Origin of the sequence: Thermus sp. CCB_US3_UF1, assembly GCF_000236585.1 — a bacterium.
In the GTDB taxonomy this organism is placed as follows: Bacteria; Deinococcota; Deinococci; order Deinococcales; family Thermaceae; genus Thermus.
In genome coordinates, this window is the sequence record NC_017278.1 from 1,126,279 (window position 1) to 1,180,052 (window position 53,774).

The 53,774-nt window shown below is 69.3% G+C and carries 51 protein-coding genes (2 of these 51 only partly in view); 17 read left to right on the forward strand and 34 right to left on the reverse strand.

What is annotated here, in order from left to right:
* A protein-coding gene (locus TCCBUS3UF1_RS05630; RefSeq protein WP_014515548.1) for a glycosyltransferase family 2 protein crosses the window boundary here: on the reverse strand, positions 1-699 show its 5' portion. The gene continues 45 nt to the left of window position 1, outside the view; only the first 699 of its 744 coding nucleotides appear in the window; its start codon is at positions 697-699; its stop codon lies beyond the left edge, outside the window.
* Positions 692-1,426, reverse strand: coding sequence for a 5'/3'-nucleotidase SurE (gene surE, locus TCCBUS3UF1_RS05635; protein WP_014515549.1), 735 nt, complete (start codon positions 1,424-1,426; stop codon positions 692-694). The genes TCCBUS3UF1_RS05630 and surE overlap by 8 nt, the downstream gene beginning before the upstream one ends.
* Before the next feature lie 83 nt (positions 1,427-1,509).
* Between surE and TCCBUS3UF1_RS05640 the strand changes: the two genes are divergently transcribed.
* Entirely contained in the window at positions 1,510-2,913 is a 1,404-nt protein-coding gene (locus tag TCCBUS3UF1_RS05640; protein ID WP_014515550.1) for a pyruvate kinase, read from the forward strand.
* A gap of 3 nt (positions 2,914-2,916) precedes the next feature.
* Here the strand turns inward: TCCBUS3UF1_RS05640 and TCCBUS3UF1_RS05645 are convergent, their stop codons facing one another.
* Entirely contained in the window at positions 2,917-4,239 is a 1,323-nt protein-coding gene (locus tag TCCBUS3UF1_RS05645) for an ABC transporter substrate-binding protein (RefSeq protein WP_014515551.1), read from the reverse strand.
* Positions 4,240-4,249: 10 nt separating this feature from the next.
* Positions 4,250-4,396, reverse strand: a complete 147-nt coding sequence (locus TCCBUS3UF1_RS11600; protein WP_014515552.1) for a binding-protein-dependent transport system inner membrane component — start codon at positions 4,394-4,396, stop codon at positions 4,250-4,252.
* Between the two features lie 42 nt (positions 4,397-4,438).
* Between TCCBUS3UF1_RS11600 and TCCBUS3UF1_RS05650 the strand changes: the two genes are divergently transcribed.
* Positions 4,439-5,659: an IS256-like element ISTth4 family transposase gene (locus TCCBUS3UF1_RS05650; protein WP_014514494.1), complete on the forward strand. Its 1,221-nt coding sequence runs from the start codon at positions 4,439-4,441 to the stop codon at positions 5,657-5,659.
* On the opposite strand, the gene TCCBUS3UF1_RS05655 is transcribed toward TCCBUS3UF1_RS05650, so the two are convergent.
* From TCCBUS3UF1_RS05655 to aroH, 7 genes are read right to left on the reverse strand one after another with little or no spacing between them, the layout of a single operon-like run.
* Positions 5,567-6,331 (reverse strand): carbohydrate ABC transporter permease, encoded by a 765-nt coding sequence (locus tag TCCBUS3UF1_RS05655; protein ID WP_081477227.1) that lies wholly within the window; start codon positions 6,329-6,331, stop codon positions 5,567-5,569. The two genes, TCCBUS3UF1_RS05650 and TCCBUS3UF1_RS05655, sit on opposite strands and share 93 nt — an antisense overlap.
* Entirely contained in the window at positions 6,324-7,226 is a 903-nt protein-coding gene (locus tag TCCBUS3UF1_RS05660; protein ID WP_014515553.1) for a carbohydrate ABC transporter permease, read from the reverse strand. The genes TCCBUS3UF1_RS05655 and TCCBUS3UF1_RS05660 overlap by 8 nt, the downstream gene beginning before the upstream one ends.
* Before the next feature lie 38 nt (positions 7,227-7,264).
* Positions 7,265-8,050 (reverse strand): ABC transporter ATP-binding protein, encoded by a 786-nt coding sequence (locus TCCBUS3UF1_RS05665; protein ID WP_014515554.1) that lies wholly within the window; start codon positions 8,048-8,050, stop codon positions 7,265-7,267.
* Positions 8,043-9,080: an iron ABC transporter permease gene (locus tag TCCBUS3UF1_RS05670; RefSeq protein ID WP_014515555.1), complete on the reverse strand. Its 1,038-nt coding sequence runs from the start codon at positions 9,078-9,080 to the stop codon at positions 8,043-8,045. The genes TCCBUS3UF1_RS05665 and TCCBUS3UF1_RS05670 overlap by 8 nt, the downstream gene beginning before the upstream one ends.
* A 3-nt stretch (positions 9,081-9,083) precedes the next feature.
* Complete coding sequence (locus TCCBUS3UF1_RS05675; RefSeq protein WP_014515556.1) at positions 9,084-10,001, reverse strand: hemin ABC transporter substrate-binding protein; 918 nt, start codon at positions 9,999-10,001, stop codon at positions 9,084-9,086.
* Between the two features lie 50 nt (positions 10,002-10,051).
* Positions 10,052-10,783, reverse strand: a complete 732-nt coding sequence (locus TCCBUS3UF1_RS05680) for a sugar phosphate isomerase/epimerase (protein WP_014515557.1) — start codon at positions 10,781-10,783, stop codon at positions 10,052-10,054.
* 40 nt (positions 10,784-10,823) lie between these two features.
* Positions 10,824-11,192: a chorismate mutase gene (gene aroH / locus TCCBUS3UF1_RS05685; protein WP_014515558.1), complete on the reverse strand. Its 369-nt coding sequence runs from the start codon at positions 11,190-11,192 to the stop codon at positions 10,824-10,826.
* 68 nt (positions 11,193-11,260) lie between these two features.
* On the opposite strand from aroH, the gene TCCBUS3UF1_RS05690 reads away from it, so the two are divergent.
* Positions 11,261-11,914 carry a PIG-L deacetylase family protein gene (locus tag TCCBUS3UF1_RS05690; protein WP_041433784.1) on the forward strand — a complete coding sequence of 218 codons (654 nt, stop codon included), beginning with the start codon at positions 11,261-11,263 and terminating at the stop codon, positions 11,912-11,914.
* Here the strand turns inward: TCCBUS3UF1_RS05690 and TCCBUS3UF1_RS05695 are convergent.
* The 7 genes from TCCBUS3UF1_RS05695 to TCCBUS3UF1_RS05725 are packed head-to-tail and all read right to left on the reverse strand — an operon-like array spanning position 11,802 to position 18,434.
* On the reverse strand, positions 11,802-13,184 hold the full coding sequence (locus tag TCCBUS3UF1_RS05695; RefSeq protein WP_014515559.1) for a chloride channel protein: 1,383 nt from the start codon (positions 13,182-13,184) through the stop codon (positions 11,802-11,804). The two genes, TCCBUS3UF1_RS05690 and TCCBUS3UF1_RS05695, sit on opposite strands and share 113 nt — an antisense overlap.
* Entirely contained in the window at positions 13,184-14,293 is a 1,110-nt protein-coding gene (locus TCCBUS3UF1_RS05700) for an amidohydrolase family protein (protein ID WP_014515560.1), read from the reverse strand. Before TCCBUS3UF1_RS05700 ends, TCCBUS3UF1_RS05695 begins: the two co-directional genes overlap by 1 nt.
* Complete coding sequence (locus tag TCCBUS3UF1_RS05705) at positions 14,274-15,056, reverse strand: GNAT family N-acetyltransferase (RefSeq protein WP_014515561.1); 783 nt, start codon at positions 15,054-15,056, stop codon at positions 14,274-14,276. The genes TCCBUS3UF1_RS05700 and TCCBUS3UF1_RS05705 overlap by 20 nt, the downstream gene beginning before the upstream one ends.
* Positions 15,029-16,138, reverse strand: coding sequence for an o-succinylbenzoate synthase (gene menC / locus TCCBUS3UF1_RS05710; protein WP_014515562.1), 1,110 nt, complete (start codon positions 16,136-16,138; stop codon positions 15,029-15,031). The genes TCCBUS3UF1_RS05705 and menC overlap by 28 nt, the downstream gene beginning before the upstream one ends.
* Positions 16,129-17,397, reverse strand: a complete 1,269-nt coding sequence (gene serS / locus TCCBUS3UF1_RS05715) for a serine--tRNA ligase (protein ID WP_041433785.1) — start codon at positions 17,395-17,397, stop codon at positions 16,129-16,131. The genes menC and serS overlap by 10 nt, the downstream gene beginning before the upstream one ends.
* Positions 17,398-17,399: 2 nt before the next feature.
* Positions 17,400-17,669: an Asp-tRNA(Asn)/Glu-tRNA(Gln) amidotransferase subunit GatC gene (gatC, locus tag TCCBUS3UF1_RS05720; protein ID WP_196793705.1), complete on the reverse strand. Its 270-nt coding sequence runs from the start codon at positions 17,667-17,669 to the stop codon at positions 17,400-17,402.
* 21 nt (positions 17,670-17,690) lie between these two features.
* Complete coding sequence (locus TCCBUS3UF1_RS05725) at positions 17,691-18,434, reverse strand: DUF554 domain-containing protein (protein ID WP_014515565.1); 744 nt, start codon at positions 18,432-18,434, stop codon at positions 17,691-17,693.
* A 20-nt stretch (positions 18,435-18,454) separates the two neighbouring features.
* On the opposite strand from TCCBUS3UF1_RS05725, the gene mnmD reads away from it, so the two are divergent.
* Positions 18,455-19,108 carry a tRNA (5-methylaminomethyl-2-thiouridine)(34)-methyltransferase MnmD gene (gene mnmD / locus TCCBUS3UF1_RS05730; protein WP_041433786.1) on the forward strand — a complete coding sequence of 218 codons (654 nt, stop codon included), beginning with the start codon at positions 18,455-18,457 and terminating at the stop codon, positions 19,106-19,108.
* Here mnmD and TCCBUS3UF1_RS05735 read toward each other — a convergent pair.
* Positions 19,017-20,195 carry a polysaccharide deacetylase family protein gene (locus TCCBUS3UF1_RS05735; RefSeq protein ID WP_014515566.1) on the reverse strand — a complete coding sequence of 393 codons (1,179 nt, stop codon included), beginning with the start codon at positions 20,193-20,195 and terminating at the stop codon, positions 19,017-19,019. The genes mnmD and TCCBUS3UF1_RS05735 overlap by 92 nt on opposite strands.
* A complete protein-coding gene (locus TCCBUS3UF1_RS05740; protein WP_014515567.1) occupies positions 20,186-21,352 on the reverse strand; it encodes an MFS transporter in 1,167 nt (388 codons plus the stop codon). The genes TCCBUS3UF1_RS05735 and TCCBUS3UF1_RS05740 overlap by 10 nt, the downstream gene beginning before the upstream one ends.
* Before the next feature lie 14 nt (positions 21,353-21,366).
* Here TCCBUS3UF1_RS05740 and TCCBUS3UF1_RS05745 point away from each other — a divergent pair, with 14 nt between their 5' ends.
* Positions 21,367-22,050 (forward strand): glycosyltransferase, encoded by a 684-nt coding sequence (locus TCCBUS3UF1_RS05745; protein ID WP_041433787.1) that lies wholly within the window; start codon positions 21,367-21,369, stop codon positions 22,048-22,050.
* Here the strand turns inward: TCCBUS3UF1_RS05745 and TCCBUS3UF1_RS05750 are convergent.
* Genes TCCBUS3UF1_RS05750 through TCCBUS3UF1_RS05760 form a run of 3 tightly spaced genes read right to left on the reverse strand, consistent with a single transcriptional unit; the run spans position 21,989 to position 24,958 of the window.
* A complete protein-coding gene (locus TCCBUS3UF1_RS05750; RefSeq protein WP_014515568.1) occupies positions 21,989-23,200 on the reverse strand; it encodes a glycosyltransferase family 4 protein in 1,212 nt (403 codons plus the stop codon). The genes TCCBUS3UF1_RS05745 and TCCBUS3UF1_RS05750 overlap by 62 nt on opposite strands.
* A gap of 16 nt (positions 23,201-23,216) precedes the next feature.
* Positions 23,217-24,383 (reverse strand): lipid-A-disaccharide synthase-related protein, encoded by a 1,167-nt coding sequence (locus tag TCCBUS3UF1_RS05755; protein WP_014515569.1) that lies wholly within the window; start codon positions 24,381-24,383, stop codon positions 23,217-23,219.
* Positions 24,380-24,958, reverse strand: a complete 579-nt coding sequence (locus TCCBUS3UF1_RS05760) for a pyroglutamyl-peptidase I (RefSeq protein WP_014515570.1) — start codon at positions 24,956-24,958, stop codon at positions 24,380-24,382. The genes TCCBUS3UF1_RS05755 and TCCBUS3UF1_RS05760 overlap by 4 nt, the downstream gene beginning before the upstream one ends.
* Before the next feature lie 51 nt (positions 24,959-25,009).
* Between TCCBUS3UF1_RS05760 and TCCBUS3UF1_RS05765 the strand changes: the two genes are divergently transcribed.
* The 5 genes from TCCBUS3UF1_RS05765 to TCCBUS3UF1_RS05785 all read left to right on the forward strand — a co-directional run bounded on the left by TCCBUS3UF1_RS05765 (position 25,010) and on the right by TCCBUS3UF1_RS05785 (position 34,120).
* A complete protein-coding gene (locus TCCBUS3UF1_RS05765; protein WP_014515571.1) occupies positions 25,010-25,846 on the forward strand; it encodes a DegV family protein in 837 nt (278 codons plus the stop codon).
* Between the two features lie 25 nt (positions 25,847-25,871).
* On the forward strand, positions 25,872-28,808 hold the full coding sequence (mfd, locus tag TCCBUS3UF1_RS05770; RefSeq protein WP_014515572.1) for a transcription-repair coupling factor: 2,937 nt from the start codon (positions 25,872-25,874) through the stop codon (positions 28,806-28,808).
* A gap of 73 nt (positions 28,809-28,881) precedes the next feature.
* Positions 28,882-31,173: a 3-hydroxyacyl-CoA dehydrogenase/enoyl-CoA hydratase family protein gene (locus TCCBUS3UF1_RS05775; protein ID WP_014515573.1), complete on the forward strand. Its 2,292-nt coding sequence runs from the start codon at positions 28,882-28,884 to the stop codon at positions 31,171-31,173.
* 10 nt (positions 31,174-31,183) lie between these two features.
* The gene (locus TCCBUS3UF1_RS05780; RefSeq protein WP_014515574.1) at positions 31,184-32,377 is read left to right on the forward strand and encodes a thiolase family protein; all 1,194 of its coding nucleotides are present in this window, start codon (positions 31,184-31,186) and stop codon (positions 32,375-32,377) included.
* Positions 32,378-32,386: 9 nt separating this feature from the next.
* Positions 32,387-34,120: an acyl-CoA dehydrogenase family protein gene (locus TCCBUS3UF1_RS05785; RefSeq protein ID WP_014515575.1), complete on the forward strand. Its 1,734-nt coding sequence runs from the start codon at positions 32,387-32,389 to the stop codon at positions 34,118-34,120.
* A 66-nt stretch (positions 34,121-34,186) separates the two neighbouring features.
* On the opposite strand, the gene cysS is transcribed toward TCCBUS3UF1_RS05785, so the two are convergent.
* Positions 34,187-35,626 carry a cysteine--tRNA ligase gene (cysS, locus tag TCCBUS3UF1_RS05790; protein WP_014515576.1) on the reverse strand — a complete coding sequence of 480 codons (1,440 nt, stop codon included), beginning with the start codon at positions 35,624-35,626 and terminating at the stop codon, positions 34,187-34,189.
* Positions 35,627-35,663: 37 nt separating this feature from the next.
* On the opposite strand from cysS, the gene hslO reads away from it, so the two are divergent.
* Genes hslO through TCCBUS3UF1_RS05805 form a run of 3 tightly spaced genes read left to right on the forward strand, consistent with a single transcriptional unit; the run spans position 35,664 to position 38,367 of the window.
* The gene (gene hslO / locus TCCBUS3UF1_RS05795; protein ID WP_014515577.1) at positions 35,664-36,686 is read left to right on the forward strand and encodes an Hsp33 family molecular chaperone HslO; all 1,023 of its coding nucleotides are present in this window, start codon (positions 35,664-35,666) and stop codon (positions 36,684-36,686) included.
* 12 nt (positions 36,687-36,698) lie between these two features.
* Entirely contained in the window at positions 36,699-37,112 is a 414-nt protein-coding gene (locus TCCBUS3UF1_RS05800; RefSeq protein WP_014515578.1) for a universal stress protein, read from the forward strand.
* 16 nt (positions 37,113-37,128) lie between these two features.
* Entirely contained in the window at positions 37,129-38,367 is a 1,239-nt protein-coding gene (locus TCCBUS3UF1_RS05805) for an aminotransferase class I/II-fold pyridoxal phosphate-dependent enzyme (RefSeq protein WP_014515579.1), read from the forward strand.
* A gap of 90 nt (positions 38,368-38,457) precedes the next feature.
* On the opposite strand, the gene TCCBUS3UF1_RS05810 is transcribed toward TCCBUS3UF1_RS05805, so the two are convergent.
* Complete coding sequence (locus TCCBUS3UF1_RS05810; protein WP_014515580.1) at positions 38,458-39,684, reverse strand: aminopeptidase; 1,227 nt, start codon at positions 39,682-39,684, stop codon at positions 38,458-38,460.
* 33 nt (positions 39,685-39,717) lie between these two features.
* On the reverse strand, positions 39,718-39,858 hold the full coding sequence (locus tag TCCBUS3UF1_RS11795) for a hypothetical protein (RefSeq protein WP_014515581.1): 141 nt from the start codon (positions 39,856-39,858) through the stop codon (positions 39,718-39,720).
* Positions 39,859-39,937: 79 nt separating this feature from the next.
* On the opposite strand from TCCBUS3UF1_RS11795, the gene nifJ reads away from it, so the two are divergent.
* The gene (gene nifJ, locus TCCBUS3UF1_RS05815; protein ID WP_041433981.1) at positions 39,938-43,441 is read left to right on the forward strand and encodes a pyruvate:ferredoxin (flavodoxin) oxidoreductase; all 3,504 of its coding nucleotides are present in this window, start codon (positions 39,938-39,940) and stop codon (positions 43,439-43,441) included.
* A gap of 10 nt (positions 43,442-43,451) precedes the next feature.
* Complete coding sequence (locus tag TCCBUS3UF1_RS05820; protein ID WP_014515583.1) at positions 43,452-44,450, forward strand: dihydroorotate dehydrogenase-like protein; 999 nt, start codon at positions 43,452-43,454, stop codon at positions 44,448-44,450.
* Here TCCBUS3UF1_RS05820 and TCCBUS3UF1_RS05825 read toward each other — a convergent pair.
* Positions 44,416-44,664, reverse strand: a complete 249-nt coding sequence (locus tag TCCBUS3UF1_RS05825; protein WP_014515584.1) for a hypothetical protein — start codon at positions 44,662-44,664, stop codon at positions 44,416-44,418. The two genes, TCCBUS3UF1_RS05820 and TCCBUS3UF1_RS05825, sit on opposite strands and share 35 nt — an antisense overlap.
* 27 nt (positions 44,665-44,691) lie before the next feature.
* On the opposite strand from TCCBUS3UF1_RS05825, the gene polX reads away from it, so the two are divergent.
* On the forward strand, positions 44,692-46,425 hold the full coding sequence (gene polX, locus TCCBUS3UF1_RS05830) for a DNA polymerase/3'-5' exonuclease PolX (RefSeq protein WP_014515585.1): 1,734 nt from the start codon (positions 44,692-44,694) through the stop codon (positions 46,423-46,425).
* On the opposite strand, the gene TCCBUS3UF1_RS05835 is transcribed toward polX, so the two are convergent.
* From TCCBUS3UF1_RS05835 to TCCBUS3UF1_RS05850, 4 genes are all read right to left on the reverse strand, one after another.
* On the reverse strand, positions 46,397-47,059 hold the full coding sequence (locus TCCBUS3UF1_RS05835; protein WP_014515586.1) for a type-5 uracil-DNA glycosylase: 663 nt from the start codon (positions 47,057-47,059) through the stop codon (positions 46,397-46,399). The two genes, polX and TCCBUS3UF1_RS05835, sit on opposite strands and share 29 nt — an antisense overlap.
* 52 nt (positions 47,060-47,111) lie before the next feature.
* Positions 47,112-48,656, reverse strand: coding sequence for a hypothetical protein (locus TCCBUS3UF1_RS05840; RefSeq protein WP_041433982.1), 1,545 nt, complete (start codon positions 48,654-48,656; stop codon positions 47,112-47,114).
* Positions 48,657-48,783: 127 nt separating this feature from the next.
* Entirely contained in the window at positions 48,784-49,302 is a 519-nt protein-coding gene (locus TCCBUS3UF1_RS12335; protein WP_014515588.1) for a response regulator transcription factor, read from the reverse strand.
* 125 nt (positions 49,303-49,427) lie between these two features.
* Entirely contained in the window at positions 49,428-50,993 is a 1,566-nt protein-coding gene (locus TCCBUS3UF1_RS05850) for an acyl-CoA carboxylase subunit beta (RefSeq protein ID WP_014515589.1), read from the reverse strand.
* Between the two features lie 69 nt (positions 50,994-51,062).
* Between TCCBUS3UF1_RS05850 and TCCBUS3UF1_RS05855 the strand changes: the two genes are divergently transcribed.
* On the forward strand, positions 51,063-51,473 hold the full coding sequence (locus TCCBUS3UF1_RS05855; protein WP_014515590.1) for a hypothetical protein: 411 nt from the start codon (positions 51,063-51,065) through the stop codon (positions 51,471-51,473).
* 42 nt (positions 51,474-51,515) lie between these two features.
* Here TCCBUS3UF1_RS05855 and TCCBUS3UF1_RS05860 read toward each other — a convergent pair whose 3' ends face one another.
* The 3 genes in view from TCCBUS3UF1_RS05860 to TCCBUS3UF1_RS05870 are tightly spaced (at most 14 nt apart) and all read right to left on the reverse strand, a layout consistent with a single transcriptional unit that may run on beyond the window.
* Positions 51,516-52,457 carry an electron transfer flavoprotein subunit alpha/FixB family protein gene (locus TCCBUS3UF1_RS05860; protein WP_014515591.1) on the reverse strand — a complete coding sequence of 314 codons (942 nt, stop codon included), beginning with the start codon at positions 52,455-52,457 and terminating at the stop codon, positions 51,516-51,518.
* 11 nt (positions 52,458-52,468) lie between these two features.
* On the reverse strand, positions 52,469-53,212 hold the full coding sequence (locus TCCBUS3UF1_RS05865; RefSeq protein ID WP_014515592.1) for an electron transfer flavoprotein subunit beta/FixA family protein: 744 nt from the start codon (positions 53,210-53,212) through the stop codon (positions 52,469-52,471).
* A gap of 14 nt (positions 53,213-53,226) precedes the next feature.
* Positions 53,227-53,774: the end of an acyl-CoA dehydrogenase family protein gene (locus tag TCCBUS3UF1_RS05870; protein WP_014515593.1), read on the reverse strand. The gene runs 598 nt beyond the window's last position; only the last 548 of its 1,146 coding nucleotides appear in the window; the start codon falls outside the window, past its right edge; its stop codon occupies positions 53,227-53,229.

Here is a 53,774-nt window from a genome sequence, read left to right on the forward strand (position 1 = left end):
CTCGAGGGCCACCGTCAGGTGGTCCTTGAGCGTCAGGGGGCCAAGGCCGTGCTTGGCCCGGAGGCGCTCCAGGAAAAAGAGGCGTTCCGCCCGCCTGGCCCCGTAGCTCTGGTTCCCCCCGTGCACCCGCACCCCTATCCCCCGCCCCTTGAGGTAGCGGAAGGGCAGCCCAGCCCGGTAGGCCCGCAGCCACAGGTCCCAGTCCCAGTAGTCCCCCATGGCCGGGTCCAGGCCACCCAGGTCCAGGAGGGCCTTCTTGGGCAAGGCCGTGCCCGAGACCAGGAGGCGGTTGTCCCATAGCAGCCACGCCCCCACCTCCCCGGGGAGGAAGGGTACCTCCTCCAGGCCCAGGAGGAGCACCCCTTCCCCGTAGACCAGGGCCGCCTCCCGGGAGAGGACCCGCCACACCCGGTAGAGGTAAGCGGGGTCCAGGAGGAAGTCGTCGTCGTCTAGGAAGAGGACCACCTCCCCCCGGGCCTGGGCCAGGGCGGCCAGGCGGGCCTCCACCTGGCCCTCTCCCGGGTTCCGCAGGGCCCGGAAGCGGGGGTCGGCCAGGGCTAGGGTGGCCTCCGCCCCTTCCCCCTCCCCGTCGTCCACCACCACGGCCTCAAACCAGGGAAAGGTCTGCCGCCCCAAAGAGGCCAGGGCCTCCTTGAGGAGGTGGGGCCTCCCCTTGGTGGGGATGAGGACGCTAATCATGGGCCAGGGCGGGCTGGAGCCGGGCCTCGTCCGTGAGGTCCAGGCGCAGGGGGGTGGCGGCCACGAAGCCGTGCTCCACCGCCCAGCGGTCCGTGCCCTCCTCCGCCTCCTTGAGGGGCCGGGCGGCGAACCAGTAGAGGGGCCGGCCCATGGGGTCCTCCCCCGGGACCACCACCCCCTCGTAGGCCCGCACCGACTGCCTGGTCCAGAGGAAGCCCTTGGGCCTTTGGGGCAGGTTCACGTTGATGAGGAAGGGCCTTTCCAGGCGGAGGAGGGTTTCCAGGGTGCGCACCAGCCAGGGCTTGAGGACCTCAAAGTCCGGGGTGGAGCCGTTCAGGGGCACGCTGAAGGCGGCGGCGGAGAGGCCGAAAAGCCGTCCCTGCTTGGCCGCGGCCACGGTGCCCGAGTGCCAGATCTCGTGCCCCAGGTTGCTCCCCAGGTTCACCCCGGAGAGGACCAGGTCCAAGGGGCCGAAGAGGTGGAGGCCCAGGGCCACGCAGTCCGCAGGGGTCCCGCGCACCCGGTAGGCGGGGAAGTGGGGTCCGGGTAGGGGGGCAGGGTGGGGGTAGGCCCGCACGGGGTGGGCGATGGTGATGGCGTGGCCCGTGGCGCTTTGCTCGGTGTCCGGGGCGGCCACGAAGACCTCGCCGAAGCGGCTGGCGGCCTCGGCCAGGGCCCAGAGGCCGGGGCTGTAGATGCCGTCGTCGTTGGTCACCAGGATCCGCATGGCCCCACCCTACCCCTCCCTCGTCAGGGAAGGGTCAAGGGGGACTTGACCGTTTTCTGACACTTGGGGGGGAGCCTGGCCCTATGGAAGCCCAATCCCTCCTGGATGAGGTGCGCCGCCTGCGCCAGGCGGTGGAGGCCGAGGCCCCCCGCTACCTGAGAGCCTGGGGCCTTTCCCCGCCCTTTGACCCGGCCCTCCACAACCTGGCCCGCTACCTGGCCTTGCGGCGGTGGGACCTGAGGCCCCTGCAGCGGGCCCTCATGCTCCATGGCCTTTCCTCCTTGGGCCGCCTGGAAAGCCGGGTGGCGGAGACCCTCGAGGCCCTGGAAAGGGCCTTGGCGGCCCTGGCGGGGGAGGGGTATGCCGGCCCCTTGGATCCCGGGCGGTTTTTCCAGGGGGAGGAAAGGCTTCGCGCCCGTACCCAAGCCCTTTTCGGCCCCCCTAGGGAGGGGCGGCTCACCCGGATCATGGCCACCCTGCCCGAGGGCGCCTGGGAGGTTTCCCTTTTGCGGGAGCTTGGGGAGGTGGGGATGGACGTGGTCCGCCTCAACCTGGGCAAGCTTCCGGAGGAGGCCTGGGAGGGGGCCCTGAGGAGGGTGCGGGCAGCCGGGGAGGCCCTGGGCCGCCCCCTGCCCCTGGTCTTGGACCTCGAGGGGCCCCGGGTGCGCATCCTCACCCGCTTTCCGGCACAGGTGCGCACCGGGGACCTGGTGGCCCTGGAGCTTTCCGGCCAGGCCCCAGAGCCCCTTCCCGCCTTTGCCCCCGACCGCCCCGGGCTTTTGCAACTGGAGGAGGGGGCCTTCCTCAGCCTGGACGAGGGCCGCCTCCTGGCCCAGGTGGAGGAGGCCACCCCCTATGGCTTCCTCCTTAGGGTGCGCCTGGCCCCGCCCAAGGGCTTCAAGCTGAAGCCGGGCAAGGCCCTCAACGCCCCCCTTACCCCCCAGGCCCCTTACCTGGGGGAGAAGGACCAAAGGGTGCTGGAGCTGGCCCAAAGGGAGGGGGCCTTGGTGGGCCTTTCCTTTGTCCGCCGCCCCGAGGACCTGAAGGCCCTGCCCCAGGACCTCCCCGGGGTGGTGCTGAAGCTGGAGAGCCGGGAAGGGGTGGAGAACCTCCCCGCCCTTCTGGCCACCTCCTGGGCCCGTTTCCCCACCGCGGCCATGATCGCCCGGGGGGACTTGGGGGTGGAACTTGGCCCCGAGCGGGCGGCGGAGATGGAGGAGGAGCTCCTTTGGCTTCTGGAGGCTGCCCATACCCCGGCGGTCTGGGCCACCCACGTCCTGGACCGCCTGGTCAAAAAGGGAAGCCCCAGCCGGGCCGAGCTGGCCGATGCCGTCATGGGCTCCCGGGCCGAGGTGGTCATGCTGAACCAAGGGCCCTTTCTCCGGGAAGGGGTGGCCCTTCTGGACGGGATCCTGCGCCGCATGGAGGCCCACCAGTACAAGAAGACCCCAAGGCTTCGCGCCCTGGGGTCCTGGCCCCTGCCTTAGGGCCTAGCGCTCGGCCACGCTGCGGTTATACCGCTCCAGGGCCTGGTCGGCCTTGGCCTTGGCCTCCCGCAGGGCCTCCCGGGCGGGCTTGCCCCGGAGGGTTTCCTCCCAGGCGGCCTGGACGTACTGGCGGATCTCAGGGAAGGAGCCCATGAGGCAGCCGGCGCTGGCCGTGTTCACCTTGCTGGTGAGGAACTGCTGGATGGCGGTGGTGTAGTTGGGCTGGCGCACGTGGCCCTGGCGCACGAAGGGGAGCTCCAGGGCCCCCTTGGCCACAGGCACGTACCCGGTGTTCAGGTGCCACCGCCCCTGGACCTCAGGCCGGAGCAGGTACTCCACGAAGCGCCAGGCGGCCTCGGTTTCCGCCTCGGGGAAGCCCTTCAGGATGTAAAGGGCGGCCCCACCCACGGCCACCCCGTTCCGCTCCTGGTGGAAGGGGTAGTAAGCGGTACGCAAGGGGAAGCGGCCCCCGATCTGCCGCAGGACCCCGGTGAGGCTGGCGGTGGAGTAGGCGGCGATGGCCGCCTGCCCCTGGGCGAAGAGGCTTTGCGAGTCGGCCCAGCCCCGGCCCGTGTTGGCCGCCACCCCCTCCCGCACCAGGCGGGCGTACATGTCCAGGAAGGCCACCGCGGCCTCGTTGTCAAAGGTGACGGCGGTGGCCCGGGCCTTGCGCCCGTTTTCGTTGTTGCAGAAGTACTCCCCGGAGTTGTAGGAGATCTGCTCCACAAACCAGGAGTCAATGGGGATGGAAAGCCCGTAGCGCACGGTTCGCCCTTGGGCGTCCTTCTTGGTGAGCTTGCGGGCGGCCTCCTCCAGGTCCTTGAGGCTCCAGGAAGGCTTGTAGGGCAGCCCCACCTCCTGGAAGGCGGCCCAGTTCAGGTAGAGGATGGGGTTAGAGGGGTTGAAGGGGAAGCCGAAGAGCTTCCCGTCAATGGTGTAGTAGTTGCGCGGCTGGGGGATGAAGCGGTCCATGTCAAAGCCGTAGCGCCGGGCCAGGTCCTCCAGGGGGACCACCGCCCGGGAGTCGGCCATGATGCGGGCCCCGATGTCGTAGACCTGGATCACGTGGGGGTAGCCCCGCCCGGCGCGCAGGGCCGCCAGGAGCTTGTTGATGCCATCGTCGTAGCTGCCCACATACTGGCTTTTCACCTGGATGCGGTCTTGGCTTTGGTTGAACTCCTTCACCAGGGCTTCCGTGGCCTCCCCCAGCACCCCGCCCATGGAGTGCCAGAACTCAATGGTCACCTTCTGGGCCTGGGCGGAGCCCAAGAGGAGAAGGCCGGCTAGGGCTGCTTTGGCTGCCAAAAGCTTTACCCATAGGCGCATACGCCACCTCCTATCCCTTCAGCCCGCCCATGGCGATGCCCCGCACGAAGGCCCGCTGGGCGAGCAGGAAGGCCAACAGGGTAGGCAAGAGGACCAGGATGGCCCCGGCGGCCACCACGTTCCACCGGGCCACCTCCTCGTTGAGGATGAAGTTCACCGCGATCTGGGCGGTCGTGTAAGGATTTATGTGTAAGGGTCCGTGTTTAATAGGGGGGCACACCTTAGCACGAGGAGGTGCCCCGTGGACCAGGATACCTTGCGGATCTTGCTGAGGGAAGCGGTGCGGGAGACAGTAGCCGAGGTTCTGCAGACGGTTCTGGAGCTGGACCGGACGGCCTTCTTGCAGGTGCACGGAGGCCGCAGGAACGGCTACTACCCCCGCAAGCTGGAGACCACCTTCGGCCAGGTGGACCTGAAGGTCCCTAGGGATCGGGAATCTCGGTATTACCCGGCTTTCCTTAAGCCCTACGTCCGCCGCCTGGTGGACGTGGGGGAAGTGGCGGTAGCCCTTTACGCCGCCGGGGTCAGTCAGCGCAAGGCGGCCGAGATACTGAGCCTGCTCTTAGGCCACCGCTACTCCCACGAGACCCTGAGCGCCCTGACGGACGAGGTCCTGGAGGCGGCAGGAGCCTTCCGCACCCGGCCTTTGCCCGAGGAGATGGCCTTCGTCTACCTGGACGGGCTTTCCCTAAAGGTCTTCAGGGAAGGAGAAGGGATCGTACGGGAAAGCGTGTATGTGGCCCTGGGCATCGCCCCTAATGGGGAGAGGCGGGTCCTGGGGTTTTGGCTGTTGCCCACGGAGAGCGCCCTGGGATGGGAGGGGGTCCTGGGGGAGCTTTGGCAGCGGGGCCTGCGGCGGGTATTGCTCTTCATCACCGACGGGCTGCCCGGGCTTCCTGAAGCGATCCGCAGGGTCTACCCTCAGGCGGAATGGCAGCGGTGCGTGGTGCACGGGGTGCGGTGGAGCCTGTCCCAGGTGCGGGCGCGGGACCGGGGCCTGCTGGCGGAGGACCTGAGGCGGGTGTACGGGGCGGAGAGCCGGGAAGAAGCTCTTGGGGCCTTGGAGGAGGTGAAGGCCGCCTGGGGTTCGCGGTACCCGGGGGTGGTGGGGCTTTGGGTACAGGATTCGGGGGCCTTCCTGCGGTTCTACGGGTACCCCAAGGTGCTTTGGCCGTACCTGCGGAGCACCAACCTGATGGAGCGGTTTATCCGGGAAGTGCGGCGGGGGACGAAGGTGCGGGACCACAAGTTTCCTAAGGAAGAGGCGGTGTACAAGCTTCTTTACCTGGAGTCGGAGAGGCAGGAAGGGAGGTGGGCAGAACGGAAACTAAAGGGGTTCTCGGAGGTGAAGGAGGTGCTGGAGAAGATGCTTCAGGAGCGGTATGCCCCCCGTACACAGACTCTTACACATAACTCTTGACACGACCATCTGGGCGGTCTGCATTTCCCGGCTTTTGGTCACCACCAGGGGCCAGAGGTACATGTTCCAGGTGCCGATGAAGGTGAGGGCCGCTAGGGCCCCTAAGGCGGGGGCGGAGAGGGGCAGGGCCACGTGGCGGAGGATCTGGGCGTGGTTGGCCCCGTCTATGCGGGCCGCGTCAAAGTAGTCCTCGGGGAGGGTTTTCAGGTACTGCCGCAGGAGGAAGACCCCTAGGGGGCTGGCCAGGAAGGGCACGGCCAGGGCCAGGTAGGAGTCCAGCCAGCCCAGCCGGTCCACCAGGAGGTAAAGGGGCAGGAAGGTCACCTCCCCCGGCACCAGGAGGAGGGCCACGGCCAGGCCAAAGAGGACCTCCCGCCCCCGGAAGCGGAGCCGGGTGAGGGCGTAGGCGGCGAGGAGGCTGGTGAGGAGGACCCCCAGGGTGACGGCGGTGGAGACCAGGAGGCTGTTGAGGAGGAAGCGGCCCAGGGGGAACTCCGTGAGGGCCTCCGCGTAGGCCTCGAGGCTCACCCTGGGGGGAAGGAGCCCGGGGGCGTACAGGTCGGCCTCGGAGCGCAGGCTGGCGGAGAGAAGGGTGAGGAGGGGCAGGACCAGGAGGAAGGCGTACACCGAGGCCAAGAGGTAGGTGGGGAGGAGGCGCCGCAGCCTACGCATAGTGCACCCGCCTCCCCAGGAGCCAGAACTGGAGCCCCGCCAGCCCCAGGAGGACCAGGAAGAGGAGGAGGGCCTCGGCGGCGGCTAGGGGCACCTGGAAGTTGAAGAAGGCGTCCTGGTAGACCCGGTAGATCCAGACCATGGAGCCTTCCGCCGGCCCCCCTCGGGTGAGGAGGTGGATGGGCCCAAAGGCGGTAAGGCTCTTGAGGACCACCAGGAGGCCCACCAGGAAGAGGGTGGGGGAGAGGAGGGGAAGGATCACCCGCCAAAACCGGGTCCAGGGGCCGGCCCCGTCCACGGTGGCCGCCTCCAGGACCTCCTCGGGGATGCTCTGCAGCCCGGCCGTGAGGAGGATGGCCGTGAACCCTACCCCGGCCCAGGCGGTGACCACGGCCAGGGTGGGGAGGGCAAGCCCGGGGTCGGTGAGCCAGGGCTGGGGGGGAAGCCCTAGGGCGGATAGGGCCCGGTTGGCCCAGCCCCCCACGGGGTGGAGGAACCACCCCCAGGCCACCGCGGCCACCGCCGTGGGCACCGCGGTGGTGAGGAAGAAGAGGGTGCGGAAAAGGGCTACCCCCGGATAGGTCCGGTAGACCAAGAGGGCGGCCAAAAGCCCCAGGAGGAGCTCCAAGGGGGCCACGATCAAGGCGAACTTCAGGGTGAGCCCCACGCTCTTCCAAAACTCCGGGCGGGAGAGGACCTCCAGGTAGTTCCCCAGGCCCACCCACGTCCGTCCCCGGCCAAAGAGGTCCTCCCGGTGTAGCGAAAGCCAGAGGGCCTCGAGGACCGGCAGGACCATGAAGAGGAGAAAGAGGCCGTAGGCGGGAAGAAGGAAGGGAAAAGCCTCCCAAGCGGGGCGCCCCAGGCGCTCCAGGGGCCGGGAAAGGACCCGTTCCATACCCGGGCCCAGGTTACCTGGGGCCTGTCAGGTTGCCGTCAGCCCCGCTCCGCCTTCAGGGCCAGGGAAGGCAGGGCCATGAGGACGGGCCGGCCCCCAGGGCCGGCCAGAAGGGTGAACTCCACCCCGTAGGCCTGCCCCAAGGGCTCGGGCCGGAGAACCTCCTTGGCCTCCCCCAGGGCCAGGGGCTTCCCCTCCTTGAGGAGGAGGACCCGGTCGGCGAAGAGGGCGGCCAGGTTGAGATCGTGGAGCACGGCCACCACCGACCTCCCCTCCCGGGTGAGGCGGTGGAAGAGGCCGAGGAGCTCCAGGGCGTGCCGGGGGTCCAGGTGGTTGGTGGGCTCGTCCAGGAGGAAGACCTCCCCCTCCTGGGCCAGGAGCCGGGCGGCCTCCACCCGCATGGCCTCCCCTCCCGAGAGGGTGGCGAAGAGGCGGTCGGCCAAGGGCCAGGCCTGGGCCGCTTGCAGGGCCTGGGCCGTCTTCTCGTGGTCCAGGGGGGTTTCCCGGCCCCCCAGGTGGGGCAGGCGGCCCAGGAAGGCCACCTCGTAGGCGGTGAAGGGGAAGGTCATCTCCCGGGTCTGGGAGAGGACGGCCCGCAGGCGGGCCAGCTCCTTGGGGCGGTAGAGGGCTAGGGGCCTCCCCTTGAGCCGCACCTCCCCCATAGAAGGGGAAACCTCCCCCGCCAGCAGGCGGAGGAGGGTGGACTTGCCGCTTCCGTTGGGCCCCAGGACCGCCCAGAACTCCCCCGGCCCCACCTCCAGGTCCACCCCCTTTAGGAGCCAGCGCTCCCCCACCCGCAAACCCAGTCCTCGGGCCTCAAGCACGGTACACCTCCCGCTTGTAGCGCAGAACCAGGTAGAGGAAGAAAGGCCCGCCCAGCAGGGCCGTGAGCACCCCCACGGGGATCTCCGCCGGGGCCGCCAGGGTGCGGGCGAGGAGGTCGGCCACCACGGCCAGGCCGGCCCCCAAAAGGGCAGCCCCCGGAAGCAGGTAGCGGTGGTCCGGCCCCGCCAGGAGGCGGAAGAGGTGGGGGGCCAGGAGCCCTAAGAACCCGATCCCTCCGGCCAGGGCCACCGCCACCCCCACCGCCAAGGCCGAGCCCGCCACCAGGCGGCGCTTCAGGGCCTCGAGGTCCACCCCCAGGTGGAAAGCTTCCCGCTCCCCCAGGACCAAGGCGTTGAGCCCCCGGGCGGTGGGCAGGAGGAGGCCTAGGGCCAGGAGGGCCAGGGGCAGGCTGCCCAGGAGGAAGGGCCAGGTGAGGGCGGCAAACCCCCCCAGGGTCCAGAAGGTAAGGCTCCGCAGTTCCTGCTCGCTGGCCAAAAAGGTAAGAAGGCCCACAAAAGCCCCCACCAGGGCGTTCAGGGCAATGCCGGAAAGCAGGAGAACCGCCACCTGCACCCCCAAGGGGGTCTGGGCCAGGCGCCAGAGGAGCTGGGTGGCGAGAAGCCCCCCCAAGAAGGCGAAGAGGGGAAGGGCGTACCCCTCCAGGGCCCCCAGGGGCGGGGCCAGGACGATGAAGAGGGCCGCCCCCAGGGCCGCCCCCGAGGAGACCCCGATGAGGCCTGGGTCCACCAAGGGGTTGCGGAAAAGCCCCTGCAAAGCCCCGCCCGCCAGGGCCAGGAGGGCGCCCACCAGGGCGGCCCCCAGGACCCGGGGCAGGCGCAGGCCGACCAGCACCTGGTACTCCAGACCCTCCCCCCGGAAGAGGAGGGCGGGGATCTGCAGCGGGGGTATGGCGTAGCTGCCCAGGGCCACTCCCAGGAGGAGGGCGAGCAGGAGGAAAAGGGCCAGGCCCAGGAGGCTAAGGCGGTACCGCCTGGCCCGGGAAGCGGGGAGAGCGGCTTGGTGACCCACGCCTTACTGGGCTATCTCCACGTACCCTTCGCGGAGGTAGGCCGCACGGAACAGGTCCAGGGCCGCCCGGCCCATGCGCGGGCCGATGTTGCCCAGGTAGTTCTCCTCCATGACCACCACCCGGCGGCGCTGGCCCGCGGGGGTCTGGGCTAGGCCCGGCAGGCGCAGCAGGCCCTCCAAGCCCCCCACCGTCTCCACGGTCTTCTTGGTGGTCACCAGGAGGTCAGGCCGGGCGGCCACCACGGCCTCGGGGTTCATGGGCTGGCACCCCCGCACCCCCTTGAGGGCGTTTTGCACCCCCGCGAGCTCCATCACCGCCACGAAGATGCTCCCTTCCCCGCAGATGAAGGCCACCTGGGGCGCGGGCAGGTAGACCACCAGGCCCCGGACCTTACCCTTGGGGGCCTGCTGGGCCTGGTAGGACTTTAGGGCGAGAAGCTCCCGCTCCAGGGAGCGGACCAGGGCCTCCCCCGTTTCCTGCCGCCCCACCGCCTGGGCCAGGAGGCGGATCCGCCGCTTGGCCCCCTCCACCGTGGGCTCTATGGAAACCACCACCACGGGCACCCCTGCCCCCCGGACCTGGTCCAGCACCTGGGCGGGCCGGGTGTCCTCCCGGGCCACCACCAAGGTGGGGCGCAGGGCCAGGATGGCCTCGGCGGAGTACTGGCCGGGCAGGCCCACGCTGGGGCGGCTCATGACCTCCTTGGGGTACTCGCTGGTGCCATCCCGGCCCACGATCCGGTCCCCCACCCCTAGGGCGAAGAGGATCTCCGTGTTCACCCCGCCCAGGGAGACGATGCGCTCGGTGGAGCGGATCTCCACGCTCCTGCCGGTGGCGTCCGTCACCCGGAAGGGCTGGGCGTAGCCGAGGGCCGCAAGACCGATAAGCCACAGGCTGATCCAGCGGGGTAAAGCGACCATATCCGCCCGCTAGCATACCCCATGGCCCCGGGGCGGGTCTTGGGGGGGGACTACGGTCGCCCTACCCCAATCCCCCGAAGGAGTTCCAGGGAGGGGCGGGGGTCCTCCCTCACCTCCAGCACCAGGGGATGGTCCAGGTAGGGGCCAAGCCAGCGGGGGTGGTCCAGCACCCCCCGGCCCAGGTTCCAATGGCGGTCGTAGGTCCCGTCCGTATCGTTCAGGTGCAGGTGCTCGGGTTCCAGGGCCAGCCAGGGCCCTGGCTCGGGGGTTTGGCTGAAAACCCGGGCGTGGGCGGCGTCAAAGCAGAAGCCCACCCCTTCCGGGTAGGCCTCCAGGACCGGGGCCAGGGCCATGGGGTGGGGCTCGTGGGTGTTCTCCAGCAGGAGGCGCACCCCCAGGGCCAAGGCCCGGCGCACCAGGGGCCTAAGGGCTTCCACCAGGCGCCCAGCCCGGGCCTCGGCTTCCTCCGGGGTGCGGCCATGGGGGATGCCAGAGTGGAAGACCGCCCGGTCGGCCCCCATCTCGGCTGCCCGTTCCAGGGCGAAGAGGAGCCGCCTTAGGGAGAGGGCCCGCACCTCGGGATCGGGAGAGAGGAGGTCCAGGTTCCAGAAGGGGAGGTGGACGGAGGGGGGGCGGGATAGGGCTTGGGCCAGGTCCTGGAACACCACCTCCTCCTCCAGGAGGGCGGGGTCCAGGTAGACCTCGAGGCCCACCCCCAGCGCCTCCAGCTCACGCAGCCGGGCCTTGGCCTCGGCCAGGCTCAGGGCAAGGCGAAGGTCCATGCCCCCACCCTAGGGGGCCTTGGTCAGAGGAGGGTTACGCCTACTGGGCGCTTTCCAGGTCGGGCCTGAGGCGGACAGCCTCCCGCAGGTAGACATGCCGCACCTCCTCCTGGGGTCTGTCCGTGTTCCAAAGGGCCAGGACCCGGATCACCCGGGGCAGGCTTCCCGGCACGGGCACCTCCCGGGCGGAAAGGAGGGGCACCCGGTGCATGCCGATCTGCCGGGCGGCCTCGGCGGGAAAGGCCGAGGAGAGGTCCTCGGTAACGGTGAAGATGATGGCCGCCAGCTCCTGATGGCTTCGGATGCCGTTGGCTTCCAGCATCTTGAGGAGGAGCTCCCGGGTGGCCTGGTGGATGGCCTCCGGCGTGTCCTCCTCCACGGTGATGGCCCCACGGATGCCCCGGACCATAGTTAGGCTCCATGCTAAGGGGCTTCGCAGACCAGGGCAAGGCGGGTAGACTCCCCCCTATGAGGCTGATGGCGGTCTTCGCCCATCCCGACGACGAGATCGGGGCGGCGGGCACCTTGGCCCTGCACGCCCGGCGAGGGGACGAGGTGATGCTGGTCTGGATGACCCGGGGGGAGCTGGCCAGCCAGTTTGGCGCGGCCCCCGAGGAGGAGGTGGCCCGGGTGCGGGAGGGGCATGGGGCCCACGTGGCCGGCCTCATCGGCGCCGCCTACCGCTTCCTCCCCTTCGCGGACACCGGGCTCACGGGGGGGCGGGAGGAGGCCTTGGCCCTGGCCCGGCTCATGGCCGAGTTCCGCCCGCAGGCCGTGATCACCTGGGATCCCCTGGACGTCCACCCCGACCACCGGGCCACCCACCAGGCGGTGCTTTCTGCCCTGAAGCTCTGCCGCATCCCCAAGCTGGTGGGGGAGGCCCACCGGGCCCCCATCCGCCTTTACCATTACCCCCGCAAGGACCTTGCCCGCCCCTGGGTTTACGTGGACACCACCCCTACCCAGGAGGTGGCGGAGGCGGTCTTTTCCTTTTACCAGGCCTTTTACCGCTGGCCCTTTACCCTGGAGGAGTTTCGCGCCCGGCGTCGGCTTCTGGGCCGGGAAGCAGGGGTTCGCTTTGCGGAGGCCTTTCAGACGGAGTCTCCACCGGCCCTTCCCGCTCTTTTCTAAGCCCCTCCTCCGGGTCGTGGGCCGGGGTGAGGGCGTAGGCCAGGAGGACCGCCGGCAGGACCAGGGGCAAGGCGGCATACCCGCCCCATTCCGCCGCCAGCACCGTGGCGGCGAAGGGGGCCCGGGCGGTGGCGGCCAGGAGGGCCGCGCCCCCCGCCAGGGCCGCGGCCTCCGGGGTGAGGGTCCAGGGGCCCCCGGGGGAGAGCTTGGCCAGCCAAGCCCCCAAAAGCCCCCCCAGGACCAGGGCCGGGGTAAAGGGCCCCCCGTAGGCCCTCACCCCCAGGGCCAGGACCAGGAGGGCCATCTTGGCCAGGAGGAGGGCCAGGGCGGCCCCCGGGGCCAGGAGGGGGGTGGTGGCCACCCCCACCCAGCCGAGCCCCGTTCCTAGGGCTTCGGGGAGGAGGAGGAGGGCCAAGGCCAGGGCCAGCCCCAAGAGGGCGTGCCGCCAGGGGAAGGCCAGGGGCTGGAGCCAGCCCCTCACCAGGCGGCTCCCTTCCAGCCAGAGGGAGCTTAGGCCCGCCGCCAAAAGGCCCAAGAGAAGGCCCGAGGGGATGGCCTCGAGGCCCACGGCCACGGGAAAGGGCAGGAGGGGGGTGTAGCCGTAAAGGGCGCCGTAAACGGCAAACCCCGAAAGGGCCCCGATGAGGGCCGGGGTTAGGGCCCGGACCTCCAAGAGGAGGCCCCGGTAGAGGATCTCCGTGGCCAGGAGGGCCCCCGCCACCGGGGCGTGCAGGCTGGCCGCAAGACCCGCGGCCAGGCCGGCGAAGGCCAGGCCTCCCCCCAGGCGGGGGAAGCGGCGGTCCAGGGCGCTTCCCAGCCACAGGCCGAGGACGCCAAAGGGGCCTTCCCGGCCCATGGGGGAGTAGAGGGATAGCTGGAGGGTGCCCCCCAGCACGGCCCGGGGGTAGGCCAGGTGGGGCGGAGGTTCCCCTTCCCGGGCGTGCCGCAGGAGGGCCGCCAGACCCCGCCCCGTGCCCAAAAAGCTGGTGAGGGCGAACAGAAAGGGCAAGGCCAGGGCCAGGGCCCACGGGCGGGGGCCCGTAAAGGCCTGGGCCAGCCCCCCTTCCCCGGGGGGCTCGGGGACCAGGTAGCCGAAAAGGAGGCCCAGGGTTTGCGTAAGCCTCTGCAGAAGGGCGTTGAGCAGGGCCACCAGCAGCCCAGCCAGGGCGCCGGTGAAGGCGCTATAGAGGATCAGGGGCCCGGTGCGGCGCACCTCCTCGTCCCAAAAGGGCGGGAGGATCAGGGGGGAGGTGCGGCCCGGGGGGCGCATCAGAGGGAGTGTACCAAAGCGGCAGGGGTACCCCGGGTGAGCCGGGGCGCAGGCAGGCCCAAGGCCCGGTACCCCCCCCGGGTGAGGGCCCGCACCAGGAGGCGGGGGTCCACCTTCCCCCACAGGAAGCGGGCCTCCTCCTTCACGTCCAGGTCAGGGCTGCTGGCCCGGGAGTCCGTGCCCAGGGCCAGCTCCACCCCGTGCCGGGCGTAGAGGGGGATGGGGGCCTCCCCCACCTCGAGGCCCCGGTTGGAGCGGGGGCAGAGGACCACCTTGGTGCCGGTCTCCGCCAGAAGCCCCACCTCCTCCTCGTCCACCTGTACCCCGTGGACCAGGAGGGTGGTGGGGCCCAAGACCCCTAGGGCGTGGAGGTGGCGTACCGGGGTGAGGCCCGGGGGGTCCCAAGGCGTGGAGCTGAAGCGCTGGTGCAAGGCCGCCAGGGGCCCTGTGCCCCGGAGGAGGAAGTCCACCTCCTCCCGGCTTTCCCCGGCGTGGACCATAAGGGGGATGCCCTCGGCCCTGGCGTACTGGGCCAGGCGCCCGAGGAGGGGGGGGCTTACCGAGTAGGGCGCGTGGGGCGAGAGGCCCACCCGCACCTTTCCTTCCCGCTTCCGCCAGGCCTCCACCTTGGCCTTCACCTTTTGGAAGACCTCTTCCGCCTCCAGGGGATCGGGGGCGAAGACCTCGTAGAAGGCCACCCCGGGGAGGGGGCTTTCGGCGAGGAGGAAGTCCATGACCTCGTCCTTGAAGACGATGTCGGCAAAGGCCCCCACCCCGGAGGCCACCAAGGCCCTAAGGCCCTCCCTGGCCCCCTCCAGGCCGCGAAGCCCCCGGTGGGCCACCACGTGGGGGAGGAAGCCGGCGAAGGGGCCTTGGTAGCGGGGGAGGAGGGAGAGGTCCAGGTGGGTGTGGGCGTTGACCGGGGGCGGGAAGAGGGCCTTTCCCCTTTCCACCACCTCCGCGTGGGGGAAGCGGGCCCGGAGTTCCTCCAGGCTCCCCTGGCCCACCACGAACCCCCCCTGGACGGCTATCCCCCCCCGGAGCATGGGGGTGCCGAAGCCCGTGTAGACCACCTGGGCGGTCCAGATCTCAGTCCTTAGCCAGGACATAGCGGTTGGGGTTCCGGGCCAAGTCCACCGCCCGGTACCCCTGGGCGAAGTAGTGGCCCAGAACCAGGCGGCTGTGTTCCCGCCAGCGGAGGGCCAGGGCCGGATCCTCCCGCAGGATCCTCCCCCAGTCCTCGGGGATCTGGAAGAGGAGGCGGGGGGCCTCTAGGTCCAGGCGGGCCTCCACGGGCGCCTCCCCCTCCACCCGGTTGGCCTGGGGCAGGCTTAGGACCTCTGGGGGTGGGGGCGGGGCGTAGAGGCGGGCGTAGACCCTTTCGGCCAGGAGGTCCCACTCGGCCAGGAGGCGGTCCGAAGGGGCCCCGGCGTTGATCCCCGTCATGGGGCCGTAGTGGTCGGGCAGGTAGGTGCGGGCGGTGGCCCCCAGCTTCCGCAGGTTGAAGTTGGCGTTGGCCCCCCGCAGGGGGTCAAAGGTCCAGACCACCTTGCGGATCCCCCGGGCCAGGCACCAGTCCCGCTGGAAGCGCTTGAGGAGCAGCGCGGCCCCCGTGCCCCGGTAGGCCTCGAGGACCCCCAGCATGTGGGAGTGTTGCAGGGTGGGGTCCCGGGTGGGGAAGCCGAAGACGAAGCCCACCGGCCTTTCCCCCGCGAAGGCCCCCGCCACCAGCCCTCCCTGGTCCTGGACGGCGATGAGCAGGCCCCTGGGCACCAGGTCCCGCTCCTCCCGCCCCCAGACCTCCCGCTGGAGGTCCACCACCCACTCCATCTCCTCAGGGCCCCTCAGCTCGCGGACATGTACCTCTGCCATAGAGTGAGGCGTTCCACCAGGGGTAGCTTCAGGTGCACCCCAATCCCCGGGCCCTCGGGCACGGGCATGAGGCCTTCTTGGGCCGAGAGGTCCTCCTCCACGATGTCCTCCTCCCAGTAGCGCCGGGCCGAGCTCACGTCCCCGGGCTTGGTGAAGCCGGGAAGGGTGGCCAGGTGCAGGTTGTGGGCCCGGCCCACCCCTGCCTCCAGCATCCCCCCCATCCAGAGGGGGATGCCGGCGCTCTCCGCCAGGGCGTGGACCTTGAGGCTTGGCCCGTGCCCCCCCATGCGGGCGGGCTTGACGTTGAAGACCCGCCCCGCCCCCAGCTCTATGGCCTTTCGGGCCTTTTCCGGGGAGGTGAGGCTTTCGTCCAGGCAGATGGGGGTGGAAAGCTCCCGGGCCAGCTTGGCGTGGTCCAGCAGGTCCTCGTGGCCTAGGGGTTGTTCCAGGTAGTCCAGCCCCAGCTCGTCCAGGCGCTTTAGCCTTGGGGCGTCGGCCAGCCGGTAGGCGCTGTTGGCGTCGGCGGTGAGGGTGGCCTCGGGGAAGGCCTGGCGCACGGCCTTCAGGACCTCGTAGTCCCAGCCGGGCTTGATCTTGAGCTTGATGCGCCGGTACCCCTCCTCCAGGTGCTTCTCCACCGCCTTCAGGGTCTCGGCCACCGAGGGCTGGATCCCCAGGGAAACCCCCACCTCTACCCGGTTCCGCACCCCGCCCAGCACCTGCCAAAGGGGCTTCGCGAGGCCCTTAGCCCAGAGGTCAAAGAAGGCCATCTCCAGCACCGCCTTGGCCATGGGGTTGCCGCGGAAGGGGGAAAGGGCCTGGGCGAGGGCCTCGGGGTTGGGCAGGTCCTGGCCCAGGACCCGGGGCAGGAAGACCTCCTCCAGGAGGTATCGGGCGCTGGCCACCGTCTCCTCCCGGTAGAGGGGGAGGCGCTCCATCACCCCCTCCCCCAGGCCCTCGAGGCCCTCCCCAAAGAGCCTTAGGAGGAGGATGGTCCTTCGGGTCTGCACCCCGAAGCTGGTTTCAAAGCGAAACCTGAGGGGCAACTCCAGGATGCGCAGCTCCGCCGCCTCTATCCGCATGGTTCCAGCACCTCCTTGCCCACGTAGGGCACCAGGGCCTCGGGCACCCGGACCCGGCCATCCTCCAGCTGGTGGTTTTCCAGGAGCATGACCAGGATGCGCGGGGTGGCCAGGGCGGTGTTGTTCAGGGTGTAGGCGTAGCGCACCTGTCCGTCCCGGTCGCGGTAGCGCAGGTCGGCCCGCCGGGCCTGCCAGTCCAGGAGGGCGGAGCAGGAGTGGGTTTCCCGGTAGCGCCCTTCCGAGGGCACCCAGACCTCCAGGTCCACCTGCCGCCACTTGCCCGGGCCCATGTCCCCCGTGGAAACCTCCAGGAGGCGGTAGGGAAGTTCCAGAAGCCTTAGGATCTCCTCGGCGTTGGCCAAAAGCTCGGCGAAGGCCTGGTCGGAGGCTTCCAGGCTCGCCTCGGTGAGCACGTACTGCTCCACCTTGTGGAACTGGTGCACCCGCATGAGGCCCCGCACATCCTTGCCGAAGCTTCCCGCCTCGGAGCGGAAGGCGGGGGCGTAGCCGGCGTAACGCTTGGGGAGCTCTTCCGCCTTCAGGATCTCCCCGGAGTGCAGGGCGTTGAGCACCACCTCGGCGGTGCCCGTGAGGTAGAGGTCCGTGCCCGCGATGGGCCAGACCTGGTCCCGGGCGGCGGGGAAGTGGCCGGTGCCCACGAAGGCCGCCTCCCGGGCGTAGGAGGGAAGGGTAAAGGGGATGAAACCCTTGTTCACCATGAAGTCCATGGCGAAGCGGAGGAGGGCCAGCTCATAGAGGGCCAGATCCCCCCTTAGGGCGTAGGAGCGGCTTCCCGAAACCCGGCTAATCCGGGGCTCCCACCAGCCGTTTTTCTCCATCAGGGCCACGTGGTCCAGGGGGGGGAAGGGGAATTCCCTGGGGTTTCCCACCCGGCGGATCTCCACATTGGCCGTGTCGTCCGGCCCCACGGGGCTTTGGGGCCAGGGGGGAAGGGGAACCTGGAGGAGGAGGGCGGTGAGCTGGGCTTCCTTCTCCTTGAGGACCTCCTCCACCCCCTTGGCCTCCTCGGCCAGGGCCTTGCCCCGGGCCACCAGCTGGGGCCTGGCTTCGGGGGAAGCCTGGGGCACCTCCTTGGCGACGCGGTTGCGCTCGGTCTGGATCTCCTGTAGGCGCGCCTTCAGCCCTTGCACCTCCTGGTCCAAGGCCAGGAGCTCGTCCAGGTCCAGGGCCACCCCCTTGAGGCGGATGGCCTGGCGGAAGACCTCGGGTTCCCTGCGGATGCGCTTGAGGTCTACCATCTTCACTCCAACACCGGGGGCACGCGGAAGAAGCCTTCCTCCCGGTCTGGGGCCAGGGCCAGGGCCTCTTCCTGGGACAGGGAGGGGCGGGGCTCGTCCTCCCGCAGGCGGCCCCTGGCCTCCTCCTCCCCGGTTTCCTCCAGCTGGGGAAGGGCGTCCACGAACTCCAGGATGCGCTTGAGGTCGGCGAGGAGGAGGGCCTCTTCCTCGGGCGAGAGGCGGATTTTGGCCAAGCCCTCCAGCTTGCGCAAAAGCTCGGGGGAAAGCTCCATGCCAGGCATTTTACCCCGCCCTCAGGAAAGCCACGCGGCCAGCCACCAGACCAAGGGGGCGAGGAGGAGGGCCGGCAGGAAGGAGGCCACGCGGATGCGGCCTAGCCCCAGCAGGTTGATCCCCACCCCCAGGACCATGAGCCCCCCCACCCCGGTCACCAGGAGGACCCGGGGGTCGGTGGCCGGCTCGGGGAGGAGTTGGGCCAGGAAGCCGGCCAGGAGGGCCACCCCTCCCTGGTAGAGGAGGATGACCAGGACGCTGAAGCCCACCCCGATCCCAAAGGAGCTGGTGAGGGCGATGGCGGAAAGCCCGTCCAGGGTGGCCTTGAGGAGGAGAAGGCTGGCGTCCCCGGTGAGGCCGTTTTGCATGGAGCCCAGGAGGGTCATGGGGCCCACGCAGAAGAGGAGGCTTGCGGCCACGAAGCCCTCGGTGAAGCTCCCTCCCCCCCGTACCGCCTGCTTGATCCGCTCCCCCAGGCCTTCCAAGGCCTCCTCAATTCGCCCCCATTCTCCCAGGAGCCCCCCCAGGACCAGGGCCACGAGCCCCAGGACCACCCCGTCCACCGCCCCTCCCTTGGCCTTGCCCAGGGCGCCGGCCATGGAAAAGCCGATGAAGAGGGTGGTGAGCCCCACCCCTTGGACCAGGATGCGGGCCATGGCCTCGGGGAGCCTTCCCCTTAGGGCCAGGCCCAGCCCCGTGCCCAGGACCACGGTGAGGGCGTTGGCCAGGGTTCCCGAAAGTTTGTCCAAAAGGGAGAGCTCCATGCCGGGTATTCTAGTCCAAGATGGAGCTTCTCCCCACGGGGGACGGCACCCCCACCCTTTTCCACCCCGGCTACCTCGAGGCCTACCATCCCCGGCAAGGGGCCCTCCTCCAGGCCCGGCGGCTCTACCTGGAGGGAAGCCGCACCCATCTCCACCCTGCTCCCCGGGTGCTGGAGGTGGGGCTGGGCCTTTTGGTGAACTTCCGGGTCACCTTGGAAAACGCCCTGGCCCGGGGGGTTCCCCTGCGCTACCTGGCGGTGGAGCGGGAGCCCCTGCCCGCCTCCCTCCTGGCCCAGGTGCGCCTGCCCCTACCCCGGGCCGAGGGGGTTTTTGAGGAGATCCTCGAGGCCTGGCCCGCCCAGCGCTTTGCCGGTCCCTGGGGGGAGCTACGGGTGGTCTTCGCCGGGGTGGAGGAGGCCCCCCTCCCTTTCCATTGGGCCAGCGCGGTCTACCTGGACCCCTTCAGCCCCCGGGTGAACCCCGGCCCCTGGGGCCTGCCCGTGTTGAAGAAGCTCCGCCGGGCCCTGAGGCGGGGTGGGCGCCTCGTTACCTACTCGGCCCAGGGGGCCTTCCGCCGGGCCCTCAAGGAGGCGGGCTTTGCCCTGCACCGGGTGCGGGGGGTGGGGAAGCGGGAGTGGACGGTGGGAATCGCCGTAGGAGTTCCTCCCGGCTGAGGTAACCCAGCTCGGCCCAGGCCCGCTCCCAGCGCGGGAGTTCCCCCCGGTAGAGCCAGAGGAACCAGGCGCTGCTTACCGTGGCCACCAGGCGGGGCCAAGGGGGCAGGGGGACCGTATGGAAGCCAAAAAGCCGGCTTCCTTGGGCCAGGTAGCTGTGGCCGTAGACCAGGCGCACCTCGGGGTCGGCCGCCACCTTGGCCGCCACCTTCTTGAGGCTTTCCCGTACATGGCGGATGGTTTCAAAGGGGGAAAGCTCCATGGCCCGCTGGCTCTCCAGGTGGAGCTCCAAGGCCAGCGTGCCCTTGGGGAAGCCAGGGAGGTCAGGCCCGGGAAAGGGCTTTTTCTCCACCCGGAAGAGGTCAAAGGGGCCAAGCCCCGCCCGCTCCACCCGGTGCTTCCGGTTGTACCGTTCCTCAAAGCCCTGGAGGGCGCGGAGGAGGGCAAGCCTCGGGGTAAGGGGCCTGGGGGAAAGCTCGTCCAGGGTCACGGGACGGTAGCCCAGGGCCAGCATCTGCGGCAAGGCGATCTCCAAAAGGCGCAGGGTGCGTTCGGGCCCGTCGTGGAGGAGGACCACCGAGCCTGGGCGCAGGTAGTAGAGGAGCCTTTCCGCCAGGGCTTCCGGGGATAGGGGCAGCCAGTCCTTGCTTTCCAGGTCCCACAGGGCGATCCGCTTGCCCAGGCGCCGGGCAAAGAGGCGGGTGAAAGGGGTGTGGAGGCCGTGGGGGGGGCGGTAGTAGCGCCCGGGGTTTTGGGCCATGTGCCGCCACTCCACCCAGGGGAGGAAGAGCCTTAGGGCCTGGTGAAGCTCCCCGTGGTCCTCCACCTGGTGGCCTTCGGCCTTCAGGGCCGCCACCAGGTGGGGGTGGGCCTTGGCCCTCTGTCCCGTGAGGAAGAAGGTGGCCCTGACCCCGTGCCGGCGCAACAGCGCCAGGAGGGCCTCGGTCCTTTCCGAGGGGCCGTCGTCAAAGGTGAGGGCCACCTTGGGTTCCCGCCGGGAGCCGTGGGCGTAGGCTCCCAGGCCCAGGAAGCGGAAGAGGAGGTCGGCGAGGCCATAGACGAGGAGGACCCCTAGGGCTAGCTCCACCGGCCCCTCCAGAACACCCAGGCGTAGAAGAGGCTTAGGGCCAGGAAGATGCCCCCTCCTACCAGGAAGGGAGCCCTAAACCCCAAGACCTCCCACAGCACCCCCCCGAACGCTGGCCCCAGGGCCACCCCCAGTCCCTCCGCGGTCATCAGCCCGCCCCAGATGGCGGCCCGGTTCTCCTCAGGAAGGTTTTTGGCCAGAAAACCGTTCCATCCCGGCATAAAGAGGCTGAAGCCCACCCCGGCCAGGAGGGCCAGGAGGGCCGTTTCCCCCACCGAGGAGGCGAAGCCCAGGCGGAACATCACCCCTCCCAAAAGGGCTAGGCCTCCCACCAAGGCCAGGCGGTACCCCCGGCGGTCCACCAGCCGGCCCGTAAGGGGTAGGAGGCCGAAGGCCAGCCCACCGCCCAGGAGCAAAAGCCCTCCCAGCTCTATGGGCTCGAGGCCCAGGCTCTCCTTGGCGAAGCGCAGGAGGAAGAGGGAAACCAGGGCCGGGGCGAAGGTCTGGCCGAAGGCCGCGGGCAGGAAAAGGAGCAGGCGCCCCCACGGGTAGGTTTCCCCCCGCTTCCGGGGGATGGGGATGCGGAAGGCGAGGAGGCTTAGGGCCAGAAGGAGGGCGACCCCTTGGGCCCCCAGGAGAAGGGTGAGGGCGGCTTCCGGGTGGCGCTGGGCCACCTGCCCTACCCCCACCAGGCCGATCCCCGCCCAGGGCAGGACCAGGGTGAAGGTGAAGGAAAGGGCCCGTGCCTCCCGTCCAGGTACGGCGATGCGGCTGGCCAGGGTCATGAGCCCGGGGTAAAGGGTGGACATGGAAAGCCCCCAGGCCAGACCCAGCCCCCAAAGGGTCCAGGCCGCGTGGGCCTGGGGGGTAAGGAGCAGGGCCAGCAGCCCAAAGGCAGCGGCCAGGGTGGCCGTCCGGCCAAAGCCCACCCGCTCCGCCAAAAGGCCCCCGAAGCTCTTGGAGAGGTTCTCCGCCAGCTGGTGCAGGGTGAAGGCCAGGGTGAAAACCGAGGGGCCAAGGTGGAGGTACTCGGGGGCGTAAAAGGGCAGGAGGCCCGCAAAGTAGCCGCTCCGCACCCCCTCCATGAGGCCCACGGCCAAGACCAGGCGAAGGAAGACGGAAAGCCCCTCCCTGGTCCACGGCAGGTAGCGAAACACGCTAAAGTATACCCGTGCGGATCAGCGTGGTGGTCCCCGCCCACAACGAGGAAGCCTTCCTGCCCCAGGCCCTACGGGCCCTCTTGGGGCAGACCCTACCCCCCTTGGAGGTCATCGTGGTGGACAACGCCTCCACCGACCGCACCCGGGCGGTGGCCGAGGCCTTCGGGGTGCGGGTGGTCCACTGCGGGCGGAAAGGGGTGGCCTACGCCCGCCAGGCGGGGCTGCTTGCGGCCCGGGGGGAGTGGGTGGCCATGACCGATGCCGACTCCCTTCCCCTCCCCACCTGGCTGGAGGCCCTGGCCCGCCGCGCCCAGGGGGCCGTGGCCCTGTACGGCCCCTTGCGCTTCTACGGGGTTTCCCCTTGGGAGGCGGCCCTTTCCGAGTGGGGCTACCGGGCCTTTCTCCACCTCATGGCCTGGGTGGGGAGGCCCAACCTGGCTGGGGCCAACCTCATGGTGCAGAGGGAGGCCGCCCTGGCGGTGGGGGGGTTCCCCGAGGTGGAGGCCCGGGAGGACGTGCTCTTGGGTTGGAAGCTTTCCCGGTTGGGGCCGGTGCGTTATGTGCCCGAGGCCCTGGTCCTCACCTCGGCCCGGCGCTTGCAGGGAGGCTGGGGGAGGTTCCTCCTCCGGCAGGCTAAAAACCTCCTGGGCGATCCTCGAGGCTACTTTGGGGAAGGCGGGGAAAGGGGAAGATGAGCCGCTTGGGTTCGGCCCGCAGGATCTCGCTGGCCTCGTCGTAGACGGCCACGATCTTCTCGGCGATGCGCTCCGCCGAGCGCTCCATGGCCCAGGCCCGGGCCAGTAGGCTCATGCGCCGCCGCGCTTCCTCGTCCCTTAGGAGCCCCAGGGCCTTTTCCGCCAGGGCCTGGAAGTCCCCGGGAGGAACCAGGTAGCCCGTTTTGCCCTCTTCCACCCCTTCCAGGGTTCCCTCCGCCCCCACGGCCACCACGGGCACCCCCATGGCCTGGGCCTCCCAGATGACCAGCCCTTGGGTTTCCGTTTCGCTGGCGAAAAGGAAGAGCTCCGCCATGCGGTAGTAGCCGCCGATGCGCCTGTAGGGCACAGGGCCCAGGAAGCGTACCCTCTCGGCGATCCCCAGGGCTTGGGCCAGGTGCTCTAGGGCCTGGAGCTCCGGGCCTTCCCCGATGTGCACCAGGAAGACCTCTTCGGCCTTGGCCAGCTCCGCCACCGCCCGGAGGACCACGTCAAAGGACTTCTCCTTGCCCAGGCGCCCCACGGTGATGAGCCGCCGGGTCCCTTCCGGCCAGGGGGAAGGGGAGGGGAGGGGGGCTTCCTCCAGGAGGCGGTTGTCAATGCCGGTGGGGATGACCCGGATGGGCCGCTCGATGCCGTAACCCTCCGCCAACCGCTTGACCGGCTCCGTGGGGGCGATGACCACCTCCACCCGGTTGTAAAAGGCCTTGGCCAGCCGGGGTACGATGCCCGTGTACTTGTCCAGGATGGCCAAGCCGGGCACGTAGTGGGCGTATTTCTCGTAATGGGTGTGGAAGGTGGACACGTGGGGCAGGCCCTTGTTGCGGGCGATCCTCAGGCCCCATACCCCCAGGGTCAGGGGGGTGTGGGTGTGGATGAGCTCAAACTCCGTGGGCAGGTGGCGCGCAGAAGGCAGGGCGATCTGCTGCCCCTCGTAGAAGGGGTAGGCTACCGAGGGGACCCGCACCACCCCCTCTTCGTTCTCGGGGGCCTCAGGGTGGCGGGGGGCCACCACCCAGGCCTCGTGGCCCATGCGCCTCAGCTCCCGCAGGAGGAGGTAAACGCTGGTGGTGACCCCGTTGGGGTTGGGGAAGTAGACATCGGTAAAGAGGCCTACGCGGTAAAGACGCATGCCCGCTTAGCTTACCTCAAGGTTGCCCCCCTGGGGGGAGCAGGTCCCGCCGGATATGCTCTAGCGTCCCCCTAATCCCGCCGGGGGGGCCGATGCGTTCCCGTCCCGCCTGGCTGGCTCTGCGGTAGAGCGCTTCCGCCTGGAGCAGGAGGAGGGCCTGGCCGGCGATGCGGTAGGGGTCGGGTTCCACCAGATGCAAAGCCTCGCCCAGCAGGCGTTTTTGCCTGCGGGCGAAGGCCCGGGTGTACTGCGGTCCAGGCGTGGGAAAGGCCACGATGGGGATGCCCAGGCCGGCGGCCTGTTCCGCCGCGGTACCTGCCGTGGCCAGGGCCAGGCGGCTTCGGTGCAGGATGGCGGAAAAGGCTCCACGCAGCACCCACACCCTATGGCCTTCCCTTTCTAGGCGTAGGCTTTGGGCATCCTCCCACTGGGGATTCCAGCCCGGCAGGGGAGGGAGGGCCTCCCAGGCCTTGGGCCAGGCCACGGCTGCCGTTAGGGGGATATGGCGGCTGGCCTCCAGCATCCGCGGCAGGCTGAAGGCCTCGTCCCCCCGGGTTCCCGGAAGGAGGGCCAGGAGGGGGGCTTGGCCCAGAAGGGGGGTGAGGTCCCGCTCGGGGGGGGAGAGGAGGTCCATGGCGAAACTGCCATAGAAGTAAGCGTGGGCCACCCCGAGGCGACGCAACCGTTGAAGGCTTGCCCCGTCGCGGACGAAGACCGCCCGCGCCCGCCGCTGGAGCAGCCGTTCGTAAGGGGTAAAGTCGCTGCCGCCCCAGTCCAAGAGCACCTCCCAGGGGCTGGCCTGTTCCAGGTAGTGGGCGGATACCAGGGGGTTGACATGGTATAGGGGTTTTCCCCGGGCGGCCAACAGGCCCACGCTAAGGGCATAGGCATCCCCCACCACCACCACCGCCTCGGCGGAGAAACGCCAAGCGGCGCGCCACTGGGCCAGGCTCATGGAAAGAAACCCCGCCCGCAGGTCGGCCAGGAGGTTGCCCAGGCTGCCGAAAAGGAAGCCCCCAGAGGGCATCTCCTGGCGGGGACCCAGGACTTCCCGGGCCACGCCCTCGTAGGCCAGGCCCCGGCCCACCAGGGGCAGGGCGTAGACCTCGAGGCCCAAACCCTGGGCGATGCGGGCGCCGATGGCATCTTCCGTGGGGCCGTTGGAAACGAAGAGAACCCTCACAGCATCTCCAAAAGCAGGCGTACGCCCCTGGCCTGCTCCGCCAGGGGGACATAGGCCGTGCCCTTCTTTTGGGCGAGGGTTTCGTCCGGGGGTAGGTGGACGAAAAGCACGGGTACCTTTTCAGGGAGGTGGTAGAGGGAAAGGTAGAAGGCCTGGTTGCAAAGGTAGCTCCCCGCCGAAAGGCTCTGCCGGGCTGGGATGCCGGCCTCCCCCAGGCGGCGCAGGGCTTCTTTCAGGGGAAAGCGCGCCGGTAAGGCCAAAGGGCCTCCCGGGACCACGGGGAGGTCTTGGGGCTGGACCCCGCGGTTGTCAGGGCGGTCAAAGTCCAAGAGGTTGACCGCCAGCCGCTCCAGGGTGAGGAGGGCTCTTCCCTCCGCTAGCCCCAGGTGGAGGACGGCTTCCGGCTCCCGGGCGTGGAGGGCGGCTAGGGCCTGGGGGAGTCCTTGGGTGTCCACGGGCAGCACCGCCTTATGCAAGGGCCTTCCCCTCACCGCCTCAGGGAGCAGGGGGAGGAGGGCGGCGGAGGGGTTATGGGCGCTTCCCCCAAAGGGTTCGAAGCCGGTCACCAGGATCATGCGCCCGCCATTATAGCCGCTTCACCTTTGACCGGGTATAAGATGGGGGGCGTGGAACTGGGCCTGATAACCGATACGGCAGCGGACCTTTCCCCCAAGATCCTTCAAGAGGAGGCGGTGGGCCTGGTGCCCATCTATGTCCACCTGGGGGGACGCAGGTACAAGGACTGGGAGGAACTCACCCCCGATGCCCTCTACCAAGCCATCCGGGCCGGGGCGGAGCCCGTCACCGAACCCCCTACGGTGGAGGACTTCGCCGAGGTTTACGAGCGCTACCTCCAGGTCTACGACCGCATCCTCTCCCTCCACGTGTCCGGGGAGCTTTCCAAGACGGTGGAGCGGGCGCGGGAGGCGGCCCTCAAGGTGGCCCCCACCCGCATCCGGGTGGTGGACACGGGGATGGTTTCCGCTGGGCTTGGGGCCATGGTCCTCCGGGCGGTGGAGATGCTCCGGCAAGGGGCCGAGGAGGAAGAGGTGGTCCGGGAAATGGAGCGCATGAAGCGCTCCAGCCTTTACTTCAGCGTGGCCGACCTCTCCCACCTGGCCCGCAACGGCCGCCTGCCCCGCTTTGGGGAGGTGGTGGGGAACCTTCTGGGCCTCCGCCCCATCCTGCGCATCGAAAAGGGGCATATCCGCTTTCTCAAGGTGGCCCGGGAGGCCGCGGTGCCCGAGGCTTTGGCCCGCTTGGTGTTGGAGGAGTTCCGGGGGAAGACGGCCCGCATCACCATCGCCCACACCGACGCCAAGCCCGAGTGGGTGGAGGGCCTGAAGCGGGGCCTGGAAAGCGCCTTGCGCCTGGAGCGGGGGCGGATCACCCGCTCGGGGGCCACCATCGCGGCCAACGTGGGCCTGGGGGCTTTGGCGGTCCATGCCTACGCGCTAGAATAGCCTTTGGCCCTTCGGGGCCTAGCCCATGGAAATGGCCCTGGAAGCGCTGTATGGCCACCGGGTGGTCCTGCCCCAGGTGGCGGCGGCTTTCCTCCTTTCCCAGGAGCGGAGGCCCGCCCTCCTCCTGGCCCCCGCCGACCGGGTGCGCCGTTACCGGGACCTCTCCGCCTTCGGCGTGCCCGTTTACCCCAACCCTGGCCTCGAGGCCCTGGAGGAGAAGGCCCTCTTCGTCCTGAGCTACGAGGAGGCCCTGGCTCCCTTTCCCGAGGACCCTACCGCCTGGCGCCTGGTCCTGGAGGTGGGGCGGCGGTACGGGCGGGAGGAGCTTTTGGCCCGCCTCCTCCGCATGGGCTACGCCCGGGACGAGGACTACCGGGTCCTGGGGGAGGTCCTGGAGCTTGGGGAGGTGCGGCTGGAGTTCTTTGGGGAGGAGCTGGAAAGGCTCCTCGTGGGGGGTGAGCCCCGGGGGCGGCACGTCCTCCTGCCCAAGCCGGGCAAGGCCGAGGGCTTCCCCAGCCAAAAGGTCCGCCACTTTCCTGGCCCCGTCTACCTGGACACCCCGGCCCTGGCCCCCAGGGAGCTTTGGCCCCTCCTGGTGGGGCGGCCCTGGGTGGCCCTGGGGAGCGGGGTGGAGCTGCCCCCTAAGGAGCTTGGGGTCCAGGCCCTGCCCCCCTACCGGGGGAGCCTCAAGGCCTTGGAACGGGACCTCTCCCGCTGGCTGGCCGAGGGCAGACGGGTGAGCCTCTTCGTAGGGCACCGGCGCACCCTGGAGTACCTGAAGGGGCGGCTGGCCCCTTATAACCCCCTGGTTCTGGAGCGCTTTCCTGGGCCCAAAGGGCGGCTTTCCCTCCTGCCCGGGGCCTTTGAGGGGGGGGCGGTCTGGGGGGAGGAGGTCCTCCTCACCGAGGCCCTGGTCTTCGCCACCGGGGGGGTGCGGGGAAGGCTTCGCCGGGGGGAGGGGCTTACCGACCCCGGGGCCCTTTCCCCGGGGGACTTCCTCATCCACCCCGAGCACGGCATCGGCCAGTACCTGGGCCTGGAGACCCGGGAGGTCCTGGGGGTCAGGCGGGACTACCTGGTCCTGCGCTACCGGGGGGAGGGGCGGCTGTACCTGCCCGTGGAGCAGCTTCCCCTCCTGAAGCGCCACCCCGGCACCACCGACGACCCGCCGGAACTTTCCTCCTTGGGCAAGGGGGAGTGGCAGCGGGCCAAGGAAAAGGCCAGGAAGGACGTGGAAGCCCTGGCCCAGCGGCTTCTCGTCCTCCAGGCCAAGCGCCAGGCCACCCCGGGCCGGTCTTTTCCCCCCCTGCCGGAGTGGGACCCCTTGGTGGAGGCGGGCTTTCCCCATGAGCTCACCCCCGACCAGAGGCAGGCCCTGGAGGAGGTGCTCCGCGACCTCGAGGCTCCCCGTCCCATGGACCGCCTGATCTCGGGGGACGTGGGTTTTGGCAAGACGGAGGTGGCCCTGCGGGCCGCCCACCGGGTGGTGGGGCATGGGGCCCAGGTGGCCTTTTTGGTGCCCACCACCCTCTTGGCGGAGCAGCACGGCAAGACCTTCCGCGAGCGCTTCCAGGGGCTTCCCGTACGCGTGGGGGTCCTCTCCCGCTTCACCCCGCCCAAGGAGGAGGAGGCCATCCTGAGGGGCCTGGCGGAAGGGGGGGTGGACATCGTGATCGGCACCCATCGCCTCCTCCAGCCCGACGTGCGCTTCCGCGACCTGGGCCTCCTCATCGTGGACGAGGAACACCGCTTCGGCGTGGCCCAGAAGGAGCGGATCCGCGAACTCAAGGCCGAGGTGGACACCCTCTACCTCTCCGCCACCCCTATTCCCCGCACCCTCTACTCCGCCCTGGTGGGCCTGAAGGACCTCTCCAGCATCCAGACCCCACCCCCGGGACGGAAGCCCATCCACACCTTCCTGGCCCCCTTTGACCCCCTCTTGGTGCGGGAGGCCATCCTCTTTGAGCTGGAGCGGGGGGGGAAGGCCTTCTACGTCCACGACCGGGTGGCCTCCATTGAGGGCCGGCGGCGCTACCTGGAGGCCCTGGTGCCCGAGGCCCGGATCGGGGTGGTCCACGGCCAGATGCCCGAGGGGCTTATTGAGGAGACCATGCTCCTCTTCGCCGAGGGCGCCTACGACGTGCTCCTGGCCACCACCATCATCGAGTCGGGCCTGGACGTGGGGGAGGCCAACACCATCCTCATTGAGCGGGCAGACCGGCTGGGCCTCGCCACCCTGTACCAGCTCCGGGGGAGGGTGGGGCGGCGGGACCAGGAGGCCTACGCCTACCTCTTCCACCCTCCCCGGCTCACCGAAGGGGCGGAGAAGCGGCTTTTGGCCATCGCCGACCTCTCCGACCTGGGCTCGGGCCACCTGCTGGCGGAAAGGGACATGGAGATCCGGGGGGTGGGCAACCTCCTGGGCCCGGAGCAGCACGGGCATATCCGCGCCCTCTCCCTCGAGGTCTACACGGAACTCCTGGAGGAGGCCATCCGCAGGCTCAAGGGGGAGGTCCGGGAGGAGCGGCCCCAGGTAACCCTGGACCTCTCCCTGTCCTCCCGATTGCCCGCGGAGTACGTGCCGAGCCTCGAGGCCCGAAGCCGCTACTATGGCCGCTTCGCCGAGGCCAAGGGCCTGGCGGAGCTTTCCCGCCTGGTGCAGGAACTCAAGGAGCGCTACGGCCCCCTGCCCGAGGAGGCGGAGAACTTTGTCAACCTGGCCCGGCTCCGCCTGGTGGCCGAGCGCAAGGGGGTGCTTTCCCTCACCGAGGACCTCACCCACCTGCAGGCGGTCTTCCCCCGCTGGCCCCTGGACTACGACGCCAAGGGCCTCCGGGGCCTCCCCTTCCGGGTGGAGCTCACCCAGTACCCCCCGGGCTTCCGCCTGGAAAAGAAGGGCCTAAGGCCCCGGGAGTACCCCGAGGCCTTGCTGCAGGTCCTCTACCTCTTCGCCGACCGCTAGTCCAAAAGGGGTTTCCCCCTTTGACAGCCCCGGGCAGTGGGCGTAAACTTTGACTCAGTATAAGGAGGTGGCCATGATCAAAAAGGTTGGCGTGGTGGGCGCGGGAACCATGGGTAGCGGCATCGCCGCCCTGGTGGCCAGCGCCGGGATCCCGGTGGTCCTCCTGGACATCCCGGGCAAGGAAGACCGCAACGAGTGGGCCAAGAAGGGGTTGGAGCGGGCGCTCAAGGCCAAGCCGGCGGCCTTCATGGACCCCGAGCTGGCCCGTTACGTGGAGATCGGCAACACCGAGGACCATCTGGGGAAGCTGGCCGAGTGCGACTGGGTGGTGGAGGCCATCATCGAGAAGCCCGAACCCAAGCGGGCCCTTTACGAGCGCCTCGAGGCCATCCTCAAGCCCACGGCCATCGTTAGCTCCAACACCAGCGGCATCCCCATGCAGGTCCTCCTGGAGGGGCGCTCCGAGGGCTTCCGCCGCCGCTTTCTCGGCACCCACTTTTTCAACCCGCCCCGCTACCTCCACCTCCTGGAGCTCATCCCCACCCCGGAGACCGCCCCTGAGGTCTTGGCGGAGATCCGCCGCTTCGGCGAGCGCATCCTGGGGAAGGGCACGGTCCTAGCCAAGGACCGGCCCGGCTTCATCGCCAACCGCCTGGGGGTCTACGGCATGGCCCAGGCGGTACGCCTCATGGAGAAGCACGGCCTCACCATTGACGAGGTGGACGCCCTCACCGGGCCCCTCCTGGGCCGGCCCAACTCCGCCACCTTCCGCACCGCTGACCTCACGGGCCTGGACGTGCTCAAGCTGGTCACCGAGGAGCTTTCCCACGCCACGGGGGAGGACTTCTCCCTGCCCCCTTGGGTCTTGAAGCTGGTGGAGGAGGGCCGGCTGGGGGAGAAGAGCGGGGCCGGCTTCTACCGGCGGGTGAACGGGGAGATCCACACCCTGGACTACCGCACCCTGGAGTACGCCCCCCAGGCCAAGCCCGACCTGCCCGAGCTGAAGGCCCTCCGCGACCTGCCCTTGGCCGAAAGGCTTCGGGGGGCTTTGGACCTGCCGGGCAAGTACGGGGCCTTCCTGCGGGAGCTTTTCGCCCGCACCTCCCACTACACCCTGGAAAAGGCCGAGGAGATCGCCTACGACCTCCTGGCGGTGGACCAGGCCCTGGAGTGGGGCTTCGGCTGGGAGCAGGGTCCTTTCAAGAACATGGACGCGGTGGGGCACGAAAGGCTGCGGGCCCTCTTCGCCGAGCACGGCCTCCCCGAGCCCGCCCTCTTCCAGAAGGCCCAGGGGGCCTTTTACCGGAACGGCACCTACCTGGGCTTTGACGGGGCCTACCACCCTCTGCCCAAGCGGGAAGGGGTCATCTCCCTCAAGGCCCTTAAGTCCGAGGGCAAGACCCTTTTGGAGAGCAAGGAGGCCGCCCTCCTGGACCTGGGGGACGGGGTGGCCCTCCTGGAGTTCCGCACCAAGATGAACGCCATCGGGGAGGGCGTGATCCGCACCCTCCAGAAGAGCCTGGAGTACGTGGAGGCCAAAGGGTACCTGGGCCTGGTCATCGGCAACGAGGACCCCCGGGCCTTCTCCGCGGGGGCCAACCTGGCCCTGATCCTCTCCACGGCCCAGGAAGGGGACTGGGACGAGCTTTCCTTGGCGGTGCGCCAGTTCCAGAAGGCCTCCATGTCCCTGCGCTACAGCCCCTTCCCCGTGGTGGTGGCCCCCTTCGGCCTCACCTTGGGGGGTGGGGCGGAGTTCACCCTGCACGCCGATGCGGTCCAGGCCCACGCCGAGCTCTACATGGGCCTGGTGGAGGCGGGGGTAGGGCTTCTCCCCGCGGGGGGCGGCACCAAGGAGATGCTCCTTCGCTTTACCGCGGAGCTTGCCCCTTACGAGGAGGCCGATCCCTTTGAGGGGGTGAAGCGGGCCTTCAACCTCATCGCCTTGGCCAAGACTTCCACCAGCGCCCTCGAGGCCAAGAAGATGGGCTTCCTCCGCGACCGGGACCGGATCAGCATGAACCGGGATTTCCTCCTGGCCGACGCCAAGCGCCGCGTCCTGGAGCTTGCCCCGGACTACCGCCCGCCCCTTCCGCCCAGGATCCGTGTCCTGGGTAGCGAGGCCCTGGGCAACCTGCGCTACGCCGTCTGGGCCTTCCGCGAGGCGGGGGAGATCTCGGACCACGACCTGCGCATCGGCCTGGAGATCGCCTACGTCCTTTCCGGTGGGGAGGGGCCGGCCCGGGAGGTTTCCGAGTGGGACCTTCTGGACCTGGAGCGGGAGGCCTTCTTGAAGCTCCTCGGCACCAAGAAGACCCAGGAGCGCATCGCCTACACCCTGAAGACGGGGAAGCCCCTTAGGAACTAGAGGTGGGACCATGCAGGAAGCCGTAATCGTGAGTGCCGTGCGTAGCCCCGTGGCCCGGGGCAAGAAGGACGGGGCCCTGGCGGAGCTCCACCCCGTGGACCTCTCGGCCCAGGTGATGCGGGGGGCGGTGGAGCGGATCGGCCTGGACCCCAAGGAACTGGAGGATGTCCTCTGGGGGTGCGCCATGCCCGAGGCGGCCCAGGGGCTCAACATCGCCCGGCTGGCCCTCTTGAGGGCGGGCTTCCCCGTGGAGGTGGCAGGGGCCACGGTCAACCGCTTCTGCTCCTCCGGCCTCCAGACCGTGGCCATGGCCGCCCAGGCGGTGATGACCGGGATGGCCGACGCGGTCTTGGCCGGTGGGGTGGAGATGATGAGCCAGGTGCCCATGTCCGGCTTCCATACCCGGCTCCACCCCGAGCTCACCCCCACCGCCTGGAGCCCCGAGGGCTACTCCACCTACATCGGCATGGGCTTCACCGCCGAACGGGTGGCGGAGCGCTTTGGCATCAGCCGCGAGGATCAGGACCGTTGGGCCCTGCGCAGCCACCAAAGGGCGGCCCAGGCCTGGGCCGAGGGCCGCTTCCCCGAGGTGGTGCCCATCCGGGTGCCCAAGGTGCGCTACCAGGGGAGCAAAAAGGTGGTGGAGGAGGTGACGTTTAGCCGGGACGAGACCGTCCGCCCGGACACCTCCTTGGAGGCCTTGGCCAAGCTCCGCCCCGCCTTCAAGAAGGGGGGCACGGTCACCGCCGGCAACGCCAGCCCCTACTCCGACGGGGCGGCGGCCTTGGTGGTCATGAGCCGGGAGAAGGCCGAGGCCCTGGGCCTAAAGCCCTTGGCCCGCTTCCTTAGCTTCGCCGTGGCCGGGGTGGAGCCCGACGTGATGGGCATTGGCCCCGTCAAGGCCGTGCCCAAGGCCCTCAAGCGCGCGGGCCTTACCCTGGAGCAGATCGACCTCATTGAGTTCAACGAAGCCTTCGCCGCCCAGGTGCTGGCGGTGATGCGCGCCCTAGGGATGCCCGAGGAGAAGACCAACGTCAACGGCGGGGCCATCGCCCTGGGCCACCCCCTGGGGGCCACGGGGGCCAAGCTTACTGCCCAGCTCATCAGCGAGCTCGCCCGCCGGGGCGGGGGGTACGGCCTGGTGACCATGTGCATCGGCGGCGGCATGGGGGCTGCCGGCGTGTTTGAGGTGTATCCGGCATAGGAGGCGACCATGGTGGAGGACAAGAAGCTTTGGCAAAAAGGCGGCGGCTGGCTTTTGGAAACCCCGGAGCGGGTCTACACCCCAGAGGACTTTGACGAAAGCGTCAAGGAGATCGCCCGGACCACCCGCACCTTCGTGGAAAAGGAGGTCCTCCCCCTCCTGGAGCGCATGGAGCATGGGGAGCTGGAGCTCAACGTGCCCCTCATGCGCAAGGCGGGGGAGCTGGGCCTTTTAGGGATTGACGTCCCCGAGGAGTACGGGGGGCTGGACCTGCCCAAGGTCATCTCCACGGTGGTGGCGGAGGAGCTTTCGGGCAGCGGCGGCTTTTCCGTGACCTACGGGGCCCACACCTCCATCGGTACCCTGCCCCTGGTCTACTTCGGCACCGAGGAGCAGAAGCGGAAATACCTTCCCAAGCTGGCCAGCGGGGAGTGGATCGCCGCGTACTGCCTCACCGAGCCCGGTTCTGGCTCCGACGCCCTGGCGGCCAAGACCCGGGCCACCCTCTCCGAGGACGGGAAGCATTACGTCCTGAACGGGGTGAAGCAGTGGATCTCCAACGCTGGCTTTGCCCACCTTTTCACCGTCTTCGCCAAGGTGGACGGGGAGCACTTCACCGCCTTCCTGGTGGAGCGGGGCACCCCTGGCCTCTCCTTCGGCCCTGAGGAGAAGAAGATGGGCATCAAGGCCTCCAGCACCCGCCAGGTGATCCTGGAGGACGTCAAGGTGCCCGTGGAGAACGTCCTGGGGGAGATCGGCAAGGGGCACAAGATCGCCTTCAACGTCCTCAACGTGGGCCGCTACAAGCTGGGGGCAGGGGCGGTGGGCGGGGCCAAGAAGGCCCTGGAGCTTTCCGCCAAGTACGCCAAGGAGCGGCACCAGTTTGGCCGGCCCATCAGCAGCTTTGGCCTCATCCAGCAGAAGCTTGCCGAGATGGCCAGCCGCATCTACGCCGCCGAGAGCGCCGTCTACCGTACGGTGGGCCTCATCGACGAGGCCCTTTGGGGCAAGAAGGGGGCGGAGGCGGTGATGGCGGGCATTGAGGAGTACGCCGTGGAGGCCAGCATCATCAAGGTGCTGGGCTCCGAGGTCCTCTCCTACGTGGTGGACGAAGGGGTGCAGATCCACGGGGGGTACGGCTACTCCCAGGAATACCCCATTGAGAGGGCCTACCGCGACGCCCGCATCAACCGTATCTTTGAGGGCACCAACGAGATCAACCGCCTTCTCATCCCCGGGATGCTCCTAAGGCGGGCCCTCAAGGGGCAGCTTCCCCTTTTCCAGGCGGCCATGAAGTTGCAAAAGGAGCTTCTGGAGCCCAGCTTTGAGGAGCCCGAGGATCTGGAGATGCACCAGATCGCTGGGCTTAAGAAGCTCGCCCTCATGGTGGCGGGCCTGGCCGCCCAGAAGTACGGCACCAAGGTGGAGGAGGAGCAGGAGGTCCTGGGGGCGGCGGCGGACATCCTCATTGACGCCTACGCGGCGGAGAGCGCCCTCCTCCGGGCCAGGCGGCTTGGGGGGGTGGCCTTGCCCATGGCCCGCCTCTACCTGGCCCAGGCCCTGGACCGGGCCCAGGCGGGGGCCTTGGCCGTCCTGCCCCGCCTGGTGGAGGGGGACGAGGCCCGGGTGGTCTACTCTGCTGCCCGTCGGCTCACCAAGCGGGAGCCCACCGATCTGGTGGCCCTGCGGCGGGAGATTGCGGCGGCGGTCCTCGAGGCCGAGGGCTACCCCCTTCCCCGCTGAGGTTTGGGGTTCCCCTTTCCCCGGGGGTTTCCCCGGGGATTTTTACCGGCTAGGCCTGGAGGGGGCCTATTGGAGCCGCCACCTGGGGCCTTCCTTGGTGTCCTCCACCAGGACGCCCAGGGCCTTAAGCCGCTCGCGGATAAGGTCGCTCTTGGCGAAGTCCCTGGCCCGCCGTGCCTCCTCCCTAAGCTCCAAGAGGAGGCCGATAAGCCCCTCCAGGAGGGGGCCCGAAACCCTTCCCTCCAGCACCCTTTCCGGAAAAAGTCCCAGGATGCCTTCCCCTAGGGCGTGGAACACCTGGGCTGCCCGTTCCAGGCTATCCCGCCCCGCCTCGGGCAGGAGGCGGTTCAGCTCGGGCAGAAAGGTGAAGAAGGCGGCCAGGGCCTCCGGGGTGGAGAGGTCGTCCTCTATGGCCTCCATGAAGGCCTTTTCCAGGGCATCCAGGCCTCCCTCTAGCCCCGGGGTGGTCCCCGGGGGAGCGCTTTCCTTGCGGGCCCGCACCTCCCGGTAGGCCTGGAGGAGGCGGGCGTAGCCGCGCTTGGCGGCCTCGAGGCCCTCCCAGGTGAAGTCCATGGGGCTGCGGTAATGGGTCTGCAGGAGATAAAAGCGCACGGCCATGGGCTCGTGGGCCTTCAGGAGATCGTGGAGGAGGACCAGGTTCCCCGTGCTCTTGGCCATCTTCTCCCCCTCCAAGAGCACGTGGTTGTGGTGCATCCAGTGGCGGGCAAAGCGGTAGCCCGCGGCCTCGGCCTGGGCGATCTCGCACTCGTGATGGGGGAACTGCAGGTCTATCCCCCCAGCGTGGAGGTCAAACCCCTCCCCCAGGTACTTGAGGCTCATGGCCGTGCACTCAATGTGCCAGCCCGGGTAGCCTTCCCCCCAGGGGCTTTTCCAGCGCATGAGGTGCCCCGGCTCCGCCCGCTTCCACAGGGCAAAGTCCAGGGGGTCTTCCTTCTCCTCCCGCACCTCCACCCGGGCCCCGGCGCGGAGCTCCTCGGTCTTTTTCCCGGAAAGCTTGCCGTACTCGGGGAAGGCCCGCACGCGGAAGTAGACGCTCCCTTCCCGCTCGTAGGCGAAGCCCAGCTTGATGAGGCGCTCCACCAGTTCCAGCTGCTCGGGGATGTGGCCGCTCGCCCTGGGGGCGATGGAGGGCCTCAGGACGTTGAGGGCCCCCATGGCGTCAAAGTAGCTCCAGGTGTACTTCTCCGCCACCTCCATGGGCTCCAGCTGTTCCAGCTTGGCCCGCCTTTGGATCTTGTCCTCCCCCTGGTCGGCGTCGTCGGTGAGGTGGCCCACGTCGGTGATGTTGGAGACGAAGCGCACCTTGTACCCCTGGTGGAGGAAGTAGCGGCGGAGGACATCGTAGACGATGGGCCCTCGGGCGTGGCCCAGGTGGGGGTCGGCGTAAACGGTGGGGCCGCAGACGTAGATGCCCACGTGCCCCGGGATGGCGGGGACGAAGGGTACCTTGGCGCGCTGCAGGGTGTCGTAGATGACCAGGCCCATAGGGCGATTATAGGGCCCCGTGGCATAATGGCGGGGTATGGGAAGGATCCTGAGGGGCTTGGCAGGGGAGGGGCACCTGCGGGTGGCAGCCGCAGACACCGCGGATGTGGTGGAGGAGGCGCGGCGGCGCCACGGCCTTTCCCCCACGGCCACCGCCGCCCTTGGCCGGGCTATGACCGGGGCCCTCCTCCTGGCCCAGCTTCTCCTCAAGACCCCCAAGGAGCGGCTCACCCTGCGGGTGGAGGGCACGGGGCCCCTGGGGGGAATGGTGGTGGAGGCGGACGCCCTAGGGCATGTGCGGGGCTACGTCCAAAACCCCGGGGCCGAGGTCCCCCTCCGCCAAGACGGCAAGCTCAACGTGGGGGAACTGGTGGGGGGGGGCTTCCTCCGGGTGGACCGGAGCCTGCCCAACGGGGAGATCTACACCAGCGCCGTCCCCTTGGTCTCGGGGGAGATGGCCGAGGACCTGGCCCACTACCTCTGGCAGTCGGAGCAGATCCCCTCCGCGGTCCTCCTGGGGGTCCGGGTCAAGGGGGAAGGGGAGGTGGAGGTGGCGGGGGGTGTGGCGGTCCAGGTGATGCCCGAGGCCCCCGAGGCGGTGCTGCGCCGCCTCGAGGCCAACCTGGGTGGCCTCGGCGGGATCACCCCCCTCCTGCGGGAAAGGGGCCTGGAGGGGAGCCTGGAGGTCCTCCTTGAGGGCCTGGGTTTCGCCCGCACGGACCTGCGGGCCCTGGGGTACCCCTTGAACGAGATCCCGGTCCGCTTCCGCTGCCGCTGCACCCGGGAGAAGGCCCTGGAGGCCCTGGTCTTCTTCACCCCCGAGGAGCGGGAGGAGATGATCGTCCAGGACGGGGGGGCGGAGGTGGTCTGCCACTGGTGCGCCGAGGTCTACCGCTTCTCCCCCGAGGAGATCCGCTCCCTGGTGGCCGAGGTGCGCTGCCCGGATTGCGGTACCCTCTGGCTTTACCCCAGGGCCGACGGCACGGTCTTCCGCCTCGAGGGGGAGACTTGCCGCTGCGGGCGAAAGGTGGAGCTCCCCGTGGGCCGGCCCCAGGCTTGATAAGCTAGGGGCATGTTCCGGACCATCCTCTTGGCCTACGACGGCTCGGACCACGCCAAGCGGGCGGCGGCGGTGGCCAAGGCCGAGGCCGAGGCCCATGGGGCCAGGCTGGTGGTGGTGCACGTCTACGAGCCCGTGCCCGACTACCTGGGGGAGCCCTACTTCGCCGAGGCCCTGAAGCGGCGCCTGGAGCGGGCGGAAGGGGTGTTGGCCGAGGCGGTGGCCCTGACCGGGGTTCCCCGGGAGGAGGCCCTCCTCCTGGAGGGGCGGCCCGCCGAGGCCATTCTGGAGGCAGCCCTGGGGGAAAGGGCCGACCTCATCGTGATGGGCACCCGGGGCCTGGGGGCTTTGGGGAGCCTCTTCCTGGGCAGCCAAAGCCAGAAGGTGGTGGCCGAGGCCCCCTGTCCTGTCCTCCTGGTGCGCTAGGACTAGGAGGGATAAGGTGGAGTACGAAACCCAGGCGGTGCTGGCCGGTCTGCCGGAGGACCCCTATGGGGCGGTGGGCCTGCCCATCTACGCCGTGGCCGCCTACGGCTTCCGCACCCTGGAGGAGGGGGCCGCCCGCTTCGCCACCGGGGAGGGCTACGTCTACGCCCGGCAGAAGGACCCCACGGGCAAGGCCCTGGAGGAAAGGCTTAAGGCCCTGGAAGGGGCCTTGGAGGCGGTGGTCCTGGCCAGCGGCCAGGCCGCCACCTTCGCCGCCCTTTTCGCCCTCCTCTCCCCAGGGGATGAGGTGCTGGCGGCCAAGGGGCTTTTTGGCCAGACCATCGGGCTTTTCCAGCAGGTCCTGGGGCCCATGGGGGTGCGGGTGCGCTACGTGGACCCCACCCCGGAGGCGGTGCGGGCGGCCTTGAGCCCCGCCACCCGGGCCATTTTCGTGGAGACGGTGGCCAACCCCGCCCTCCTGGTGCCGGACCTCGAGGCCCTGGCCGCCCTGGCGGAGGCGGAAGGGGTGGCCCTGGTGGTGGACAACACCTTCGGGGCCGCGGGGGCCTTGGCCCAGCCCCTCAGGTGGGGGGCCCACGTGGTGGTGGAAAGCCTCACCAAGTGGGCCTCGGGGCACGGCTCGGTCCTTGGGGGGGCGGTGCTCTCCCGGGCCACGGAGCTCTTTGCCCGCTTTCCCCAGTTCCAGCAAAAGGACCTGAGGGGCCAGGTCCCCTGGGAGGCCTTGGGCCCCCGCTGCTACCCGGAGAGGGTGCGCACCCTGGGGCTTTCCCTCATGGGCATGGCCCTTTCCCCCTTCCACGCCTACCTCCTCTTCCAGGGCCTGGAGACCGTGGCCCTCCGGGTGGCCCGGATGAGCGCCACCGCCCTCCGCCTGGCCGAGGCCCTCCTGGGCCACCCCAAGGTCAAGGCCCTGCGCTACCCCGGCCTGCCCGGCGACCCCGCCTACGGGAACGCCCAGAAGTACCTGGCCTCGGGGGGGCCCATCCTTACCCTGGACCTGGGGAGCCAGGAGGCGGCAAGCCGCTTCCTCGGGGCCATCCGCCTCCTCAAGGCCCCCAACCTGGGGGACGCCCGCACCCTCCTGGTCCACCCCTGGACCACCACCCACAGCCGCCTCAAGGAGGAGGCCCGCCTCGAGGCCGGCGTCACCCCGGGGCTGGTGCGGGTGTCCGTGGGCCTGGAGGCCCCGGAGGACCTCCTGGCCTGGTTTCAGGAGGCCCTGGCGGCTGTGTAGGGGAGAGGAAAAGCACGAGCTGGCAGTATCGTGTTTTTCTTCACAAGAAGGGCCAAGGCCAACCCCGGGGCTAACCCCGGGGCCAGGCCTTTAGATCACAAACCGCCCCTGGCGCATCAGGGGAACCCGGGTCCCATCCTCTAGGAGCCCATCCACCTCCATCTCCCCCGAGCCAATCATCCAGTCAATGTGCACCAGGCTCTCGTTCCCGCCCCGTTTCCGGAAGTCTTCCCCCGTGGGCCGGCCCTCGAGGGTTTCCGTGTAGGCCTGGCCGAAGGCGATATGGCTGGCGGCGTTTTCGTCAAAGAGGGTGTCAAAGAAGACCAGGCCGGTCTTGGCGATGGGGTTGTCCGCGGGCACCAGGGCCACCTCCCCCAGGCGCCTAGCCCCTTCGTCGGTGGAGAGAACCCGGCGGAGGACCTCCTCCCCCCGCTTGGCCCCCACCTCCACCGCGTAGCCCCCTTCGAACCGGGCCCAGATCCCCTCCACCAGCTGCCCTCCCAGGGCCAGGGGGCGGCTGGCCTGCACCACCCCTTCCACCCGTTCCCGGTGGGGGGCGGTGAAGACCTCCTCCGTGGGCAGGTTGGGGTTGCAAAGCCGCCCCTTCTGCGTGGGCGTGGCCCCGCCCCGCCAGAGGTGGCCCTCGGCCAGGCCCACGGTGAGGTCCGTGCCCGGGCCGCGGAAGTGGAGGGCCTGGAAGCGCCGGGCGTTCAGGTAGGCCACCTTCGCGTGCAGGGCGCGGTTGTGGGCCTCCCAGGCGGCCACGGGGTCCTCCTGGTCCACCCGGGTAGCCTGGAAGATGGCTTCCCATAGGGCCTTCACCGCCTCCTCCTCCGGCAGGTGGGGGAAGACGGCCTTGGCCCACCCGGGGTGGGCGAAGGGGACGATGGTCCAGTTGGTGACGAACTCGGTGATGGCTTCCAGGGCGGGCTTGTAGGCCCGGCTGTTGGCCTGCTGGGCCCGGCCCACCCGCTCGGGGGGCAGGCCCTCTAGGGCCTTGGGGTCGTTGCCGCTTACGGCCAGGCGGGCTGCCCCCTCGCGGAAGGCCTTGGCCATGCCCTCGTAAAGCCACCCCGGGGCCCGGTCCAGCCCCTCCTCGGGGGCCAGGGAAAGGCGCTTGCGGGAGAGGACGTTGTCCCCGTAGATCACGGTGAAGAGGCTTGCCCCCTCCCGGTAGGCCTTTTCCGCGAGGAGGCGCACGAAGTCCAGGGCCTCGAGGGGGGCGGTGGCGATGATCTCCTGCCCCTTTTCCAGGTTGAGGCCCACGCGGATGGCCAGCTCGGCCAGCTTCTCCAGCTTCTCGGCAAACGCGCTCACGCCCCCAAGTCTTTGCCTCTTAGGGCCTTTCCGTCAAGCCCGGGGGCAGGTCCGGGGCCTGCCCAAAAGGAGGGCCAGGCCCGCCAGGAGGAGGAGGGGGGCGCGGTGGGCCTCGAGGGCCAGGGCCAAGAGGACCAGGGCCAGGGCTAGGGCGTAGCGCCAGAAGGCGGGCATACCCTTATGCTACAGGCAAAGCCCGGTCGGGACATTCCTCACCCCAGCTGGGGTCTAAGGTGGAAGCGAGGTGAAGCCCATGCGTCCCATCACCGTGGACGGCAACGAGGCGGTGGCCCGGGTGGCCTACCGCCTGAGCGAGATCATCGCCATCTACCCCATCACCCCCAGCAGCCCCATGGCGGAGCTGGCCGACGAGTGGGCGGCCAAGGGGGAGGCCAACCTCTTTGGCCTGGTGCCCAAGGTGGTGGAGATGCAGTCCGAGGGGGGGGCTGCCGGGGCCCTGCACGGGGCCTTGCAGGAGGGGGCCTTGGCCACCACCTTCACCGCCAGCCAGGGCCTCCTCCTCATGATCCCCGATATGTACAAGATCGCCGGCCAGGCCCTGCCCGGGGTGATCCACGTGGCCGCCCGGGCCTTGGCCACCCACGCCCTCTCCATCTTCGGCGACCACCAGGACCTTTACGCGGTACGCTCCACGGGGTGGGGGATTTTGGTCTCCGACTCGGTCCAGGCGGCCCAAGACCTGGCCGCCATCGCCCACGCCGCGGCCCTGGAGGCCAGCCTCCCCGTTCTCCACGCCATGGACGGCTTCCGCACCTCCCACGAGGTGCAGAAGATCACCCCCCTCTCCGACCGGGAACTCAAGGCCCTCTTCCCCTTTGCCGCCCTGGAGGCCTTCCGCAAGCGGGCCCTCACCCCTGAAGCCCCCACCATCCGGGGCACGGCGCAAAACCCCGACCACTACTTCCAAAACCGCGAGGCCATCAACCCCTACTACCTCCGCTTCCCCCAGGTGGTGGCGGAGGCCATGGCCCGCTTCGCCCAGGTTACGGGCCGCGCCTACCGCCCCTACGAGTACTTCGGCCACCCCGAGGCGGAGCGGGTGGTGGTGGTCATGGGTTCGGCCTCCTGGGCGGTGGAGGAGGCGGTGGAATACCTCCTCAGGCGGGGGGAGAGGGTGGGGATGGTGCGGGTGCGCCTTTACCGCCCCTTCCAAAGGGAGGCCTTTCTGGAGGTCTTCCCCAAGGGGGTGCGCAAGGTGGCGGTTCTGGACCGGGGCAAGGAGCCTGGGGCGGTGGGGGAGCCCCTTTTCCAGGAGGTGGCCGCGGCCTTCGCCCTCAAGGGGGGTGAGGTGCCCCTCCTGGTGGGCGGGCGGTATGGGCTTTCCTCCAAGGAGTTCACCCCGGCCATGGCCCTGGGGGTGTTCGCCGAGCTGGAGGCGGAGCGCCCCCGCCACGGCTTCACCGTGGGCATCCGGGACGACGTGACGGGCACGAGCCTCACCTACCCCCAGGTGGACTTTGAGGACCCGGCCTCGGTGCGGGCGGTTTTCTTCGCCTTAGGGGCGGATGGCACGGTTTCCGCCAACAAGAACACCATCAAGATCATCGGGGAGGAAACCCCCCTGTACGCCCAGGGCTACTTCGTTTACGATTCCAAGAAGTCCGGCTCCCGCACCGTAAGCCACCTGCGCTTTGGCCCCAACCCCCTGCACAAGCCCTACCTGATCGGCAGGGCCAACTTCGTGGGCATCCACCAGTGGGGTTTCCTGGAGCGCTTCCCCATGCTGGAGGTGGCCGAGGAGGGGGCCACGGTCCTCCTCAACAGCCCTTACCCCAAGGAGGAGGTCTGGGACCGCCTGCCCAAGCCCGTGCAGGAGGCGATCCTCAAGAAGAGCCTCAAGGTCTACGTGGTCAACGCCTATGAGCTGGCCCGCCGGGTGGGCCTTCCCGGAAGGATCAACGTCATCATGCAGGCCGCCTTCTTCAAGCTCTCGGGGGTTCTCCCCGAGGAGGAGGCCAAGGCCCGCATCAAGAGGGGGATTGAAAAGAGCTACGGCAAGCGGGGCAGGACCGTGCTGGAGCGGAACTTCCAAGCGGTGGAGTTGGGGTTTGCTGCGGTGGAGCCCCTGCCCATCCCGGGCCGCATCACCTCGGAAAAGGGCCTTGTTCCCCCCATGGTGGGGGATGCCCCGCCCTTCGTGCGGGAGGTGCTGGGGCCCATCGCCCTGGGCCTGGGGGATACCCTGCCCGTTTCCGCCTTCCCACCCGATGGCACCTACCCCACGGGCACGGCCCGGTACGAGAAGCGGGGCATCGCCGAGGCGGTGCCCACCTGGGACCCGGGGGTCTGCGTCCAGTGTGGGAAGTGCGTCCTGGTCTGCCCCCACGCGGTGATCCGGGCCAAGGTGGTGCCGGAGGAGGCCCTGGCCGGGGCCCCGGAGGGCTTCCCCCACCGCAAGGCCATGTGGAAGGAGCTTTCCGGGGAGTACGTTTTGGCCATCAGCCCCGAGGACTGCACCGGCTGCTCCTTGTGCGTGGAGGTCTGCCCGGCCAAGGACAAGACCAACCCCAGCCGCAAGGCCCTCAATCTGGCCCCCCGCCTCGAGGTGCGGGAGGCCATGAACCGCCACTGGGATTTCTTCCTTTCCCTGCCGGAAACCCCTAGGGCCCCCCTCAAGCTCCAGGCGGTGAAGGACGTGCAGCTTTTGGAACCCCTCTTTGAGTTCCCCGGGGCCTGCGCCGGTTGCGGGGAAACCCCTTACCTGAGGCTTCTTTCCCAGCTCTTTGGCGACCGGCTCCTCATCGCCAACGCCACCGGGTGCAGCTCCATCTACGGGGGCAACCTCCCCACCACCCCCTGGAGCCAAAACCGGGAAGGCCGGGGCCCGGCCTGGGCCAACTCCCTCTTTGAGGACAACGCCGAGTTTGGCCTGGGCATGCGCCTGGCCTTGGACAAGAAGGCGGAGTACGCCCGGGCCCTTCTGCCCGCCTTCCGGGAGGTCTTGGGGGAGGACCTTGTGGGGCGGCTTCTTGGGGAGGTGGGGCCTGAGGCGGTGGAGGCCAGGCGGCAGGACGTGGCCCTCCTCCGCCAGCGGCTTCAGGGGCTGGAGGACCCCCGGGCCAGGGACCTCCTGGCGGTGGCCGAGGCCCTCATCCCCCACTCCGTCTGGATCGTGGGCGGGGATGGGTGGGCCTACGATATCGGCTACGGGGGCCTGGACCACGTCCTGGCCTCGGGGGCCCGGGTGCGGGTCCTGGTCCTGGACACCGAGGTCTACTCCAACACCGGGGGCCAGGCCTCCAAGGCCACGGGCCTGGGAGCGGTGGCCAAGTTCGCCATGGCCGGCAAGCCCACGCCCAAGAAGGACCTGGCCTTCATGGCCATGAGCTATGGCCACGTCTACGTGGCCCAGGTGGCCATGGGGGCCAACGACGCCCACACCGTGCGGGCCTTCCTCGAGGCCGAGGCCCACCCGGGACCGGCCCTCCTCATCGCCTACAGCCACTGCATCGCCCACGGCATCGATATGGCCAAGGGCATGGAGCACCAGAAGCTGGCCGAGCGCACGGGGTACTGGCCCCTCTTCCGCTTCCTGCCCGGGGAGGGCCTGAGGCTGGACTCCAAGCCCCCCACCCTCCCCCTGCGGGACTACCTCTACGCCGAAAACCGCTACCGCCTCCTCCTGCAGACCCATCCCGAGGAGGCGGAGGCCTTCCTCAAGCGGGCGGAGGAGGCGGTGCGGGCGCGCTGGGAGCGGTTGGAACGCATGGCGGCCAGGGCCGAGGCCGCCCTTTAGGGAGGGGAGGATGGACCTTCGGACCACGTACTTGGGCTTGGAGCTGGAGCATCCCTTGGTGGCCTCCGCCTCGCCCCTCACGGAGAAGCTGGACGGCTTCTTGCGTCTGGAGGACGGCGGGGCCGCGGCCATCGTCATGCACTCCCTCTTTGAGGAGCAGGTGACCCTCGAGGAAGAGATCCTGGACCACTACCTGCACTACGGCCACGAGAGCTACGCCGAGGCCCTGAGCTACTTCCCCAAGGCCCACGAGTACCGGCTCACCCCCGAGCGCCACCTGGACCTCCTCTCCCGGGCCAAGGAGCGGCTGGCTATCCCCGTCATCGCCAGCCTGAACGGGGTGAGCCGGGGGGGCTGGGTGGAGTACGCCCGGCTCCTGGAGGAGGCGGGGGCCGACGCCATTGAGCTCAACCTCTACTACATCCCCACGGATCCCGCCCTTTCGGCCTCGGAGGTGGAGGCCATGTACCTGGACACCATCCGGGCCGTGGTGGAGGCGGTGCGGGTCCCGGTGGCGGTCAAGGTGGGCCACGCCTTCACCGCCTTCGCCCACTTCGCCAAGCGGGTGGAGGCCACGGGGGCCAAGGCCCTGGTCCTCTTCAACCGCTTTTACCAGCCGGACTTTGACCTGGAAAGCCTTTCCGTGGTCCCCACCCTCACCCTTTCCCGGCCCTACGAGGCCCTCCTCCGCCTCCATTGGATCGCCCTCCTCTACGGCCGGGTGGGCCTGGAGCTGGCCCTTACGGGCGGGGTTCACTCGGGCCTCGAGGCGGCCAAGGGGCTTCTGGCCGGGGCCCAGGTGGTCATGATGACCTCCGCGGTCCTGGAAAGGGGCCCCGGGCACTTCCGCAAGGTCTTGGAGGAGCTCAAGGCCTTCATGGAGGCCAAGGAGTACGGGAGCGTGGCCGAGATGCGGGGGGCCATGAGCTACCAAAAGGTGGCGGAGCCCGCCGCCTTGGAGCGGGCCAACTACCTCAAGGTTCTGGGCTCGTACCGCCTTCTTCCCTAAGGGCGTAAAGCCCCTCCCCCAGGGCCACCACCGGGCTATGGTGCCAGCGGGCCAGGGCGGCGAGGCGCACCTTGGCGATCTTCTCCGGTTCCCGCACCCGGGCCCAGAAGCCCTCCTCCTTGAGGCGGCGGCCCACCTCGGCGTAGTGCAGGGGCCGGCCCGCCTCCCGCAACAGGTCCACCACCCTTTTGCGGAACCGATCCGGCCTGGGCACGCCTGAGTATACCCGTATAGTGGGGGCATGAGGAACCAGGAGCTGGCCCGCCTCTTGGAGGAGATCGGGCTCATGAGCGAGTTTCTGGGGGATAACCCCTTCCGGGTCCGGGCCTACCACCAGGCGGCCCGCACCCTTTACGACCTGGACATCCCCATTGAGGACCTGGCCCGAGGGGGCAAGGAGGCCCTGCTGGCCCTTCCCGGCATCGGCCCCGACCTGGCGGAGAAGATCCTCGAGTTTTTGGCCACGGGCCGCCTGAAAAAGCACGAGGAGCTGGCCCAGAAGGTGCCCCGCGGGGTCTTGGCGGTCATGGCCGTGCCCGGGGTGGGCCCCAAGACCGCCCGGCAGCTTTACCACGAGCTGGGCATAGACTCCCTGGAGGGGCTGAAGGCAGCCCTGGAGCGGGGGGATCTCCTGCGCCTCAAGGGGTTTGGCCCCAAGAAGGCCGAGCGCATCCGGGAAGGGCTTGCCCTGGCCCAAGCCGCTTCCCAAAGGCGGCCTTTGGGGGCGGTGCTCTCCCTGGCCCGGGGCCTTTTGGAGGAGATCCGCCGCCTGCCCGGGGTGGAGAAGGCGGAGCTCTGCGGCTCGGCCCGCCGCTACCAGGACACCGTGGGGGACCTGGACTTCTTGGTGGCCAGCCTCGAGGGAGAACGGGTGGTGAAGGCCTTCCTCCGCCTGCCGCAGGTGGGGGAGGTCTACGCCAAGGGGGAGGAACGGGCCACCGTCTTCCTGAAAAACGGTCTCCAGGTGGATCTCCGCGTGGTGCCTCCGGAGAGCTGGGGCGCGGGCCTGCAGTACCTTACGGGGAGCAAGGGGCACTCCATCAAGCTCCGTTCCCTGGCCCAGGATAGGGGCCTCAAGCTTTCGGAGTACGGGGTGTTCCGCGCAGGCGTGCGCCTGGCCGGGGAAACGGAGGAGGGGGTGTACGCCGCCTTAGGCCTGCCCTACATCCCCCCACCCCTGCGGGAGGATAGGGGGGAGGTGGAGGCGGCCCTGGAAGGGCGGCTGCCCCGGCTCCTTGAGCTAAGCCAGATCCGGGGGGATTTGCAGGTTCACTCCACCTACTCCGACGGCCAGAACACCCTGGAGGAGCTTTGGCGGGCGGCCAAGGCCTTGGGATACCAGTACCTGGGGGTCACGGACCACTCCCCGGCGGTGCGGGTGGCGGGGGGGCCCTCCCCCGAGGAGGCCCTCCGGCGGGTGGAGGCCATCCGCCGCTTCAACGAAACCCACGCCCCCCCCTACCTCCTGGCGGGGGCCGAGGTGGACATCCGTCCGGACGGCTCCCTGGACTACCCCGACTGGGTCCTCAGGGAGCTGGACCTGGTCCTGGTCTCCGTCCACTCCCAGTTCAAGCTTTCCAAGGCCGAGCAGACCCGCCGCCTCCTTAAGGCCCTGGAGAACCCCTTCGTCCACGTCCTGGCCCACCCCACCGCCCGGCTTCTGGGCCGCCGGGCCCCCATGGAGGCCGACTGGGAGGCCATCTTCCGCAAGGCCAAGGAGAGGGGGGTAGCGGTGGAGATCGACGGCTACTACGACCGCATGGATCTCCCCGACGATCTGGCCCGGATGGCCTACGGCATGGGCCTTTGGATCAGCCTTTCCACCGACGCCCACCAGGTGGAGCACCTGCGCTTCATGGAGCTGGCGGTGGGCACGGCCCAGCGGGCCTGGATTGGTCCTGAGCGGGTCCTGAACACCTTGGCCTACCCCGAGCTCCTGGCCTGGCTCAAAGCCCGGCGAGGGCCTTTGCCCTGAGGAGGATCTCCAAGAACATATCCCGGGTGAGCCTCCCCGTCTGGGTGTTCTGCCGGGAGACGTGGTAGCTGCTGAGAAGGTGCCTACCCCCGGGCAAGGGGTAGTGGGCCCCGTGGAAGAAGGGGTGGGTGCTCCGCCTGAGGCCAAACTGCTCCAGGAGGGCCTCGTGGGCCACCCGGCCCAGGGCCAGGTAGACCCGGAGTTCGGGAAGGAGGGCAAGCTCCACCCGGGTCCAGGCGCTGCAGGCCAGGATCTCCTCCCGGGTGGGGCGGTTTTCCGGAGGGGCGCAGCGGACCGCGGCGGTCAGGTAGACGCCCAGGAGCCGGAGGCCGTCCCCAGGGAGGCTTTCCCTTTGGCTGGCCAGGCCGGCCTCCCAGAGAAGGGGGTAGAGGAAAGCCCCCGAGGCATCCCCGGTGAAGGGCCGGCCCGTGCGGTTGGACCCGTGGGCCCCGGGGGCTAAGCCGACGAGGAGAAGCCTGGCCTTGGGGTCGCCAAAGCCGGGAACGGGCCTGGCCCAGTACACCTCCCCCCGGTGGGCCCGCTTCTTTCCCGCCACCCCCTCCCGCCAGGCCACCAGGCGGGGGCAAAGGCGGCAGGCCGTGAGTTGGCTGCGGAACTCGGTGAACCCTTCCATCGCCACGAGAATACCCCCTGGACCCTGGGGTCCAGGGGGCGGGAGGCTTGGGCTATTCGCTGCAAGGGCCGGGCCCCAGGTAGCCCTCGTTGTACTGGGCCAGGATGCTGGCGTAGGTGCGGGCTTGGTGGGTCAGGGTGCGGGAGAAGGGGCCGCTGGGCGTGTAGGCGCTGAAGAAGCCTTCGGCCCAGGTGAGGGCCTCGGCCACCGCGGGCGGGGTGGCGGCCCCGTTCAGCTGGTTGAGCTTGGCGGCGATGAACTGGTGGGCCAGCTGGTAGTAGGGGTTGCCCCCGGAAGGCGGGGTCCAGAGGACCTGGTAGTAAGTTTGGTTGGAGCGGTAGAAGTCGGTGTCCTCCCCTTTAGGACCCACCCGATCCCATGTGCTGTTCCGGGGCTTGGCGGGGCCGTACTTGGTGTGGGTCTTCCAGTAGCCCTGGGTCAGGGTGCACCCCTGGGCGCAGGCGGGTACCCGTACCTGCACCGTCCAGCTGGAGGTGGCGGTGCTCCCCGTGGTGTTGGTCCTGAGGGAGGCGGTGTTGGTGAACAGGTAGGAGGTGTCCTGGTTTCCGCAGGGGTAGGGGCCCACGTTGAGGGTGTAGGCGAAGGTTTTGGGGGCCTCCCCGGCGGCTACCGAACCCAGGGGGCCGTAGGGGTAGCGGTCGTCGAATACCTCCACCTGGCCGTCCACCACCTTGGTGGGCTCGCCGAAGGTCACGGGGGCGGTGGCGCTTACTTGGCGGAGCCGCTCCTGGCCCTGGCGCACGTAGGTGGCGGTGGCCGTGTTGGTACGGGCTTCTTTGTTGGGAAGGGGGGCTTGGTAGGTGCAGGAGAGGCTTTGCCCTGGCTCCAGGGTGCGGGGCAAGGGACCGCAGTCCACGCTGGCGGGCATATCAGGGGAAACCAGGTCGGACACGCTTTGCACCACGAAGGGGATGGGGGTGTTGTTGCGCAGGGTGATGGTGCCCCTTACGGCAAAGTCCCGCTCCTCGAAGCGGCTCACGGCCACCCGTACCTGGTAGTTCACGGGGAAGACCTGGCCGGCGCTCAGGGTGAGCTCGCTCCGGTCGCCCATCTTGTGAATTTCCCAATAGTACTGCCGGGTGTAGCGGGTTTCTGCGGTTTTCTCGGCGCTCAAGCGGTACTCCCAGCAGAAGGCCACGTGGCTGATGGCCGGGATCTGGCCGGATGTGGGGTGGTCGGGGGAGCGGAGGCCGATGCCCGAGGTGGCAGGGGGATCGTAGAGGTAGACGTTGGCCCCGGGGCCGCCCTTGACGATCACCGCGGCGATGGCCAGGTTGCTGCTCCAGTCCACGTAGCGGCCGTCAGGGGAGAAGTTCACCGTGACCTGATGGCCGTAGGTGTCTAGGGGGTAGGTTCCGCTCGTTGGGGGGTCGATCTTGTAGGCTCCGTCAAACGTCACCACGGCCTGCCTGCACTCGAAGTCTGCGTTGCCCGACTTCCAGTCGGGGTAAGGGGTGACCCTGGGGCCTTCGGGAACCGCCACCGCTGGGCTCAGGGGCTTGCCTCCCATCTGGCCGCCACAGGCGGCGAGGAGGAGGGCTAAACCTGCCCCAAGAAGAAACCCTAACCGCTTCATGGGTTTCATGACCGCCTCCTTTCCCCTTCATGATGGAAGCGACCTCGAGGCCCCACAACGGGCTTTGGTTCTAGAGCCGAGCTCTGTGGATGCGTGCGACTTGTGCAAAAAAAGTCTTAGGTCCCTCCTAGACCAGAAAGCGGATGTGGGCCAGCTGGGTCCGCTTCCTCACCCCTAGCTTCTGGAAGACCGCCGTCAGGTGGGCCTTCACCGTCTTCACCGAGATCCCCAGCTCCTGGGCGATCTCCTCGTTGGAAAGGCCGATGGCCGCCAATGCGGCCACCTCTTTCTCCCGGGGGGTGAGGGTGGGGAGGGGCTCGCCCACCAGGGAGGCCACCACTTTCCGCTCGGCCCAGACCTCGCCCCGGGCCACGGCCTGGAGGGCCCGGACCAGCATCGCCAGGCCCTGCTCCGGGTACAAGTACCCCCGGTAGCCCCGCTTGAGGGCCTGGGGGGCCTGGCTGGGGTCCCGCAGGAGGATCACCGCGGGCATGGGGGGAGGGGCGGGGATCTCGTGGTCGGCCTCCACCACCCCCACCTGGGCGGCGAAGGGAAGGTCCACCACCTCGAGGCCCCGCGCCCTAAGGGCCTCGGCCAGGGCCTCTTTGTGCACTGCCAAAGGAAAGTGAAGCCAGACCTTCAGCATGGCCTGGCCCTATCCTAACGGCTTAGCCCCGAGCGGGCCAGGTGGAGGCTGGGGGCCGCCCTTGGCGGCCAGGCCCCCCGAGGCCCTTGGGGAAACCTAGGGCTTTGGGCGGGGCCTTTCGGGTTTCAGAGGGGGATGTTGTCGTGCTTTTTGAAGGGCCGCTCCTCCTTCTTGTCCCAGAGCATCCGCAGGTGCAGGTAGAGGAGGCGCCGGGTCTGGGCAGGGTCAATCACGTCGTCGATGTACCCCCGGCCCGCGGCCACCCAGGGGTTGTCAAAGGCCCGCTTGTACTCCTCGATCTTGCGGCGGCGGGTTTCCTCGGGGTTGGGCGAGGACTGGATTTCCCGGCGGTAGATGATGTTGGCCGCCCCCTCGGCCCCCATGACTGCCACCGCCGCCGTGGGCCAGGCCAGGACCACGTCCGCCCCCATGTCCTTGGAGTTCATGGCCAGGTAGGCCCCGCCGTAGGCCTTGCGGGCGATGAGGGTGATCTTGGGGACCGTGGCCTCGGCGTAGGCGAAGAGCATCTTGGCCCCGTGGCGGATGATCCCCCCGTGCTCCTGGGCTACCCCGGGGAGGAAGCCCGTCACGTCCACCAGGGTGAGGAGGGGGATGTTGAAGGCGTCCATGGTGCGGATGAAGCGGGCCGCCTTGTCCGAGGCGTTGATGTCCAGGGCCCCGGCCATGAACCGGGGGTTGTTGGCGATGACCCCCACGGGATACCCTCCAAGCCGCCCCAGGCCCACGATGATGTTGCGGGCGAAGCCCGGCTGGATCTCCAAGAACTCCCCCTCGTCCAGGAGGGTCCGGATCACCTGGTGCATGTTGTAAGGCCGCCGGGCATCGGGGTGGACCAGGTCTAGAAGCTCAGGGGTCAGGCGGTGGGGGTCATCCTTGGGCTCCACCACCGGGGGTTTTTCCCGGCTGTTTTGGGGCAGGTAGGAGAGGAGCCTTTTGATGAGGTCCAGGACCTCCCGGTCGTCCTTGCCTTCCAGGTGGGCTACCCCACTCCTTTCCATGTGCACCTGGGCCCCGCCCAGCTCCTCAAAGCTCACCTCCTCCCGGGTTACGCTCTTGATGACCTCGGGTCCGGTGATGAACATGTAGCTCCCGCCCCGGCTCATGAGGACGAAGTCGGTCATGGCGGGGCTGTAGACCGCCCCCCCGGCGCAGGGGCCCAGGATGGCGGAGATCTGCGGCACCACCCCGGAGTAGATGGCGTTGCGGTAGAAGACCTCCCCGTAACCGGAGAGGCTGTCCACCCCTTCTTGGATGCGGGCCCCGGCGGAGTCGTTTAGGCCGATGATGGGGGCCCCCACCTTGGCGGCCAGGTCCATCAGGCTGGCGATCTTCCGCCCGTGCATCTTGCCCAAGGAGCCGCCTAGGACGGTGAAGTCCTGGCTGAAGACGAAGACCAGCCGCCCCCCGATGGTGCCGTAGCCGGTGACCACGCCGTCCGCGGGGGCCTCGAGGCCCTCCATGAGCCCGGTTTCCAGGTGCTCGGCGAAGGGCATGAGCTCCACGAAACTTCCCGGGTCCAGGAGGTAGTCTATCCTTTCTCGGGCGGTGAGCTTGCCCTGCTGGTGCTGCTTTCGGATGCGCTCCTCGCCCCCGCCCAAGAGGACCTTTTTCCGCCTCTCCTCCAGCTCGGCAAGAAGCTCGTCCAGGATGAGTCTGGCGTTGTCGGCCATACTGGCCGCATGATACACTAAGAAGCCGGGCATGCTTCCAGCAAAGGCCGCCCGGTCGGGAGGTGAACCATGGCGCGATGGCTCTTGGCTGCCCTCTTGGCGTTCCTTCTGGTGCTTGGCCTTTGGGCCGGGTACCAGGGCTATACCCGCTTCCTCGCCTTGGAGGGGAAGGTGGCGGCCTTGGAGGCCCGGTTGGCTGCCCAGGAGGAGGCTCTAAAGGCCCTAGGAGACCGGGTGGGCCGCCTGGAGGCGGAAGCCTTCCAGGCCCCCACGCCCCCCCTCTCCCTGCCGGAGGTTCCCGAGGCGCCAGGGGCCCCGGCCTGGCCTTACGCGGTGGGGGTGGTGGGGGTAGTCCTCCTCCTCTATCTGGCCCTGCGCCTTTGGCCTAGGGGGGAGAAGCCCCCTAGGGAAGGGGAAAAGCCGGAAGTTTCCCAGGAGGAGGCGAGGATGGAGGAGGAAGGGGCCCCGCCCAAGGGGTGAAAACGCCCAGACCCCTTGGGGGGGCCTGGGCGGGGAAAACCCCTAGTCCTTCAGCCTTTTCACCGCCTGGATCAGGGCGGGGAGCACCTGGTGTACGTCCCCCACGATGCCGTAATCCGCGTGCTTGAAGATGGGGGCTTCGGGATCCTTGTTCACGGCCACGATGAACTTGCTCTTGTTCATCCCCGCCAGGTGCTGCACCGCCCCGGAAACCCCCAGGGCGATGTAGAGGGAAGGCTGCACGGTCTTGCCCGTCTGCCCCACCTGCTCGGCGTAGGGCCGCCAGCCGGCGTCCACCACCGCCCGGGTGGCCCCCACGGCCCCGCCCAAGAGGGCCGCCAGTTCCTCCACCCCCTTGAAGGCCTCGGGGCTCCCCATTCCCCGGCCTCCCGTCACCACCACATTGGCCTCGGCCAGGGATACCCCCTTCCTCTCCTCCTGGACCCGTTCCAGTATCTCCACCGTGGGCACCGGGGGCACCGCCAGGGGTACCACCTCCCCCTGGGTCCCCAAGGGCTCGGCCAGGGGGGTGGTGTTGGCCTTCACCGTGAGCACCACGGGCAGGGGGGCCCGCTGCCTCTGGGTGACCCGGTTCAGGTAGGCGTAGCGGGTGGCGTGGACCATGCCCCCTTCGGCAGCGCTTTCCAGGGTGTCCTCCAGGAGGCCGGCCTTGAGGGCGTAGGCCACCCGGCCCAGGTAGGTCCGGCTCTGCCGGGAAGAAGGGGCCACGATGGCCTTGGCCCCGCCCTTGGCCGCCTCCAGGAGGGCCGCCGCCCACTTCTCCGCCGTGTAGGGGCCGAGCTCGGCCACATAGAGGACCTCCACGTAGCCTCGGGCCTCCTCCACAGGGGCAGGGCCTTCGGCAAGGAGCACCCCTGCCACCTTTTCTCCCAGGGCCTCGGCCAGCTGGCGGGCCCGGGTGAGGGCCTCGAGGCTGGCCTTCCGCAGCTTGCTGCCGTCGTGGTCCAGTACCACCAGTACCATGGGATCCTCCCTCAGATGACCTTGGCCTCTTCGTGGAGGAGCCTCACCAGCTCCTCCGCTGCCTGGACGGGATCCTTGCCGTCCAGCACCTTTCCTAGACGGGCCTTCTCCTGGATGCCCTCTTCCAGGATCTCCACCCGGGGGTTCCCGGCGAAGGCCACCTTCTTGATCTCCTTCTTCTTGGCCTTCATGATCCCGGGGAGGGTGGGGTAGCGGGGCTCGTTCAGGCCCTGCTGGGTGGTGAAGACCGCGGGCAGGGGGACCCTTACCCATTCCGCCCCCTCGTCCAGGTCATGCTTGGCCTTGGCGGTGGCCCCCTCCAGCTCGAGGACGGTGGTCCAGGCCACCACCGGGACCCCCAGGGCCTCCGCCAGGGCACCGCCTAGGGCCTGGCTGTCCCAGTCCGCCTGCTGCCCCCCGGTGAGGATCAGGCTGGGGGCCTCCTCCCGCAGCACCGGGGCCAAGGCCTCGGCGGCGGTGACGGGGTCGGCGTAGCCCTCGTAGACCACGTGCACCCCCCGGTCCATGCCCATGGCCAAGGCGGTGCGGATGGCCTCCTCGGTGCGCTCGGGGCCAAAGCCCACCACGACCGCCTCGCCGCCATGCTTTTCCTTGAGGCGGAGGGCCTCTTCCACCGCGTACTCGTCCATCTGGTCCAGGATCAGGGTGGCCCCGGAGAGGTCCACCCGGCCTCCTTGGACCTTGAGTCTGCTCTCCCCGTCGGGAACCTGCCGGATCACCGCTACGAACTTCATCCCCTTGCCTCCTTTCACTCCGCCAGGAGGTGCCTGGCGATGATGAGCCGCTGGATCTCGTTGGTGCCCTCGTAGATCTGGTTGAGCTTCACGTCCCTTAGGAGCTTCTCCACGGGGAACTCCCGCACGTACCCGTAGCCCCCGTGGATCTGGATGGCCTGGTTGGCGGCCTCAAAGGCCACCTCCGAGGCGTAAGCCTTGGCGATGGCGCTGGCGTGGGCGTGGGGCAGGCCCTGGTCCGCCAGCCAGGCGGCGTAGTAGGTGTACATCCGGGCGGTTTCCAGGCCGATGGCCATCTCCGCCAGCTTGAACTGGATGGCCTGGAACTCGGCGATGGGCCGGCCAAAGGCCTCCCGCTCCTTGGCGTACTTCCTGGCCTCGTCTAGGGCCCGCCGGGCCACCCCCACGCTGCCCGCGGCCACGGGGATCCGGGTCTTGTTCAGGGTGTTCATGGCGATCTTGAACCCCTCGCCCTCCTCACCCAGGCGGTTCTCCACCGGCACCCTCACGTCCTCAAAGACGAGCTCATAGGTCCCCGAGGCCCGCTGGCCCATCTTGCCGT

What these genes read in the sequence shown, in the direction of transcription:
- surE (WP_014515549.1), bottom strand. Translation starts at nt 1,426, where the DNA reads ATGCGGATCCTGGTGACCAACGACGACGGCATCTACAGCCCCGGCCTC.
- TCCBUS3UF1_RS05640 (WP_014515550.1), top strand. Translation starts at nt 1,510, where the DNA reads ATGGAAGCCCAATCCCTCCTGGATGAGGTGCGCCGCCTGCGCCAGGCG.
- TCCBUS3UF1_RS05645 (WP_014515551.1), bottom strand. Translation starts at nt 4,239, where the DNA reads ATGCGCCTATGGGTAAAGCTTTTGGCAGCCAAAGCAGCCCTAGCCGGC.
- TCCBUS3UF1_RS05655 (WP_081477227.1), bottom strand. Translation starts at nt 6,331, where the DNA reads ATGCGTAGGCTGCGGCGCCTCCTCCCCACCTACCTCTTGGCCTCGGTG.
- TCCBUS3UF1_RS05660 (WP_014515553.1), bottom strand. Translation starts at nt 7,226, where the DNA reads ATGGAACGGGTCCTTTCCCGGCCCCTGGAGCGCCTGGGGCGCCCCGCT.
- TCCBUS3UF1_RS05675 (WP_014515556.1), bottom strand. Translation starts at nt 10,001, where the DNA reads ATGGTCGCTTTACCCCGCTGGATCAGCCTGTGGCTTATCGGTCTTGCG.
- TCCBUS3UF1_RS05680 (WP_014515557.1), bottom strand. Translation starts at nt 10,783, where the DNA reads ATGGACCTTCGCCTTGCCCTGAGCCTGGCCGAGGCCAAGGCCCGGCTG.
- aroH (WP_014515558.1), bottom strand. Translation starts at nt 11,192, where the DNA reads ATGGTCCGGGGCATCCGTGGGGCCATCACCGTGGAGGAGGACACGCCG.
- TCCBUS3UF1_RS05690 (WP_041433784.1), top strand. Translation starts at nt 11,261, where the DNA reads ATGGCGGTCTTCGCCCATCCCGACGACGAGATCGGGGCGGCGGGCACC.
- TCCBUS3UF1_RS05695 (WP_014515559.1), bottom strand. Translation starts at nt 13,184, where the DNA reads ATGCGCCCCCCGGGCCGCACCTCCCCCCTGATCCTCCCGCCCTTTTGG.
- TCCBUS3UF1_RS05700 (WP_014515560.1), bottom strand. Translation starts at nt 14,293, where the DNA reads ATGTCCTGGCTAAGGACTGAGATCTGGACCGCCCAGGTGGTCTACACG.
- TCCBUS3UF1_RS05705 (WP_014515561.1), bottom strand. Translation starts at nt 15,056, where the DNA reads ATGGCAGAGGTACATGTCCGCGAGCTGAGGGGCCCTGAGGAGATGGAG.
- menC (WP_014515562.1), bottom strand. Translation starts at nt 16,138, where the DNA reads ATGCGGATAGAGGCGGCGGAGCTGCGCATCCTGGAGTTGCCCCTCAGG.
- serS (WP_041433785.1), bottom strand. Translation starts at nt 17,397, where the DNA reads ATGGTAGACCTCAAGCGCATCCGCAGGGAACCCGAGGTCTTCCGCCAG.
- gatC (WP_196793705.1), bottom strand. Translation starts at nt 17,669, where the DNA reads ATGGAGCTTTCCCCCGAGCTTTTGCGCAAGCTGGAGGGCTTGGCCAAA.
- TCCBUS3UF1_RS05725 (WP_014515565.1), bottom strand. Translation starts at nt 18,434, where the DNA reads ATGGAGCTCTCCCTTTTGGACAAACTTTCGGGAACCCTGGCCAACGCC.
- mnmD (WP_041433786.1), top strand. Translation starts at nt 18,455, where the DNA reads ATGGAGCTTCTCCCCACGGGGGACGGCACCCCCACCCTTTTCCACCCC.
- TCCBUS3UF1_RS05750 (WP_014515568.1), bottom strand. Translation starts at nt 23,200, where the DNA reads ATGCGTCTTTACCGCGTAGGCCTCTTTACCGATGTCTACTTCCCCAAC.
- TCCBUS3UF1_RS05760 (WP_014515570.1), bottom strand. Translation starts at nt 24,958, where the DNA reads ATGATCCTGGTGACCGGCTTCGAACCCTTTGGGGGAAGCGCCCATAAC.
- mfd (WP_014515572.1), top strand. Translation starts at nt 25,872, where the DNA reads ATGGAAATGGCCCTGGAAGCGCTGTATGGCCACCGGGTGGTCCTGCCC.
- TCCBUS3UF1_RS05775 (WP_014515573.1), top strand. Translation starts at nt 28,882, where the DNA reads ATGATCAAAAAGGTTGGCGTGGTGGGCGCGGGAACCATGGGTAGCGGC.
- TCCBUS3UF1_RS05780 (WP_014515574.1), top strand. Translation starts at nt 31,184, where the DNA reads ATGCAGGAAGCCGTAATCGTGAGTGCCGTGCGTAGCCCCGTGGCCCGG.
- TCCBUS3UF1_RS05785 (WP_014515575.1), top strand. Translation starts at nt 32,387, where the DNA reads ATGGTGGAGGACAAGAAGCTTTGGCAAAAAGGCGGCGGCTGGCTTTTG.
- cysS (WP_014515576.1), bottom strand. Translation starts at nt 35,626, where the DNA reads ATGGGCCTGGTCATCTACGACACCCTGCAGCGCGCCAAGGTACCCTTC.
- hslO (WP_014515577.1), top strand. Translation starts at nt 35,664, where the DNA reads ATGGGAAGGATCCTGAGGGGCTTGGCAGGGGAGGGGCACCTGCGGGTG.
- TCCBUS3UF1_RS05800 (WP_014515578.1), top strand. Translation starts at nt 36,699, where the DNA reads ATGTTCCGGACCATCCTCTTGGCCTACGACGGCTCGGACCACGCCAAG.
- TCCBUS3UF1_RS11795 (WP_014515581.1), bottom strand. Translation starts at nt 39,858, where the DNA reads ATGCCCGCCTTCTGGCGCTACGCCCTAGCCCTGGCCCTGGTCCTCTTG.
- nifJ (WP_041433981.1), top strand. Translation starts at nt 39,938, where the DNA reads ATGCGTCCCATCACCGTGGACGGCAACGAGGCGGTGGCCCGGGTGGCC.
- TCCBUS3UF1_RS05820 (WP_014515583.1), top strand. Translation starts at nt 43,452, where the DNA reads ATGGACCTTCGGACCACGTACTTGGGCTTGGAGCTGGAGCATCCCTTG.
- polX (WP_014515585.1), top strand. Translation starts at nt 44,692, where the DNA reads ATGAGGAACCAGGAGCTGGCCCGCCTCTTGGAGGAGATCGGGCTCATG.
- TCCBUS3UF1_RS05835 (WP_014515586.1), bottom strand. Translation starts at nt 47,059, where the DNA reads ATGGAAGGGTTCACCGAGTTCCGCAGCCAACTCACGGCCTGCCGCCTT.
- TCCBUS3UF1_RS05840 (WP_041433982.1), bottom strand. Translation starts at nt 48,656, where the DNA reads ATGAAGCGGTTAGGGTTTCTTCTTGGGGCAGGTTTAGCCCTCCTCCTC.
- TCCBUS3UF1_RS12335 (WP_014515588.1), bottom strand. Translation starts at nt 49,302, where the DNA reads ATGCTGAAGGTCTGGCTTCACTTTCCTTTGGCAGTGCACAAAGAGGCC.
- TCCBUS3UF1_RS05850 (WP_014515589.1), bottom strand. Translation starts at nt 50,993, where the DNA reads ATGGCCGACAACGCCAGACTCATCCTGGACGAGCTTCTTGCCGAGCTG.
- TCCBUS3UF1_RS05855 (WP_014515590.1), top strand. Translation starts at nt 51,063, where the DNA reads ATGGCGCGATGGCTCTTGGCTGCCCTCTTGGCGTTCCTTCTGGTGCTT.
- TCCBUS3UF1_RS05860 (WP_014515591.1), bottom strand. Translation starts at nt 52,457, where the DNA reads ATGGTACTGGTGGTACTGGACCACGACGGCAGCAAGCTGCGGAAGGCC.
- TCCBUS3UF1_RS05865 (WP_014515592.1), bottom strand. Translation starts at nt 53,212, where the DNA reads ATGAAGTTCGTAGCGGTGATCCGGCAGGTTCCCGACGGGGAGAGCAGA.